Source organism: Atopobium sp., assembly GCF_034113385.1.
Taxonomy (GTDB): Bacteria; Actinomycetota; Coriobacteriia; order Coriobacteriales; family Atopobiaceae; genus Atopobium.
Window position 1 is genome coordinate 115,343 of record NZ_JAXEXL010000013.1, and the last position, 56,767, is coordinate 172,109.

The 56,767-nt window shown below is 48.6% G+C and carries 64 protein-coding genes, 1 tRNA gene and 1 other RNA gene (2 of these 66 cut by a window edge); 27 read left to right on the forward strand and 39 right to left on the reverse strand.

Annotated elements, in window-relative coordinates; all coding sequences use genetic code 11:
- Both SPD80_RS03845 and ade read right to left on the reverse strand, forming a co-directional pair.
- Positions 1-412, reverse strand: the 5' portion of a protein-coding gene (locus tag SPD80_RS03845; RefSeq protein WP_320828555.1) for a hypothetical protein. It extends 257 nt beyond the left edge of the window; 412 of the gene's 669 nt are visible here — the first part of the coding sequence; the start codon lies at positions 410-412; its stop codon lies off the left edge, out of view.
- A gap of 36 nt (positions 413-448) precedes the next feature.
- Positions 449-2,275, reverse strand: a complete 1,827-nt coding sequence (ade, locus tag SPD80_RS03850; RefSeq protein WP_320605181.1) for an adenine deaminase — start codon at positions 2,273-2,275, stop codon at positions 449-451.
- Between the two features lie 168 nt (positions 2,276-2,443).
- On the opposite strand from ade, the gene ffs reads away from it, so the two are divergent.
- The 14 genes from ffs to SPD80_RS03920 all read left to right on the forward strand — a co-directional run bounded on the left by ffs (position 2,444) and on the right by SPD80_RS03920 (position 13,439).
- An RNA gene (ffs, locus tag SPD80_RS03855) (signal recognition particle sRNA small type) lies at positions 2,444-2,539 on the forward strand.
- Positions 2,540-2,633: 94 nt separating this feature from the next.
- On the forward strand, positions 2,634-3,278 hold the full coding sequence (locus tag SPD80_RS03860; RefSeq protein ID WP_320605183.1) for a DedA family protein: 645 nt from the start codon (positions 2,634-2,636) through the stop codon (positions 3,276-3,278).
- Between the two features lie 214 nt (positions 3,279-3,492).
- Positions 3,493-5,631, forward strand: coding sequence for a formate C-acetyltransferase (pflB, locus tag SPD80_RS03865; protein ID WP_320828557.1), 2,139 nt, complete (start codon positions 3,493-3,495; stop codon positions 5,629-5,631).
- Positions 5,632-5,712: 81 nt separating this feature from the next.
- Entirely contained in the window at positions 5,713-5,964 is a 252-nt protein-coding gene (gene grcA3, locus SPD80_RS03870; RefSeq protein ID WP_028263661.1) for an autonomous glycyl radical cofactor GrcA3, read from the forward strand.
- Positions 5,965-5,980: 16 nt separating this feature from the next.
- Positions 5,981-6,805 (forward strand): pyruvate formate-lyase-activating protein, encoded by an 825-nt coding sequence (gene pflA, locus SPD80_RS03875; RefSeq protein ID WP_320828558.1) that lies wholly within the window; start codon positions 5,981-5,983, stop codon positions 6,803-6,805.
- 93 nt (positions 6,806-6,898) lie between these two features.
- On the forward strand, positions 6,899-9,199 hold the full coding sequence (dnaX, locus tag SPD80_RS03880; protein ID WP_320828559.1) for a DNA polymerase III subunit gamma/tau: 2,301 nt from the start codon (positions 6,899-6,901) through the stop codon (positions 9,197-9,199).
- A gap of 81 nt (positions 9,200-9,280) precedes the next feature.
- Positions 9,281-9,589, forward strand: coding sequence for a YbaB/EbfC family nucleoid-associated protein (locus SPD80_RS03885; RefSeq protein ID WP_320606020.1), 309 nt, complete (start codon positions 9,281-9,283; stop codon positions 9,587-9,589).
- Positions 9,590-9,597: 8 nt separating this feature from the next.
- On the forward strand, positions 9,598-10,206 hold the full coding sequence (gene recR / locus SPD80_RS03890) for a recombination mediator RecR (RefSeq protein ID WP_320828560.1): 609 nt from the start codon (positions 9,598-9,600) through the stop codon (positions 10,204-10,206).
- A gap of 14 nt (positions 10,207-10,220) precedes the next feature.
- Complete coding sequence (locus SPD80_RS03895) at positions 10,221-11,105, forward strand: hypothetical protein (protein WP_320828561.1); 885 nt, start codon at positions 10,221-10,223, stop codon at positions 11,103-11,105.
- A gap of 140 nt (positions 11,106-11,245) precedes the next feature.
- Positions 11,246-11,322: transfer RNA gene (locus SPD80_RS03900), tRNA-Asp, on the forward strand.
- A gap of 438 nt (positions 11,323-11,760) precedes the next feature.
- Entirely contained in the window at positions 11,761-11,964 is a 204-nt protein-coding gene (locus SPD80_RS03905) for a hypothetical protein (protein ID WP_320828562.1), read from the forward strand.
- Positions 11,965-12,021: 57 nt separating this feature from the next.
- Entirely contained in the window at positions 12,022-12,453 is a 432-nt protein-coding gene (locus SPD80_RS03910) for a DUF1870 family protein (RefSeq protein ID WP_320828564.1), read from the forward strand.
- 224 nt (positions 12,454-12,677) lie between these two features.
- Positions 12,678-12,908: a hypothetical protein gene (locus SPD80_RS03915; protein WP_320828565.1), complete on the forward strand. Its 231-nt coding sequence runs from the start codon at positions 12,678-12,680 to the stop codon at positions 12,906-12,908.
- Positions 12,909-13,004: 96 nt separating this feature from the next.
- Positions 13,005-13,439: a hypothetical protein gene (locus SPD80_RS03920; protein ID WP_320828566.1), complete on the forward strand. Its 435-nt coding sequence runs from the start codon at positions 13,005-13,007 to the stop codon at positions 13,437-13,439.
- 95 nt (positions 13,440-13,534) lie between these two features.
- On the opposite strand, the gene SPD80_RS03925 is transcribed toward SPD80_RS03920, so the two are convergent.
- The 36 genes from SPD80_RS03925 to SPD80_RS04100 all read right to left on the reverse strand — a co-directional run bounded on the left by SPD80_RS03925 (position 13,535) and on the right by SPD80_RS04100 (position 43,030).
- Entirely contained in the window at positions 13,535-13,723 is a 189-nt protein-coding gene (locus SPD80_RS03925) for a hypothetical protein (protein WP_320828567.1), read from the reverse strand.
- On the reverse strand, positions 13,716-14,705 hold the full coding sequence (locus tag SPD80_RS03930; protein ID WP_320828568.1) for an N-acetylmuramoyl-L-alanine amidase: 990 nt from the start codon (positions 14,703-14,705) through the stop codon (positions 13,716-13,718). The genes SPD80_RS03925 and SPD80_RS03930 overlap by 8 nt, the downstream gene beginning before the upstream one ends.
- A gap of 3 nt (positions 14,706-14,708) precedes the next feature.
- The gene (locus tag SPD80_RS03935) at positions 14,709-15,119 is read right to left on the reverse strand and encodes a phage holin family protein (RefSeq protein ID WP_320828569.1); all 411 of its coding nucleotides are present in this window, start codon (positions 15,117-15,119) and stop codon (positions 14,709-14,711) included.
- Positions 15,120-15,137: 18 nt separating this feature from the next.
- Positions 15,138-15,944, reverse strand: coding sequence for a hypothetical protein (locus SPD80_RS03940; protein WP_320828570.1), 807 nt, complete (start codon positions 15,942-15,944; stop codon positions 15,138-15,140).
- 3 nt (positions 15,945-15,947) lie between these two features.
- Positions 15,948-16,178: a hypothetical protein gene (locus tag SPD80_RS03945; protein ID WP_002562965.1), complete on the reverse strand. Its 231-nt coding sequence runs from the start codon at positions 16,176-16,178 to the stop codon at positions 15,948-15,950.
- A gap of 77 nt (positions 16,179-16,255) precedes the next feature.
- A complete protein-coding gene (locus tag SPD80_RS03950) occupies positions 16,256-17,821 on the reverse strand; it encodes a hypothetical protein (RefSeq protein WP_320828573.1) in 1,566 nt (521 codons plus the stop codon).
- A 2-nt stretch (positions 17,822-17,823) separates the two neighbouring features.
- Positions 17,824-18,693: a hypothetical protein gene (locus tag SPD80_RS03955; protein ID WP_320828575.1), complete on the reverse strand. Its 870-nt coding sequence runs from the start codon at positions 18,691-18,693 to the stop codon at positions 17,824-17,826.
- Positions 18,690-21,614, reverse strand: a complete 2,925-nt coding sequence (locus SPD80_RS03960; RefSeq protein ID WP_320828576.1) for a tape measure protein — start codon at positions 21,612-21,614, stop codon at positions 18,690-18,692. The genes SPD80_RS03955 and SPD80_RS03960 overlap by 4 nt, the downstream gene beginning before the upstream one ends.
- A 3-nt stretch (positions 21,615-21,617) precedes the next feature.
- On the reverse strand, positions 21,618-22,214 hold the full coding sequence (locus tag SPD80_RS03965; RefSeq protein WP_308469108.1) for a Gp15 family bacteriophage protein: 597 nt from the start codon (positions 22,212-22,214) through the stop codon (positions 21,618-21,620).
- A gap of 2 nt (positions 22,215-22,216) precedes the next feature.
- A complete protein-coding gene (locus SPD80_RS03970) occupies positions 22,217-22,660 on the reverse strand; it encodes a hypothetical protein (RefSeq protein ID WP_320828577.1) in 444 nt (147 codons plus the stop codon).
- A gap of 122 nt (positions 22,661-22,782) precedes the next feature.
- On the reverse strand, positions 22,783-23,298 hold the full coding sequence (locus tag SPD80_RS03975; RefSeq protein WP_002562971.1) for a hypothetical protein: 516 nt from the start codon (positions 23,296-23,298) through the stop codon (positions 22,783-22,785).
- Position 23,299: 1 nt separating this feature from the next.
- Positions 23,300-23,707: a hypothetical protein gene (locus SPD80_RS03980; protein ID WP_320828579.1), complete on the reverse strand. Its 408-nt coding sequence runs from the start codon at positions 23,705-23,707 to the stop codon at positions 23,300-23,302.
- Complete coding sequence (locus tag SPD80_RS03985; protein WP_320828580.1) at positions 23,707-24,069, reverse strand: minor capsid protein; 363 nt, start codon at positions 24,067-24,069, stop codon at positions 23,707-23,709. The genes SPD80_RS03980 and SPD80_RS03985 overlap by 1 nt, the downstream gene beginning before the upstream one ends.
- Positions 24,066-24,377, reverse strand: a complete 312-nt coding sequence (locus SPD80_RS03990; protein ID WP_035424428.1) for a hypothetical protein — start codon at positions 24,375-24,377, stop codon at positions 24,066-24,068. Before SPD80_RS03990 ends, SPD80_RS03985 begins: the two co-directional genes overlap by 4 nt.
- 6 nt (positions 24,378-24,383) lie before the next feature.
- Positions 24,384-24,716: a hypothetical protein gene (locus SPD80_RS03995; RefSeq protein ID WP_320828582.1), complete on the reverse strand. Its 333-nt coding sequence runs from the start codon at positions 24,714-24,716 to the stop codon at positions 24,384-24,386.
- A gap of 11 nt (positions 24,717-24,727) precedes the next feature.
- On the reverse strand, positions 24,728-25,537 hold the full coding sequence (locus tag SPD80_RS04000) for a hypothetical protein (RefSeq protein ID WP_320828583.1): 810 nt from the start codon (positions 25,535-25,537) through the stop codon (positions 24,728-24,730).
- Positions 25,538-25,550: 13 nt separating this feature from the next.
- Entirely contained in the window at positions 25,551-26,099 is a 549-nt protein-coding gene (locus SPD80_RS04005; protein ID WP_320828584.1) for a hypothetical protein, read from the reverse strand.
- A gap of 153 nt (positions 26,100-26,252) precedes the next feature.
- Positions 26,253-26,426 (reverse strand): hypothetical protein, encoded by a 174-nt coding sequence (locus SPD80_RS04010; protein ID WP_308805741.1) that lies wholly within the window; start codon positions 26,424-26,426, stop codon positions 26,253-26,255.
- Between the two features lie 2 nt (positions 26,427-26,428).
- Positions 26,429-28,126: a phage minor capsid protein gene (locus SPD80_RS04015; protein ID WP_320828586.1), complete on the reverse strand. Its 1,698-nt coding sequence runs from the start codon at positions 28,124-28,126 to the stop codon at positions 26,429-26,431.
- Positions 28,126-29,523 carry a hypothetical protein gene (locus SPD80_RS04020; RefSeq protein WP_320828587.1) on the reverse strand — a complete coding sequence of 466 codons (1,398 nt, stop codon included), beginning with the start codon at positions 29,521-29,523 and terminating at the stop codon, positions 28,126-28,128. The genes SPD80_RS04015 and SPD80_RS04020 overlap by 1 nt, the downstream gene beginning before the upstream one ends.
- A 9-nt stretch (positions 29,524-29,532) precedes the next feature.
- Positions 29,533-31,212 carry a PBSX family phage terminase large subunit gene (locus SPD80_RS04025; protein ID WP_320828589.1) on the reverse strand — a complete coding sequence of 560 codons (1,680 nt, stop codon included), beginning with the start codon at positions 31,210-31,212 and terminating at the stop codon, positions 29,533-29,535.
- Between the two features lie 556 nt (positions 31,213-31,768).
- Positions 31,769-32,164: a RusA family crossover junction endodeoxyribonuclease gene (locus SPD80_RS04030; RefSeq protein WP_320828591.1), complete on the reverse strand. Its 396-nt coding sequence runs from the start codon at positions 32,162-32,164 to the stop codon at positions 31,769-31,771.
- 182 nt (positions 32,165-32,346) lie between these two features.
- Positions 32,347-32,664 (reverse strand): hypothetical protein, encoded by a 318-nt coding sequence (locus tag SPD80_RS04035; protein WP_320828592.1) that lies wholly within the window; start codon positions 32,662-32,664, stop codon positions 32,347-32,349.
- A gap of 209 nt (positions 32,665-32,873) precedes the next feature.
- Positions 32,874-35,276, reverse strand: coding sequence for an AAA family ATPase (locus SPD80_RS04040; RefSeq protein ID WP_320828594.1), 2,403 nt, complete (start codon positions 35,274-35,276; stop codon positions 32,874-32,876).
- A gap of 78 nt (positions 35,277-35,354) precedes the next feature.
- Positions 35,355-35,774, reverse strand: a complete 420-nt coding sequence (locus SPD80_RS04045) for a hypothetical protein (RefSeq protein WP_320828595.1) — start codon at positions 35,772-35,774, stop codon at positions 35,355-35,357.
- Between the two features lie 2 nt (positions 35,775-35,776).
- Positions 35,777-36,088: a hypothetical protein gene (locus SPD80_RS04050; protein WP_320828596.1), complete on the reverse strand. Its 312-nt coding sequence runs from the start codon at positions 36,086-36,088 to the stop codon at positions 35,777-35,779.
- A 44-nt stretch (positions 36,089-36,132) separates the two neighbouring features.
- Positions 36,133-36,408 carry a hypothetical protein gene (locus SPD80_RS04055; RefSeq protein ID WP_320828598.1) on the reverse strand — a complete coding sequence of 92 codons (276 nt, stop codon included), beginning with the start codon at positions 36,406-36,408 and terminating at the stop codon, positions 36,133-36,135.
- 2 nt (positions 36,409-36,410) lie between these two features.
- Positions 36,411-36,824: a hypothetical protein gene (locus SPD80_RS04060; protein ID WP_320828599.1), complete on the reverse strand. Its 414-nt coding sequence runs from the start codon at positions 36,822-36,824 to the stop codon at positions 36,411-36,413.
- Between the two features lie 22 nt (positions 36,825-36,846).
- A complete protein-coding gene (locus tag SPD80_RS04065) occupies positions 36,847-38,490 on the reverse strand; it encodes a DEAD/DEAH box helicase (RefSeq protein ID WP_320828600.1) in 1,644 nt (547 codons plus the stop codon).
- Positions 38,491-39,180 (reverse strand): hypothetical protein, encoded by a 690-nt coding sequence (locus SPD80_RS04070; RefSeq protein WP_316252669.1) that lies wholly within the window; start codon positions 39,178-39,180, stop codon positions 38,491-38,493.
- A 47-nt stretch (positions 39,181-39,227) separates the two neighbouring features.
- Positions 39,228-40,334, reverse strand: coding sequence for an ATP-binding protein (locus SPD80_RS04075; RefSeq protein ID WP_320828602.1), 1,107 nt, complete (start codon positions 40,332-40,334; stop codon positions 39,228-39,230).
- A gap of 14 nt (positions 40,335-40,348) precedes the next feature.
- Entirely contained in the window at positions 40,349-41,785 is a 1,437-nt protein-coding gene (locus SPD80_RS04080; RefSeq protein ID WP_320828603.1) for an AAA family ATPase, read from the reverse strand.
- A gap of 237 nt (positions 41,786-42,022) precedes the next feature.
- Positions 42,023-42,241 (reverse strand): helix-turn-helix domain-containing protein, encoded by a 219-nt coding sequence (locus tag SPD80_RS04085; protein ID WP_320828604.1) that lies wholly within the window; start codon positions 42,239-42,241, stop codon positions 42,023-42,025.
- 2 nt (positions 42,242-42,243) lie between these two features.
- Positions 42,244-42,441, reverse strand: coding sequence for a helix-turn-helix transcriptional regulator (locus SPD80_RS04090; protein WP_320828605.1), 198 nt, complete (start codon positions 42,439-42,441; stop codon positions 42,244-42,246).
- 18 nt (positions 42,442-42,459) lie between these two features.
- Positions 42,460-42,678, reverse strand: a complete 219-nt coding sequence (locus SPD80_RS04095; RefSeq protein ID WP_320828607.1) for a hypothetical protein — start codon at positions 42,676-42,678, stop codon at positions 42,460-42,462.
- Between the two features lie 160 nt (positions 42,679-42,838).
- Positions 42,839-43,030, reverse strand: coding sequence for a helix-turn-helix transcriptional regulator (locus SPD80_RS04100; RefSeq protein ID WP_320828609.1), 192 nt, complete (start codon positions 43,028-43,030; stop codon positions 42,839-42,841).
- A 136-nt stretch (positions 43,031-43,166) separates the two neighbouring features.
- Between SPD80_RS04100 and SPD80_RS04105 the strand changes: the two genes are divergently transcribed.
- The 7 genes from SPD80_RS04105 (at position 43,167) to rbr (ending at position 48,876) form a co-directional block, all read left to right on the forward strand.
- Positions 43,167-43,814, forward strand: coding sequence for an XRE family transcriptional regulator (locus SPD80_RS04105; protein ID WP_320828611.1), 648 nt, complete (start codon positions 43,167-43,169; stop codon positions 43,812-43,814).
- A gap of 14 nt (positions 43,815-43,828) precedes the next feature.
- The gene (locus SPD80_RS04110) at positions 43,829-44,320 is read left to right on the forward strand and encodes a hypothetical protein (RefSeq protein WP_320828613.1); all 492 of its coding nucleotides are present in this window, start codon (positions 43,829-43,831) and stop codon (positions 44,318-44,320) included.
- 90 nt (positions 44,321-44,410) lie between these two features.
- Positions 44,411-45,298: a hypothetical protein gene (locus SPD80_RS04115; protein ID WP_320828614.1), complete on the forward strand. Its 888-nt coding sequence runs from the start codon at positions 44,411-44,413 to the stop codon at positions 45,296-45,298.
- Between the two features lie 96 nt (positions 45,299-45,394).
- Positions 45,395-46,465 (forward strand): site-specific integrase, encoded by a 1,071-nt coding sequence (locus tag SPD80_RS04120; RefSeq protein ID WP_320828615.1) that lies wholly within the window; start codon positions 45,395-45,397, stop codon positions 46,463-46,465.
- A gap of 285 nt (positions 46,466-46,750) precedes the next feature.
- Positions 46,751-47,254 (forward strand): Rrf2 family transcriptional regulator, encoded by a 504-nt coding sequence (locus tag SPD80_RS04125; protein ID WP_320828616.1) that lies wholly within the window; start codon positions 46,751-46,753, stop codon positions 47,252-47,254.
- The gene (locus tag SPD80_RS04130) at positions 47,255-48,118 is read left to right on the forward strand and encodes an adenine glycosylase (protein ID WP_320828618.1); all 864 of its coding nucleotides are present in this window, start codon (positions 47,255-47,257) and stop codon (positions 48,116-48,118) included.
- Between the two features lie 212 nt (positions 48,119-48,330).
- On the forward strand, positions 48,331-48,876 hold the full coding sequence (rbr, locus tag SPD80_RS04135) for a rubrerythrin (protein WP_320828619.1): 546 nt from the start codon (positions 48,331-48,333) through the stop codon (positions 48,874-48,876).
- A 102-nt stretch (positions 48,877-48,978) separates the two neighbouring features.
- Here the strand turns inward: rbr and nth are convergent, their stop codons facing one another.
- On the reverse strand, positions 48,979-49,671 hold the full coding sequence (gene nth / locus SPD80_RS04140) for an endonuclease III (protein ID WP_320605542.1): 693 nt from the start codon (positions 49,669-49,671) through the stop codon (positions 48,979-48,981).
- Between the two features lie 125 nt (positions 49,672-49,796).
- Between nth and mfd the strand changes: the two genes are divergently transcribed.
- The 6 genes from mfd to SPD80_RS04170 form a co-directional block, all read left to right on the forward strand.
- Complete coding sequence (gene mfd, locus SPD80_RS04145) at positions 49,797-53,291, forward strand: transcription-repair coupling factor (protein WP_320828621.1); 3,495 nt, start codon at positions 49,797-49,799, stop codon at positions 53,289-53,291.
- Between the two features lie 15 nt (positions 53,292-53,306).
- Positions 53,307-53,945, forward strand: a complete 639-nt coding sequence (locus SPD80_RS04150; protein ID WP_320828623.1) for an HAD family phosphatase — start codon at positions 53,307-53,309, stop codon at positions 53,943-53,945.
- Between the two features lie 145 nt (positions 53,946-54,090).
- Positions 54,091-55,131 carry a Gfo/Idh/MocA family oxidoreductase gene (locus SPD80_RS04155; protein WP_320828625.1) on the forward strand — a complete coding sequence of 347 codons (1,041 nt, stop codon included), beginning with the start codon at positions 54,091-54,093 and terminating at the stop codon, positions 55,129-55,131.
- 2 nt (positions 55,132-55,133) lie between these two features.
- Positions 55,134-55,982, forward strand: a complete 849-nt coding sequence (gene mazG / locus SPD80_RS04160) for a nucleoside triphosphate pyrophosphohydrolase (RefSeq protein WP_320828627.1) — start codon at positions 55,134-55,136, stop codon at positions 55,980-55,982.
- 66 nt (positions 55,983-56,048) lie between these two features.
- The gene (locus SPD80_RS04165) at positions 56,049-56,621 is read left to right on the forward strand and encodes a septum formation initiator family protein (protein ID WP_320605971.1); all 573 of its coding nucleotides are present in this window, start codon (positions 56,049-56,051) and stop codon (positions 56,619-56,621) included.
- Between the two features lie 43 nt (positions 56,622-56,664).
- Positions 56,665-56,767, forward strand: the beginning of a protein-coding gene (locus SPD80_RS04170) for a phosphatase (RefSeq protein WP_320828629.1). Its footprint extends 896 nt past the window's final position; only the first 103 of its 999 coding nucleotides appear in the window; its start codon is at positions 56,665-56,667; its stop codon lies beyond the right edge, outside the window.

Sequence of the window (56,767 nt, forward strand, 5' to 3'; positions counted from 1 at the left end):
AAGCTCCGTCCTTGGTTATATAGTGCATCTCTATATGGTTGCGCCCTGCATAACTGCGCAGGGCGCATGACCAAGGACGCGCAGTATCGGAATCGACGCCATGACGCACAAAAAAGCGCACATATGTTTTATGCCATAACGCACGCGGCCAAAAAATGGTAGCGCCCGTAAGCGCCTCGGCAATACCTACCACTAAAGCCAGGCCAAGCACGGCGCCAAATATCCAGCCTATTACGTTATAAGAAAAGTTTAAGAGCACGCCCGCCCAGAACCAAATACCAAACAGCAGACCGTCGCCAATGCTAAACATAAGCGCATCACGGCGATTAAGCGGGCGGTCTTTACCCGCAAAGTATTCCTCAAAGAGCTTCTCGTCAAATTGTGTGGTGCTGGTAATGCGTGACTGCGCCATACGTCCTCGTTTACTTTGGGGTAGGTATTCTAGTTGCTATTCGGCGATAAGGTCTTCCATGGTAAACGTAACACAGTTAACATAGCCGCGGTTGGTCAGGCGTAATTCGGGAACACAGGCTAATGACATAACTCCCATGGTCATAAAGGGGGAAGGCATGGTATTGCCCATCTGCACCCAAGCCTGCTCAACCTTTTGCACCTGTGCGGCAACCTGCTCTGCTGGAAGCGTACTCATAAGCCCGCATATGGGTAACTCAACGAGGGCTAAAACCTTGCCATCGGCAACTGCAACCTCGCCACCGCCGCACTCCACAAGCGTGCGCGCGGCTAAGGCCATATCTTCGTCATTATCGCCCATAACAAGCAGGTTGTGGGCATCATGAGCAACCGTCTGAGCAAGTGCACCGTGGATGCCAAAGCCATGAACAAAGCCAAAGGCATGAGTGCCCTCTGCGCCGTGATGGCGGTCAAATACACAAAGTTTAAGCAAATCAGACGCATGGTCTGCGCAAAGAGAGCCATCTACTATAGGTGCCTCACATATGGTATTGCGCGTAATGGTTTGTCCTGGGTCAACGGTAATGGTGCGTACTTTGCAGGTGGCAGAAGCATCTGCACGTTTGTTGGCAGGAGCGGGAATGCGGAAAGTATCCGCACTAATCTCACAACCAAGATTCATGGTGTTGGTCATGTAATCAGGCCAGGCAAAAGGCTCAACCTCAAAGCAAGGCTTACCATTTTGGGCAACAAGAACACCATCAATGTATACCTGTACCGCTTCAAAGTTGGTAAGGTCGCGCATCAAAACAAGGTCTGCACACTTACCAGGGGTAATAGAACCCATATCTTCGCCAATGCCCAAGTATTCTGCGCAGTTAATAGTAGCCATTTGTAGAGCGGTTATAGGATGACAGCCCAAGCGAACGGCTTCGCGCAAAATGCGATCCATATGACCGTCAGAAACTAAGGTATTGGGATGATTATCATCTGAACACAGCAAACAATGACGCAGGTCAATGCCCGTTTCCAACAGAGGCGGCAAGTAAACAGGAAGGTTATGCCAAGCAGAGCCGTAGCGCAGCTGCACCCACATACCCATACGCAGTTTTGCTACTACATCATCAATGCCAATAGACTCATGACAAGAACTTATGCCAGCAGCAATATAGGCAGCCAAACCACGGTCAGACTCTACCACAGAGTAGTGGCCCGTTACGCGGCGGTCTGCCTTGAGGGTTTCTCGTACTTCATTGGTTGCATTAGGCTCGTTATTAAGAATGCCGGGGAAGTTCATCATTTCCCCCAAGCCATAGGTTTCTGGCCAAGACATAGTTTTTTCTACTTGAGCAGCATCAATGCTCGAGCCTGTGTCTTCTACGCCCAAAACAGCAGGCACACAAGAAGGTGTGGTAAGCATGGTCTTAAGTGGGGTACGTGCAGCGTCTTCCCACATAGAGGTAACGCCCTCCAAGCCACGAACATTGGCAACTTCATGAGGGTCAGCCAAAATGGCAGTAGTGCCATGCGGAACAACAGCACGAGCATACTCTGAGGGACCAATCATGGCAGACTCAATGTGGATGTGACTATCGATAAGACCAGGCGTAGCATACAGACCGGAAGCGTCTATGACGACGGTTTTCTCGCCAATGCAATGCTTGGCAGTATGGCCAGCAATACCAAGGTATGCAATGCGACCGCTGGCAATTGCAATATCTGCATCTTCTAGAAGTTCATGTGTTGTAACGCTTACGAGGGTTGCATGGCGAATTACGGTATCAGCAGGCTCTTTGCCTTGGGCTACGCGCACTAAGCGGTCATTAACTTCCCAAAGAGGCTTTTTACAAAAAGCGTTACGCATGGCAAACCTTTCTGTTAAGCGTTAGTAATAAGGCTAGAGTACCTCCAGAGTTGTGTGTTTGGGGGCTACATTTTACGCATGCGTAATATTTTTATGAGTGTTAAGAAAAGCAGTGGAGAAAAACTAGGCAATCACGTTGGTTGCACGTATACTAAATCACTAGTGCATTCAGCGGGTTCGGGCGACGCTATGTTCCGAACCTGGTCAGGGCCGGGAGGCAGCAGCCATAAGGAGCCTCTGGCGGGCGTCCGTTCCCGCTGAGCGCACTGAGGCCCTTCTACCGCATGTTGGCAGGAGGGTTTATTTGTTATATTGAGGTACCCAAGCTATATAGCTAACGCCCTTAAGGACGGTTGATATGTCGTTTTTTAATTACCTTGTTGAGCTACTTCGTGACCCTCGCGCGGCTATTGCAAGTGCTATTGCTGCGGGTCCTTTTTTTGCTTACGGTTTTGTCTTTGCCATTATTTTTGTAGAGACAGGCGTGGTATTTTTCCCCTTCTTACCTGGTGATTCCTTACTGTTTGCTTCTGGCTTTTTTGCTGCTGGTGGTGGTTTTAACATTGGCATCTTGCTTGCGGTGGTTTGGGTGGCAGCTATTGTGGGAGACCAATGCAACTTTATGATTGGCCACTTCTTTGGTCGCAAGATTATTGATTCTGGCAAGGTTAAGGCTATGACGCCTGAACGCATCCAAAAGAGCGAGGAGTTTTTGGAAAAGTGGGGTCATCTTGCCATTTTTCTAGGGCGCTTCTTCCCCTTTATTCGTACCTTCGTACCTTTTATTGCAGGTATGGGTGGCATGCACTGGCGCAATTTTGTAATCTACAACATTTTGGGTGGCCTTACGTGGTCTACCGTGTTTATTCTATTGGGTTACTTCTTTGGTGGCATTCCCTTTGTACAAAAGCATTTTGAGCTTCTTATCGTAGGCATCGTTGCCGTTTCTTTGGTGCCAACGGTGGTTGGTTTAATTAAGGCGCGCACGGGCAAAAAGGAATAGCGCCTACGCGGATTTTATCGTCTAGCAAGCTTGCTTATTAGGTTGTGTAAAGCTGTTTTAAGGCTACATAAAAAAAGTTGACCACGTTTTACTAGTCAATTCCTAGTAAATTACTAACATTTTAAATTGAATCGTGTTTTTATGCGATTTTGCGCATCACACTCGAGTATCCTATGGGGTAGTAACTTAATCCTTTATAAGGAGTGTGTGGCGTATGCAAGACGCATGGCATGGTTTTGTGGGTGGTAAATGGGAGCGCGAGGTTGACGTTCGTAACTTTATTCAGCTCAATTACACCCCCTACGACGGTGACGAGTCCTTCCTTGCTGGTCCTACCGAGGCAACTTCCAAGCTTTGGGATGAGGTTATGGACCTCTTTGAGCAGGAGCGTCAGCACAACGGCGTGCTCGACATGGACACCAAGGTAGTTTCTACCATTACAAGTCATGAGGCAGGCTATATTGATCAGCCGCTCGAGAAGATTGTGGGTTTGCAGACCGATAAACCCCTCAAGCGTGCGCTTATGGTCAACGGCGGTATTCGCATGGCTGTTGCTGCGTGTGAACAAAATGGTTATCACGTAGACCCTGAAGTTATAGACATATATAGCAACTATCGTAAAACGCACAACGCTGGCGTTTTTGATGCCTATACGCCCGAGATGCGTGCATGCCGTCATAGCCATATCATTACGGGCTTGCCCGATGCTTACGGTCGTGGCCGCATTATTGGTGACTATCGTCGTGTTGCCCTCTATGGTGTGGACCGCCTGATTGAGGATAAGGTTGCCCAGAAAAACGGCACTCCTTCCACCATGACAGAAAACGTCATTCGTCATCGCGAGGAGTTGTCTGAGCAAGCACGTGCTCTTAAGGAGCTTAAGCAATTAGGTGCTATTTACGGTCTTGATTTAAGCCGTCCTGCTCAGAACTTCCAAGAGGCAGTTCAGTGGCTCTACATGGGTTATCTTGCTTCTGTTAAGGAGCAAAATGGCGCCGCTATGTCCATTGGTCGTAACTCCAACTTCTTAGACATTTATGCAGAGCGTGACTTGGCTGCTGGTCTTCTTACCGAGAAGGACGTGCAAGAGATTATTGACCACTTAGTCATGAAGCTGCGCATGATTAAGTTTGCACGCACCCCTGAGTATAACGAGCTTTTCTCTGGTGACCCTCAGTGGGTAACTGAATCCATTGGTGGCATGGGCATTGACGGTCGTTCCATGGTAACCAAAACCAGTTTCCGCTATTTGCGTACATTAGAAAATATGGGCACCAGCCCCGAGCCAAACCTTACGGTTTTGTGGTCTACACGCTTGCCCGAGGGCTTCAAGCGCTATTGTGCAAAGATTTCTATTGCCACCAGCTCTATTCAGTATGAAAATGATGACCTTATGCGCGTATATCATGGTGATGACTACGCAATTGCATGTTGCGTAAGCTCTATGCGCATTGGTAAAGAAATGCAGTTCTTTGGCGCACGTGCCAACCTAGCTAAATGTCTTTTGTACGCCATTAATGGTGGCCGTGACGAGAAGTCTGGCGAGCAAATTGGTCCTAAGTTCCGTCCCGTTGAGGGTGACTATCTGGACTATGATGACGTTATGGCCAAGTATACGGATATGATGCGTTGGCTTGCAGGCGTATACGTAAACGCTTTGAACGTTATTCACTACATGCACGATAAGTACAGCTACGAGCGCATACAAATGGCTTTGCATGATGAGCATGTACACCGTTGGTTTGCTACCGGCATTGCAGGTTTGTCTGTTGTTGCAGACTCCCTGTCTGCCATTAAATATGCCAAGGTAAAGGTTGTCCGTGATGAGACTGGTCTTGTCACAGACTTTATAACCGAGGGCGATTTCCCCAAGTATGGCAATGATGATGACCGCGTAGATCTTATCGCTCATGATATTGTCGAGAAGTTCATGGCTATTATTCGTGAGTTCCCCACGTATCGTGATGCCGTGCCTACCACGTCCATCCTTACCATTACTTCCAACGTTGTCTATGGTAGTGCTACCGGCAACACTCCTGATGGACGTCGTGCAGGTGAGCCTTTTGCACCTGGTGCCAACCCCATGCATCGCCGTGATACTCACGGCGCTGTAGCCTCGTTGGCCTCTGTTGCTAAGTTGCCTTTTGCAGATGCTCAAGACGGTATTTCTAATACCTTTAGCATTGTTCCTAATGCGCTTGGCAAGAATCAAGACGTCATGTTTAGTGGCAGCGAGCTTGATTTGGGCTATGCATCTGATCTTGATTTGAGCAATGTGAGCTTTGAAAACACCGTAAATTGCGCATGCGCTGCTGATGCTTCTGCACCAGAAGGCTTGTCCGATCGCGATTAGTATAACCAGCTTTATATGTGCGCAGCTATTTGTATAGGTTATATAGACCGCTGCGCTTACCCGCTCTAGAAAGGAGCAGCTATGAAGACCAGCGATATTGCACCCAGCCAGGTAGATAATCTGGTTACCATGCTTGATGGTTATGTTGCCGAGGGTGGACATCACCTTAATGTAAATGTCTTTACCAAGGATACGCTCTTGGATGCTCAGGCACATCCCGAGAAATATCCTCAACTTACTATCCGTGTTTCTGGTTATGCGGTAAAGTTTAATTCCCTTACTAAGAAGCAACAGGATGATGTAATTTCTCGTACATTCCATGAGGCCATGTAGGAGCATTAACGCATTTATGTCTGATTTACCAGACAACAAACACTACAAAGACCCGCTCACAAGTTGTGGGCGGGTCCATTCTGTTGAATCGTTTGGCACAGTAGACGGCCCAGGTTGTCGCATGGTGGTTTTTATGCAAGGGTGCCCCATGCGCTGTGCCTATTGTCACAACCCAGATAGCTGGGAATTTGGCGCAGGTACTCAAGTTACTGTGGCCGATATTCTTAAAACCTTTGAGCGTAACCGCCCGTTTTATAAGTCTGGCGGCCTTACGGTAAGTGGTGGAGAGCCGCTTATGCAGGCACGTTTTGTAGCAGATTTATTTGAGGCAGCTCATAAAGCGCGCGCAGGCAAGATTCATACTTGCCTTGATAGCTCTGGGAGTAGTTTTAATCCGCGCAATACACATCACTATGAACAGATTGCTCGTTTGTTAGATAACTGTGATTTGGTTTTGTTGGATATAAAACATTCTGATCCTGCGGGCCATATAGACCTTTGTGCTCAACCACAGACTGATCCCCTTGCTTTTGGAGATGAGCTTGCCCGTCGCAAGATTCCAGTAGTTATCCGTCATGTGGTGGTATCAGGCATTACCGATACAGATGAAGAACTTGCAGGAGTAGGCCGCATCATAAGTCAATGGGATAATGTGATTGGTTTGGACGTTTTGCCTTATCACACCATGGGCAAATCAAAATACCAGCAACTAGGGCTTCTCTACAAGCTGGAGGGCGTGCCTGCTATGGACCCTGCGCGCGTTCCAGAAATCAGACAAAAGATTTTACGTGAACGTGCTCGTGTTCGTGCAGCTAGAGCAAGTCATCAAGTGGAAGACTAAACCTGTCATCACTGCCGCATGGGTATAATAAAACGCTAGCAAACCGTTTTTCTGAGCCTAGAATTAACCCGATTTGTTCTTAAGGACATGCGGATGGAATCACTGTATACCAAATATCGTCCACAGACGTTTGATGACGTAGTGGGACAAAGTCATGTGGTAAGTACACTTAAGCGTGCCGTATTGGAAGACCGTACGGGTCACGCCTATCTGTTTTGTGGCCCGCGCGGCACTGGTAAAACTACCATGGCTCGCGTATTGGCAAAAGCACTGATTTGTAAGAAGGATGAGGGCGGCCTGCCTGATGGCAACTGTGAAGATTGCCAGCTTATTGCAGCAGGTGAGCATCCTGATGTCTATGAGCTTGATGCAGCATCCCGTACGGGTGTAGATAGTGTTCGTGACGAGATTATCAATAATGTGAACTATGCGCCGGTACGTGGGCAGCGCAAGGTCTACATTATCGACGAGGTTCACATGCTCACCAACCAGGCGTTTAATGCGCTTCTTAAAACCCTGGAAGAGCCTCCGTCACATGTTGTTTTTATCCTGTGTACCACAGATCCTCAAAAGATTCTGGCTACGGTTCTTTCTCGTGTGCAGCGCTTTGACTTTCATGCCATCTCTACGAGCGACATTGTTAATCGATTGGCCTATATTTGCGATGCCGAGGGCTTTAGTTATGACGAGAATGCGCTTGAGTTGGTGGCACGTCATGCGCGCGGTGGATTACGTGATGCGCTTAGTACGCTTGAACAGCTGTCTGTGTTTGGAGCAGGCACTATTTCTATTGATGGCGTTAATGACATGCTGGGCTCTACGAGCAACCAACAGCTTGGTCAGGTAACCGCAGCACTTGCCATGCGCGATGTGGTCTCTCTCTTTAACGTAGTTGCTGAGTTGGTCAACAACGGACATGACCTTTTGCAATTTACTCGTGAACTTGCTGCTCATGTGCGCAATCTATACGTTATTGCTGCTGGTGGAAATCCTGCCACTCTTATTGTTGGAACAGCAGAAGAGACCACACAGCTCACGCAAGAAGCACAGCAGTTTACCGGTGGAGTAGACCGCTTATCTCGTGTGTTAGTGGAGCTTGGCCATGCGTCTGCTCAAATGCGTATGGCAACCAACCAGCGTCTGGTGTTAGAAGTTTGTTTTACGCGGCTAGCTCGGCCTGAGTCAGAGCTTACACTTGAGGCATTAGCAGAACGTATTGCGGTACTTGAGTTCCATCTTAATCAAACTGCTGTTCTAGCTCCAGCGCCGCAACAGGTTAGTGTTTCTGCGCCGGCAATACCTCAGCAAGACCCAGTTCCATCTGCGTCTTTTGAGCCTCCTGTGTCTGAGCCAGATTCATCTGCTCATGCACCCTTGGTGCCTGAGTCAGAGCAAGTTCCACCTACGCCCGTATCACCCATACCATCTACAGAGCCAGTAGTGCCTGGTAGTCCTGAGCTTATGCGTGGTTGGCGTCAGGTCTTGGATACCTTGCATGAGAAGGCGCCTTCTCGCAGTTCCTTGCTTATGAATGCAGTTCTTACGGCAGATTCTGGTGAGGTTCTTACGGTAAGTTTGCCTGCAGGTTCAAAATTTGCTATGAACATGCTGGTACGGCCTGAAGTTATGAAAGAAGTTCAATCAGTTGTAGCAGACGTGTTTGGTCAGCGTGGTATTGACTATGTTGAGTCTGATACCCCAGTAGCACAGACAAGTGCTCCATCGTTGGCTCCTCAGCCACTGGCAGCGCCTGACTCAACTCCAGCTCCGGCCTTGGATTCAACTCCAGTTCCAGTTCAAACTCCAGCATCTGTTTCAGCTCCAACACCAACTCCGGCTTCTGCCTCAGCTCCAACACCGGTACCCGAGCCTGCGCCTCAGGCAGCGCATGAGCCTGTGGTGGAGGAACGTGTTCCTGTAGATGCCTATGGTGATATTGAGCCCGCACCTTGGGAAGAAGCTGCAAACGTGCAGCAAACACAACAACCACGACAGCTGGAGCAACCTCAGCAGCCCCAACAACCTCAACAGGCGCAGCAATCACAATCACGCCCCGCCCCGTCAAAGCCTGTTTCCAAGCCAGCTTCAAAGCGCACAAGGCAAAGCAAGACGGCAGACTCGTACTTCTCGGCACGATCTGCGCTTCCCGATGAAGTACCTGACGATCTTACCGCACTGCTTGAGGATGTATTTGGTGGTCCAGTAACCGTAACTACGCTTGCGCCCGAGCCAGATGTGGAAGAAACGGCAGATGCCTACGATGTCTTAGCAGAAGATGCAGCTACACCAGATATCATGGATGCTCAAGTTGATGGCTTGGAGACAGATGATGCCAACCTCGATGACACATCGGACGATGATTTTGTAAACTACGGTGGGGAAGAAAATAAGTAAGCGTATTGCATCCTGTTTGGTGGGTGCAAGGCGTTTTGTGCGCTTAAACAGCATGTATAACAGAAAGGCTTTACCATGGGTATGAATATGGCTCAAATGATGAAACAAGCTCGCAAGATGCAAGAGCAGCTTGCTCAGGCTGAAGAAGCTCTTAAAGATGCAGAGGTTTCTTCTTCTGCAGGTGGTGGCATGGTTAAGGTAACTGCTACTGGTAATATGCGTATTACTTCCATTCAGATTGATCCTCAGGCTGTTGATCCAGATGATGTGGAGCTGCTTCAAGATATGGTTATGGCAGCCATCAACGACGCCCTTACCTCTGCACAAAATCTTGCAAACCAGCAAATGGGCGCCATTACAGGCGGCCTTAACATCCCAGGATTGATGTAGGCTTATCTGTGGAAGAAGTGGTAAGTCAAGGTCGTGCACTACAACGTTTGCTCGATGAGTTAGGGCGCCTTCCAGGAATTGGTCCTAAGTCCGCACAACGCATTGCCTATCACATCCTCGAGGCGGATTCAGAAGAGACGCAGCGTCTTGCTCATGCCATTTTGGATGTTAAACAGCAAGTGCATTTTTGTCCCGTTTGCTTTAGCTATGCTACGCGCGAGAAGTGCGATGTGTGTGAGGATCCACGCCGCGATCAAACAAGCATTTGTGTTGTGTCCGAGCCGCGTGATGTTTCGGCTATCGAGCGTACTGGTGCGTATCATGGCTTGTATCATGTATTGGGTGGTGTTATTTCACCCATGGATAAGATTGGCCCAGACCAGCTTCATGTACGTGAGTTGTTAGCGCGTTTGTCTGACAATAGCGTTACAGAAGTGATTTTGGCTACTAATCCCGACGTTGAGGGAGAAACTACGGCAACCTATCTAGCGCGCACAATTAAGCCCTTAGGTATTACGGTTTCTCGCTTGGCAAGTGGTCTACCCGTTGGCGGAGATCTTGAATATGCTGACGAGGTGACTTTAGGTCGTGCTATTGAGGCACGCCGTGAGGCATAGCAGGAAGGATTGAGATGTCCGTAGCAGATAATAATTCCCCAACATCTCGTAGGGGGCGCCATTTTAAGGGAGAAGCCCCAGCTCATGGGCACGCTCGCTCGCAGCGTCCTGTACCTGCCCCTACGCGCAAGGCAAGCCCTACACCTTCCGTACCCGTTACAGCAGGTGAAGAAATCTCTGCTTCGGCAACGTCTACGGATGCACCGCGTCCAGCACCGTTGGATGACACCTCTTCATTTGCCACGCTATCCGGTGATGAAGGTGCGGTTATTTCTAATCGTTCCACGGCTGCTGCGGGTGCTGCCGCTGCACGCGCAAGTCGCAAAGGTAAAAAATCCTCCCAAAAGTTGTCCAACAAAGCGCGTGAGAACGTTTCTGCTCATACGCAAAAAACCATCGTATCGCGTAAACATTTGCTTGTAGTTATTTTGGCTGCACTTGTGGTCATAGCCATTTCTGTTGTGGCAAGTTGCATGCTTCTTAAAAAGCCTGCTTCCAACTCTGGGAGTACACGCGTAGAGCGCACACAAGCAAACAAGGATGACGCCATTACCTATGATGATTATTCATATGCCATCAAAAAAAATGATGATGGTAGCTATTCCCTAACCCGCACAGCAAAGGGTAGCTCCGAACCTCTTGAACTTATCAAGTTTGAGGGAACGCCTGTAGGCATGGTGCTGTATGATGGCGCGCTTATCATCCCAGAAAACCTGTCTGATGGTAGTTGGGATATTGTGGCGTGGACCATGGGTGATGGATCGGTAGCCACCAAGTTGTCCGATAAAAACGGCAATCCTGTAAAGGGTACAGGCGTGTTATCCAAGATGGAGCTTAAAGACACGTCACTTATTCTATCTGATGCCAATAACGCTTCTACGGCGGTGCCACTAACATAAGACAGAGTGGTCATGTCTGCGCAGTATCAGGCATGGTAGGTTAAGAAGGAATTGTGTGTAAAACTATCTCAAACTTTTTTGAGAAAAGCACTAGACACCACAGGTATTCTCTGGATATAATCTACTTCGCACTTAAGCACGGGGTGTTAGCTCAGCTGGTTAGAGCGCCGGCCTGTCACGTCGGAGGTCGAGGGTTCAAGTCCCTTACATCCCGCCATTTGTTTAACGCAAGATTCCCCTGTTCACCTGCTTAAATGCAGGGCAGGGGGATTTCTTTTTAGATAAAAACTCCCCTAAGTGTCGTATATCTCTATCAGGTGTTTTTATCTGCTGGGTCATTTTATGGGTCACATTTGGGGTCACGTTTTATACCCCTTAATCTGCATGTATCGATGTAAAAAAAGAAAAGCCATGAGCGTAAACCGCGGAGTACGTCAGTAACGGTTTACTTCTCTTTTTTAGCCCCTACGTTGGCTAAAAAAGAAAATGCTCATGGCTTCATGAGCAGAAGTATAGCAGTTAGTGGGGGCATTAAAGATGAATTATGTACAGAATGTGAGCGTACTAATTCATGCTTGCATAGTGTCCCCCAAGGGGACATAATATAAATAACGAAGTGGCACAGGGTCACTCGAAACGCCGAAAGGGGCACGAAATGAAGTACACAGTCCAGCAGGTAAAGATGTTCCTGAACGAGCCTGAGGTTCTTGAGGTTCGCGACGTTTTCCAAAGCGACGACCACGACGAGGTAATGCGCTTTTGGACGAACCACGCAAGCGGTCTTAACGATTACGACGGCCCACACGAGAACCAGAACGGCACCGTCGCAGACTTCTTCCGTATCGTAGAGAGCTGGTAAGCAACGGGGGGGGCGGGGCAAAAGCTCCGCTCCTTTTTCATTAGAAAGGAAAAATACATGAGAGCAAAAGCAGAATTTCGCGCGCTTCGTGAGATGTTGGGGCTGATGCAAAAAGACGTAGCCGATATGCTGGAAGTCAATTTGCGCAGCGTAAAGCGGTGGGAGTCTCCTGCTAGTCCTGACAATATCCCACCACAAGAAGCATGGGATATGCTCGATGAGCTTATGGAAGACCAGAGACAAGTAATAGCCTTTACGCTTGCTAAAGTGGACGAGATAGCACAGAAGCAGGGGAACTATCCCGAGCAAGTCACACTTCCATACTGGGCAAGCCAGGATGAATACGATAAATACCACAGCGCAGATGATGGTGGTTCGAGCAGAGAAGCAAACGCGACCACAAGACTAGTAGCATACGCATTGGCAGAGCGTGGTATTAAGGTTGCATTTATTGATGGTAAGGATAATCAAGTCCCAAAACAGGCATAAATAGGCATTTACAAAATTACAGCGTCTTAAAACGCCTTACAACAAGCCGTTTAGCTGCATAAACTTAAAGCAAGAGAACTCTATATAGAGTTCTCTTTTTTGTAGAAAATGTGATGTATAAATATCTAATCTATTTATACTTGAATATATATCTAATCATGATAATATAGAGATAGTAAAAGAGGGGAGCCACAAGGGCACCCCAAAGCCGAAAGGGGCATAAAATGGAGCGTTTACATTATCATAAGGACGAAAGCAAGTGGATGTGGTCATACGATAAAGATTTTGCCGACACGTATTGGTGCACAAGCAATTATGGAGAAGGAGTTTTCCTTTTTCATGAAGGGGAAATGAGGCAGCTGGAGGGAACGCTCCAATTTAGCTTGGTAGGGCTTACCGATGCCAGCGCAAAAAATAAAATCCGCCGCTACATGAATCAAGGTGAGGATTTTTAAAAATTAAAATATCATGCAATTATGAGCGCCTATCAGCATGTTTGTTGGTAGGCGCTTTGCCCTCACCATGCAAACCGATACCTTGGAGAATTGAAAATGAAAAAAATCATCAAAAACAAGCTGTACAATACCGAAACTGCACGTAAGATAGCTGATTATGAGCCTAGTGGCTTTGGAAAGACTGATTTTCACTGGTATCAGGAAACACTTTATCAGAAGCGTACTGGAGAATATTTTATCCATGGCGAGGGTGGCCCTTTAAGCCCCTACAGCAAGCCATGCGGTAATCGTGGCGCACAAGAAAGTGAATCGATTGCCCCTCTAGATTATGAGCAAGCGCGAGCGTGGGCAGAAGAGCATATAGATGCTGATGAGTACATAAAAGAGTTTGGTGACGTGGCAGAGGATGGTGAAGGCACAGTCGCGACTTACTTAAAGCTTAGCGCACAAGCACGCGCTGAGCTTGATAAAAGATGCGCCCAAAGTGGGAAAACACGCGCAGAAATCATAAATGAGCTTTTGCTCGGATAGTAAGATATATAGCAAACAAAAAACCCTCACCTACTGTATGGTAAGTGAGGGGTTAACTGTCGCTAACAGCGAACGTGATTTTTTCTCGTTCGGCGCTATCCCTTAATAACTACACTACACCGCTTTTTATCGTCAAACCACGTTACTTTTGCGGCTAAGTAGCGGTCTTTGATAAATGCCACCACATCATCCTTAGTGGCAAAACGCTCTACGCGCTCTTTCGAGTAACGAAAGCCTGGATTATCCGATAGCGTACTCCATACCGTAAGCGTCCATTCATTCATTGGGCGTGCTCTCAATCAGGGCGCAATTAGCATCAAACTCGTACTCTTTGCCGTCAATGGTCTGTTTGCCACTTAGCAGAGCGCCTTGCGAACCATCGGCATGAGGATTGGCATAGTATTTTTTGCCATTAATCTCCAGCCAGCCAATATCCATTGAGCCATAACGTCCGTTTTCGTGTGTATCGTGTAGCCAATACCAGCGCCCATTGTCTTGCAGCCAGCCTACAGCCATGGAACCGTTTGCGTGGAAGTAATACCACTTATCCTCGATAAACTGCCAGCCAGTGTCCATAGCGCCTTTTGCGTCCATGTAATACCACAGACCACTTACCTTCTGCCAGCCCGTGACCATCCAGCCACTGCCGTCAAAGTAGTACCATTTGCCATCAATAAGCTCCCACCCATTGGTGGTGTAGGAACCATCAGCGTGGCGATACCACCAGCAATTAGTCATAGTGCCCTTGCCACGCTGCCAACCAGCAGAAGACGTAATAATGCCATGGAGCTTGTTCCACTTAGCGCCATTGACATAAGGTGCAGGGCAGTGCTTGTGAGGGTCAAGCGTTTTACCAACGCGGGCGTGGTCTACCACATCGTAGTGGCGTATTACGTGGCTTGCTGGTATGCCGTACTTTTGCATGAGGTGTTGTACTAAATAAGTAAGCTCGGCGATTTCTGCATTGCTAAAATCTCGCCCGTCACTTACTACCTCAATAGAAATAGAGCGCTGGTTGAAATCAAGGTTGCCCACCGCCCAGGCGGTGTCGCCTTCTGCGACCGACTGATAAATTACACCTGAGCCATCAATAAAGAAATGTGCGGATGCGTGACGATTCCCACCGCTAAAATACTTGCAGTTATCCTTTGCGCTCGCCTGAGATGCCGTGTAATGCACCACGATATATTCAGGCTTTTTACCACCGCGCCCGCGTGTATAAGTGTGTGAGCTTGCCCAAATGGCTTTCCACGGATACCATGCCATAGACTACTCCTTATCTTTTGCGCCGTCTTGTACGGTCTTGAGCAGTCTAAATACGGCAGAATTAGCCATATCTGGATTGGCAGTTCCTACAATCTCTAGGATGGATGCCACCTCAGCGCAAATAAGAGCTACGCAAGTACCGAGCAGCACAGGCGTTTGCGTGCCAAGATTAAGTCCGCCTGTCAAGGCGCCGTCCACCACGATACCAAGCAAAATCAGACAAAGCTCACTGCCTTTGTGCATAGCGCCTTCACGTGCCTTGTAGGATGCGTAGTTGTGGTTCGCAGCAGCGCAAACAGAGCCCATGACTACGTCAATTGCCATGAGGATAAGAACTGCTGTGAGCGCTACTTTTACCTGTTGAGAATCGCGTACTTGCGCTAGGTATACGTCAATAAAATAGGGAATAGTCATGATTGTTCCTTTCGTAAATTAAATAACTGGATAGGCAAAAGAGCCATGGATGTAGTTGTTGCCAAGCGACTGTCCACCGCGATTTGACGCTTCAGCACGCCCGTTTGTGTCGATGTATAAAGCTACGTTTGCCACCTTGTTTTCGGTAGTGCAACTTACTTCCCATTTATGAGCTGGGCACATGCCTTCGGGCATGGTAAGCATCAACTGTGACGCCCAAGCGCTATCCAAATTTGGATTGAGCGTGAATGTGCCGTAGACGATTTTTCCGACACGAACAGCGTATAGGCCGTTTTGGTCGAATGTTTGCACTTCGCTCGCTTTTTCGTCTGCTGTATTTAGGTCAGCGATGGATGGGAGCTTTTTAGCAAGCGTAATTACTCTGGGCAGCTCAAGTCCACGCACTTCAATGCGAAATAGCGGCGTTTCAACTGACGTAGCCCCGCTAAGGATGTCCCCGGTCTTGTATGTGGGGTCTGCCGCATCTGATGTGGTGGCTTCGCCAGATATGGTCTTAACAGTGACTTCTTCAACGCCAGAAGAAGGCGTTTTTGAATATGCCAAAACTACTAAATCATTGCGGTTACGTCCTGTAATGCCGCTTGCAATGTTTACCTGCGTATTGGCTTCTAAAACACAAGGGCGACCATTTACAACGGCAACGCCTTTTGTGATGCTAAATGCATTTGCGCTTGCCATAGACGGCTCAAAGCCAGAACAGATGTACGTTCCTGGGCCAAAAATTGCAGCCTGGATAGCGCCCATTTGGGCCGAGGTAATGTGGTTCTTGCCCTGCTTGCCCGTGACAAGGATGTTTGTCGCCATAGCTTACTCCTTGCCCTTCATAAAAGTGTTGAACTCCCGGTCATGGCGGTCCATGAGTTCCCTGCACTTGAGATAGCACGCATCGCACAAGATGAAGTTCTGCATGGTTCCATCAGAACGAGTACGCCCAAATTCATGGAAGTAATTAGCATCTGCGGTGCCTTCCTTGGCGCACTTGTGATGCTCTGGATTACGGTCACATATATAGTCGGTAAGGCCCGTTTCTTTTGGCATGCACAGTCTCCTTTCGTTTTGTTTGACCAGCGTGTTTTTCCTCGCACATATCTTCTTCTGCTGGTAACGAAAGGAGACTATTCTGTTGTGTATGCGAAATTGGCATAAATGTTCTGGTTGCCCAAAGAAGTACCACCGACATTCCAGGCAGTCATTACGCCGTCCGTGCGGATTTCTACAGCAACGTTGGCATTGGTATTTGCAGTTGTGCAGCTCGTCTCAATATTTGATGTTGGTCGCATACCTTCTGGGAGTGTCCCGATTACTTGTGACGCCCATGAGCTTGTGAGATTTGCCTTAAAACCATTGATGGTTCCTGCTACGAACTTACCGACGCGCCTGGCACGAATGCCGTTTTTGCTATCGTATTCTTGCGTGGCAACAAGAGCCGCTACGTCTACGCTTCCTGCCTTTTTTGCTGCTTCTAAAGCTTCTGCGGCAGTGACATTAGCTACGTCTGCTGTAGATTGCGCCTTAGCAATATCTATTTTTATCTGCGGGAGCTCTGCGGTTACATTCGACAGAGAAGCATTTGCGACGTCTACGTCATTTTTTACGGCATCAAGTTTTGGTTGGGTGACGTCTGCTGTAATGGTGGCATTGCTAATTTTTATGCCCTCTCCAGCCGTATATGTAATCCCACCGCCGCTACTTGCGCTCACAGAGCTACTTAAAGACGTACTTTGAGCAGTACCGCCGACGGTATACTCAATAGATACGTCATCACCAGCACAAGTTATAATCTTCTTAGTAACTTGTGCTGATACCTCCATTGCCGTTTTTATATCGTAAGATGTGATGATGTCACCAACAGCGTAGCTCGCATCTGACTTTAGATTTATATCGACCGAGGATGCGTTTTGTAGCTCCTTAAGCTTTTTTATTCCTTCTCGCTCAAGTTCTTCTGCTTCTGCGCCGTTGTAGTCGTATTTTTCGACAACCTCATCCACGCCAAAAATGGACTGTGTTTTGCTCACATTGCCTTTAGTGTCTGCATATAAGTCAATAACAGTTCGGTTTTTAAGTTCGCCCTTGCCCAGGCACACGAGGTGGTTCACAGGGTGGTGGGTGTGCTTGAAATTATGGTCCACCACATCTGTATCTAAGGCTGGATATGATGTGATTTGCACTGCTTCAAGGCTTATAGTTTTACCATCTACCCACACAAATTTTGGGCGTGCATTTTGCGCCTTAAGCATTTTTACAATGCCTGTATAGGCGTCAGTAAAGCGGTCAAATTGGTACTTGGCCATAAACGGTGATACGGTATCAGCCACTTTAATAAGGCTATCTAGGCCACACTGCCTAATGATGCCGCGTAGGGCTGCATGCACTTCATTATTTACGACGAGATAATCCGTCCCTGCAGGGGGGCGAATAATCTTTGACGTCAAAAGACCATGCACAGAGCGTCCAGAGTACTTGTAGGTGCCAGCTGCGCTATCGTATGCATACGAATCGACAACTCCACCATACTCTGTACCTTCTATATACACTCGAGCGCCTTTTGAGATGCGGATATTGCTTTCTGCATCAAGAGTAAGCTCGAAATTATTCTCACCACTTCCAAATGCGCAGTCAAAATAGGCGCGTTGCAAGATACCTACGTCATTGCCCGCTTCGTCCGTATAGATAATATCCAAGACTATCTACCTCCCAGCTCAAATGGGGGAAGGCTGCGCATTTCGTAAAGCGTGATGTCAAAAAGATATGTATTATCGTATGTCACTGTCTGCGTTCCAGGATGGATTGGCTCGAAAATGTAGGAGCCGGAGCCTTTCGCGCCGCGGGCACGCTCGGAAAGGATACTTGTTCTGCGTCCTTGCTCGTCAATCAGTACGATAGTTTTTTGCGCCGTATCTACTTCTAAAGTCTGTCCCTCACGCACACTGGTATTGATTTTGTAAGTGTTGTCACCAATCCTGATATAAGGGTTGGTAGCGGGGCCATACACACGCCATAAGAACTGCGCGTCAAACACTCCTGGAACATCTAGTGTGTGTGAGCTTGCAGAACCGGCTAAGTCGTGCTCGAAATCGTATTCAAAATCTGCGCCTAAAATAGCATCGCTATCTTGCATGGTAATTGGCGCATATTGCGTGGTAGTCTCATGTATCCATTCGCATTTTTCGCAAACCAAAGACAGCTCAATTTCTGCGATACAGTCGCTTAGCCAATAATTGGAGAATGACACACCGACAACCCAGCATGGGAGGTACCAATCTCCCACATAGAGACGCCCTGGGCGCTTGGCCATGATGTCATACTCGCCAATTTGTGCGATGTAATTAGACTTCTCGACGCCTTCTTTTGAGGTCTTGGCCATGATGCCGACAGGGAGCTTTTTCTCCTCCAAGCCGTGCTTAAAACTGGAGATGCGCGTCTTGGCCACACCCGTTTCATACGCCCACGAGTTAGCTCGCAAGTCATGCTGGAGGTAATGGAGGTCTTCGTCAGAGCCGCCAAATTGCACGGTCTTGCCGTTATTGTTTACATAGGTGATGTCAGTTCTCATAGGGTAGGGACCGCCCCTCTTATTACTCGTGCTACTTCACGGTTGTTTAAGTCGACTGCAACAGGTTTGGCGAGTGCCTGGGAAAGGCGCGCCCCCATTACGTCAAGACGGCGCGCGAGGTATGCAATGTCGCTGTTGCGGCTAGTTCCGCGATTGAGTTCGCCCATAATCTCGGCTAAGTTTTGAGCCAATGGAAGCAGGCTTGTTTTATTTAGTGGCAGAGCATATTCGGTGCCAGCTTCGCCAAAACCATGGCCAGAGCCAAATACGGTGGGGCCATCAAAACGTGCGCCTTCTGCATGCCAAGATATATCAAGGCTAGGAATTGAGCCTTTAAGTAAATCGCCAATCTGCCATCCCTTAGGGCTAATGCCGAAATGCGGCACCGGGATATGTGGCCATGAAATCTTAAAGCTAAAGAAGCCTTTGATAGCATCAATAATGCCTTTTACCTTATCTCGTGCAGCGCCCATCTTGTCGCCGATAGCATTACCAATATTGGTAAAAATGTTTTTGACAGTTCCAAAAATGCCATTAAAGGCAGCCTGGAATGTCTGTGCGATGGTATTCAGGATGCCCGTTAGCGTGCCGACAAGTGCATTAAATACACCACCGATGAAGTTACCGATACCGCCGACGATATTTTGCACACCGTCTGCGGCCATCTGCCAATTACCCGTGAACACTCCGACAAATACGCCAATTATGGTCTGAATTACACCGCATACGGTCTGAATTACGCCAGAGATAGCCTGCATAGCGCCGCTAATAATTGCTCCTGCAATCTGGAAGGCGCCACCAAGTACGGTCATTACCACAGATGCAATCGTGCTTAGCTCGCCCACTACCAGCGTGGCAATCGTCGTAAACACGCCAATGATGGTTGGAAGCAAGGGCTCGATAATTCCCCATGCGGTTTGGAAGCCTTGCACAATTTGGCTAAAGCCACTCTTAAGCATGCCGACCATACTCTCAAAAGCTGGGCCTAAAATGCCTGCCGCTTGCCCCGCAAGGTCACCAATAAAGCCTGCGACTTGCTTTAGGACATCACAAAACGTTTGAATATAAGGCTCGGCATTTTTAAGAATGCCAGCAAGACTATTGATGCCATCTGCCAAACCCCCAGAGATGGCTTGCACTATGCCAGGGACTTGAGATGCAATATCTCCAATCGCAGGACCAAAGCTTGACGCAATAATCCCTGCGATTTCGCCAAATACGCCGAATAGATTGCTCAATGCTCCCTGTAGCTCTGGACTTGCTGCGGTAAGTCCTAAGAATGCCGCCACGCATATGCCTATAGGTCCACCAATGCCACCTAGAAGGCTTGTGAGTGGCCCCAGAAGGGCACTTACGCCAGGAATGGCACCAAGCACTCCTGCAAGACCTCCCGCAGACCATGCTAAGAATGCACCAGCCACCAAGCCTATAACAGGTGCAAGACCACTAAGTGGCCCATTTACAACGCCTTCAATAGCGCCGCCTAGCTTTTCGATAAAGCCTTTTGCGCCCTCTACTACAGGCGCTAAAGAGCCGGACAACTGCTCTATAAATGGCTTTATGGCTTCTGTAGCCTTGTCGATAACAGGAATAAGCGCCTGGAAGATACCAGTAAGGCCTTGCAATATGGGACCTGCAATAGGCTCGCCCAAGCGTGAAAGAGCTGCCTTTACATTTGCAAGAGAGCCGCTAAAGGTCTTACCAGCGGTTTGGGCGGTGTTGCCCAAAGATTCATTCATAGCTTCGGAGAAAGTCTTAAAGTCAATTTTTCCGGAAGATACCATCTCCTGAACTTCTTTTTGCGTTTTGCCAAGATGCTTGCCCAAGATGTCGAGAACGGGAATACCTGCCATCATGAGCTGATGCATATCTTGGCCTTGCAGCTTGCCTAGAGCGGCTACAGAGCCCCAGATAACGCCCATATCAGTTAGTGAGCGCTGAGACACAGCAGCAGCGCCAGCCACACCCTTAAGAGACGTCACCATCTCTTCGCCCTCTTTTACGCCGGATGCGCTAAGTGTGGCTGCGGTGGATGCGGCTTCACCAAGGCCAAAGGAAGTGCCCTTGACAGAAGTCAGGGCGTTGTCCATGACTTCGGTAACCGATTCTGCGCTATGGCCAAGACCAGTAAGCTTTGCTTTTGCATTATCAATATTGATAGCGCGGTCAAATCCGCCTTTAAGAATTGCCCCGCCCAAAGCCGCGGTAAGTGCTCCTGCCACGCCCTGCGCCTTGCTAGCAATCTCACCAAGCTTGCCTACGATGGTAGCCGCGCCCTTAATTGCAGCAGCGCCTGCAGAGGTAAACGCCTTGATGGCAGCTAAATTGAAGCTTGCAAAGCCGCTCGCGGCACTTGAAATGCCCGCGCCGATTTTGGACAAAGGGCCAGACAGGGCAGTGCCGACAGGGGCAAGCTTTCGCGTGATGGATGAACCAAAAGAGGATATAGCGCTTCCTGCCTTTTGGACGTATCCACCAATCTTGTTAAATGCCGGCGCAAAAGTTGTCTGAATAGATCCTGCTGCGCTTTTTGCGAAATTGCCTACATGGCCAGAGATATTTGAGAAAATACTTTTTGCATTTGTCGCAATGTTTTGGAAGACTTTAGTGACTGGTTGTAGCTTTTGGGAGACAATGCGTGCAACTGGACTGAGTGCCACCGAAAACAGTCCTGCAAAGCCAGAGAAAATATTAGACGTTGCCGTGGCCATAGAAGATACCACAGACACGACTTTTTTAACCGCAGCAGTGGCTTGCGGTGTCATTTGCTTAATTGATGAGAGCATCTTCTTGCCCATGTCTGGCAAGTTTTTCTCTATGCGCTCTGCTGCAGATTTTGCCTTGCCCTCGAGCTCTGCCAGGGCAGATTTAAAACTTGTATTATCGCCAAGGATTTTAAAGACGACTGTACCGTCTGCCACGTGCTACCACTCCTCCAGAATACGGGCGTTGTGCATCTTTACACGCTCATATTCCGTGAGAGGTAACGACCAGGCTCTCTCAAGCGCCCTATGTTGTTTGCGCTCATAGTCTGCGGCATCACTTGGCAGCGGGCGCCTTGCTTGCATGGCATTTGATGTTAGTGTGTCCATGGCGCATATTCCGCTAAATAGCAGTGCGAACTCATACCAATGTGCTTGGTAGACTGAGGTATCTATTCCGTAGATGTGTTTAAAGTCGATGCGCACAATGCCGCTGTCGGCTTCCCAATCAAACGTCTTTTTGCTGGTATTGTCACTGCTGCCATCACCGTATGGCATAGCTTGGCAAAAGGCACTATCGCGCCAATCGTAAGCCGCGCTAAGCGCCATATACGGGTTGTCTTTGACGATTTGGGGTATTTGCCCATTGCGCGCAAACCATGACGTGAGAAGTGCTGTAGCGTCCGTCAGGTTAAGCCCATCTTCATTGGACGATTGCAGGATATAGGAGCGGACAGCACGTCTCCATCCTGTGCGGATTTTGACATGCTGCCCTGCAATCTCGACTGTATCTGGTAAAGGACGAGTAAGCCAGTCCATCGTTAGTCTTCGTCAGATGTGGTGGCAAATTGTTCAATGCTTGCAGACATGGCATCAATGCTTTTTTGTGATGTGGTGTTGTCCAGAATGAAGTTCAACACTGCCAAAAGGCGCGTAATATTAGAGCGGTTGCGACCACCCATAAGCTTTTGCGCCACGTCAGGCTCGATAAATGCAGACTCGATAATTGCCATACCACGGTCAGAAATCTCTTGCATTGCATCAAGGCCGTCTTTAGTGTCTGCTCCCTCGAGTTTGCTAATCTCCTGGATAAGAGCGCGAATCTCAAGGGCATACGTCATATTGCCAAGCTCTAAGTGATAAATTGCGCCGTCTACATCAATGGCTAATGTTGGGTTGGTAGGCGCCTTGAACTGAATTACGTCTGCTTGCTTTTTCTTGGTTGGCGTCTTTTTAGGGGCATTTGTTCCTGCTTTTTTAGGCATGTTTCCTCCTGCGGTGGATTTTACTTGCGCATATCTTCTGGCTCAGGTAACGCAAAAGCGGCCATCACAAGGACGGCCGCAAGGAGAGGAAACGCTAGTCAAAAGATAGGTGCTTGTATATCTTATCCGCCAATGCCAGGAGCTACGGTAGCCGTAAACTTCTTGGTCTTGGGGTCATAAGTGCCGTACTCCCAGTCGCCATTGAGAGATACCGTGCAGGAAAGCTTTGCGGGGTCTCCTGCTTCTCCGGAGATGGGAGAGGGGGTCATGGTGGCAGTTGCGCGTTTAGCAATAAGCTTGTCTGCGGCGCACTTCACGCCAGTTGCAATGTCGCGGTCAAGTGTTCGCATATACATGCAAGGGACGTTAATATCATCCTCATGCTTTGCAATTGCTGCCTGAACATCACCAGGAAGAACCGCGTCAAGCTCAAACTCAATGGTAGTGGTTCGACCAGTGATGTATTTGGGCTGGTTCTTGCGGTCAAGATACTTAGGGGAGTACTCGTTGTTGTCGGTCTTCATCTCCGCCTTAGTGGTCTCGGTTACACGCAACATGTCGCCTAGCGTGTCTGCGGTGTAAAAACCGAGGTAATGCTGAAGCTCATAGATGCCCATAAGCTCGCGTTCTTTAGCCATGTTAAGTCCTTTCAATATAAGTAAGAATTGCGATTAGTTGGTAAACTTCGCTGCCGTCTTCATAAGATGAGAGTTTGTTAGGACGTGCCGTTACTTCGTGGCCATACCACGCAACACCTTGGGGATGCACAGGGCAGACTCCACGGTCAATGGCATCTGCTATCTTGTTTAGCTCCGCCAAAGCGTCAATACGCCCGCGTTCATCCTCTGGGCGGCATTTGATGTATAGCTCATAGCCATACTGGTAGATTCCTCCACCACTTAAATACTTGCGCAGTATCGCTTGTGTGGGTGCTGGCTGGAGCTGTGCCGATACTCCTAGGATTGTTGAAAACTCTCCCAGTGAAACGCTGATTGGATCTAGTAGGCTTTCTGCCCATTCAAGCACACATGGCGTGAGGTCGGTCACTATCCCATCATCTCCTTAGCCTTCTGCGCGAAAATCTTTCCCCAGGCGTCCTTTCTCACCGCGCGCGTTTTCTCAAACCAATGGTCGGTTCCTTGTTTGGGGTGCCTTAGTCCCTTGGTGTAGTACTGATAGCGTGCGTATTTAGCCGTATCATCATTAGTGCCCCACATAATTTCGCAGTCGGTGGTGCCCTGCTTAGTCTTGCCACTGCCAGTAAGGTCGCCGTTTAAATAAGGGATGTTAGGCTTACAGTCGCTTAATGCGTTTTCTGCCGTCACAAAACATGCTGCCTGTAAGGCATTGTCGCCCCTGCGCTCAAGCTCTTTGATACTCACGCCGCCAAACTGGTGGGTTACCCTCATGCGCTCACCTCCATGTGGTGGAAGTGCCCCTTATCAGACCAAACAGAAACGATGGACACGCGCATAGAGTCGTGTGGAGGAGTTTCCGAGTCGTCCGCACCAACTGCTATGCGGTCACCTGCTACGATGTCTAGGCGCTTGAATAAGTACGCCTTCATGGAGGTCTGCGCTACGGGGCCAACACCTGACGGGATATACCCGACTGCCCAGTCGATACGACACCCAGAAACAACGCTACGAATCCACTGCGCCTGTTTGGGTGTGCCCGTGTTATGCCAAACGGTGATTGTGTCAGATGCGATAGCCATGAGTTCTTACGCCAATCCGCAGTATAAAAGACCTGTGCCATACAGCCAGGGCGTTACAGCGTCTATGTCGCCCTGGTTTGCCTTGGCTTCTGTGTAGACCTTAGTGGTGCCACCGATGGTCTCCTGCTTGATACCTTCTTCTGCGTATCCAGCGCCTGCTACACGCTCGCACAGCTCGGATAAGGCGGCCAGCCAATCTAGCTCCCAAATGCTGGGAATATCTCTGCCAGTAATGGCGACAAGGCGCGCACGCGCCGCGGGGAGGACGGCCTTAAACTCGTCCTCCTGCAGCTTGTTGTGCGTCTGACGGTAAATCTCGTATGTCAGAGTAGGGGTCACCTAGACACTCCTTAGGCGTGCTTGTTTACGTAGATGCCGGCCTTCTTGTTCTTCTTGACAATGGAGCCAAATACCCAGCGGAATTGAGACAGCCAGCAGTCACCATTAGCATGAGTGCCAGGGGCGAACAAGTAAGCTACAGCACGCTTGACGATATAGCGAATAGTATTCTTACCACCAGAAATGACGATGAAGTCCACGTTTTCGCCCAGAAGCGCCTGAGGTACCTCAAAGATGGTGAAGCCATCATAAGAACCGACAGTGTCAATGATGTTTGTCTCATTGCTGAACTGACGGTCTACAGCATCCTCAAGAGCAGCCAAGGCAGTAGAAGACATATACAAGTCGCCGCCAGAAAGACCGGCTTCGGTAAACTGCGTGCGAGCCTTGCGAATCTCTGCCTTGATATTGTCCTTGGTGATAGTTTCGGAACCTGTGGCCTTAGCCTTAGCAGCAGCGGTCTTGAAGAAGTCCTTATCTACAGCTGGCAAAAAGATGGTGCGCTGATACTCAGACGCTGCCTTTGTAGACAAAATCGCTGCGGTATCGATGTCCTGCACGGCATCAATGTCAAAAGATGCCTGCTTGTCGTGCTCAAGCGTATAAGGCGTGTAGGACAGGGTGACGTCGTTTTTGGTCTTGAAGCCGTCGTAATCGTTTACGGTGTCAGACGCAAAGGTAATGTCAGGTACGTTTACGGTCTTGGCATTTACGAACTCTGCGCCAGGGTCGCTATAGCGAGCAGCATAGGACGATGTAACCAGTACCTCGTCGAGAGCCTTGGTAAATACCTCGGGAAACTTGCTAATTGTGTTAGGCATAAATGCTCCTTACTTAGTGTTTGGGTGGAGTAAGTCCTGCAGCTTCGTACGCAGCTTTCTCAAGCTTCGCTGCAGAGCTGGGCGTACCTGCAGAAGAGCCACCAGTACTGACGCTTTTAGGCTGATTGAACAGATAAGGCTTTTCTGCCTTAAGCTTGTCAATATCGCCATCAAATGCTTTAAGTGCCACACGACCAAGCTCTGTATCTACACAGCCAGCAGCACTAAGAGCTGCATTGGCTTTTTCAGTTGCGAGACTGTCCTTAAGCTCTGCAAGCTCGCTTTGCAGCCTGTCTACATCAGATGCAGACTTGCCGCTCTGCTCAAGCTGTGCCTTAAGCTCTGCAATGGTCTTGTCACGGTTTGCAATATCGCGCTCATACTTGTGGTAGTTAACCGTCTGCTCGCCGCTAGACGCACCCCTAGGGTCTTGGGGCTGTGCGCCCTCGCCTATAGGGGTCTGTGCGGATGCAGCTTGCGCCTGTGGGTCTTGGGGCTGTGCGCCCTCGCCAGCCTTGGGGTCTTGGGGAGCTGCTACTCCCTCGCCATTAGCATTAGGCATATTTGTTTTCCCTTCTTCGTGATTTTGGCAGGTTGCCTTGTCACAAAAAAGTTTCGATGTGTGGTAACGGCATAAAATTACCCTCCCATGTGGGGAGGGTAATAAAACCAATCTAGGAGCGCCTTTTAACTAATCTGTCAGGAAATTCGTAAATTATTTATTATGCTCGGGGTGCCGTTCAATCCATTTTTTATACTCGTTTTCAGGTAAAAGTTTCTCAGCGACTTCTTGCTCAGTCGCTTTCCACACCTGTGCCAAGTCCTCGATAGATTTATCAGAAGGAAGACCTACAGTGATAGGAACAGCTGTATATGCACTCTCTGCCATTTTTACTTCCTTGATTTGGTAAATGAATATCTATATCCATATATTTTAGCATTTTGAGAAAACCATTCGTGCATCAACTCCGCCTTTTTAATTCGTTCTAGTCTAAATAGCTCGTCATAACTCACGCCACCATTGAATATGGTTCTGCCTTTTGCCATCAAGCCATCGGCAACAATAAGACGTGACTCTCTTTCAGCAGAATCTTCTGCCTTTTTCGCAGCTTTGTAAAACTTCTTAGGTTTTGAGTTTTCCGTTCTTTCAATGCGATATATACCTTCATTACATACAGCTGTATAAGACATAAGATTCGCATCCGTCAGGTGAAAAATGTCTCCTCTTTTTTCGCCTCCGACAGAAAAAGTTCCTCCATATTCGGATGGATGTGTATGAGTGGCACTCAAATTGTGCCATTCATATCCCTTAGGCAATAAAAATCTAACATGCGTTCTACCTCCCGCAACAACCCCTCCAACTATATTTCCGTTTTTATCTAAAAGAGCGCCATACTCTTTAGAAAAAATCCAGTTGTTTTTGGAAAACTCATCACCTGTAGTAATTGCACCTGCCGTATATGTCCTGCGAATCGCAAGACCTCTAGGCTGTTTCTTTACACCATAGGCGCGCTCACGCTCATACAAGCGTGTAAGCCCATTCGCACGACAATGCTCACGCAGCAACGCCTGGGTGCGTCCTAACTTATAGCGGTCATCCACCATATCTAAGCCTTGCTCTTGGCCAAGAGCTATACGGCGCTTGTACTTACGCACCTTGCGCTCTAATGCGCGCTGCTTTTGCGTAGCCTTGTAATACTCATCGCTGGTCATGCCATAGCGTTTCTGCTCTTTTTCAAAGCTTAAGTCGGGTAGCTGTGACAGACCAGGCATATACGGCACCATCTCATGCTGACAATTAACGCCGCACAGACGGTCGCCAAGTGCCGCAAACGGTCCTGTGCCAGAGTATCCCGTGCCTTCATCCAGGCTGGGGTATTTATCGCTTGTACCGCTTCTGGAATACACCTTGCCTTGCCATATAGCGTGTGATGGGCGTGCACCAAAATGTGCAGAGACAAACACTAAGTCCTGGTCGTATTGGTCGCACCTGTCACTTAAGATTTGCGCCTTTGCCTGGGATACCTGCGAAACAATATGGCGGCGCACAGCAGCGTCAATGGTCGTTTTCACGCCGCTTTTATAGTCGATGGTTTCAATGCCCGCATCGGACAAAGCGCGTACGGCATCCTCCATAATTGCACGGCGCGAATCGCCCAGCTCTTTGCGCACAACGGCGTTTGCAGCGATTGTATACCACGTGGTGGCCATGGTGTTGACCAAAGCGATATTTTGATGGTTTACAATCTCGTCAATACCACGTGCAGCCTGCGCAAACTCTAGTGCGCCTTGCTTGGTGAGTTGGTGCTTTGTGTGGAGCTTCTCTAGCGTCTGCTCAACTTCTGTCTCATAGCCTTCTACAGCACTTAGAAACGCCTCACGCGTCTCTTTGCTAATGCGTCTTTTGTATTTGATAAAGATGGCCATAGCGTCGCTCTTAGCGCGTGCAGCGAGCGTAGAGAGCATGTCAGGGTTATCTACGCCCGACAAAAGATACTGCGTCAGACGCGAGCTCATTTTCTCGACGTAGTCCTCAAGAGCACCATGTACAACCTCTTCAATAAGCGCATCGAGGTTCTTATCAACCATTAGGCTTCCTCAGGCAACCCTGACGTAGCACTGACAAGTGCGCGTGCTTCGTCCTCACTCATGCCGTAAAAACGCATGGGATACAGCCAAGCGGGCGCGAGATTACGTGCGATGTCATCCTTCATCTGAGCACGCTCGGTGGCGGTGTCCTCCACGATTGAGTCGTCCCATGTGATGTCTACGTCAGTAGATGTAGGCACAACGCCACACAGAGCACACTCGGACGCATAAGCACCGGCAAACAGGCGTTTTAGAGCCTTGCCTACCTGCTGCTCGTGCTTGCGTACATTGCGGAATAGCTGGGAGTTATCGCTGGAAACCTCGGTTGCTGTGCGCAGGCCCTGCTGGCGAGAATAGCTAAAGTAGTTTGGACCAAAACCGCACTTAAAGCTCATGAGTGACAACGCAGAGTTAATAGACGCATCAGTCGCATCAGCTTGGAGGTCAGGTGCATATACCGTAAGTGGTGTTTGACCACTTACACCGCTAGTCTTTACGGGTCTAAACATACGCTGGTCAAGTGTGGAAGACAGCTCGACTTCTCCTGTTTGCACGTTGCGTTTAACTGCGGTCTCGTCCACCATTACACGTGGCTGGCATAAACGCAACATCCAGTAACTGCGGTCAAATGCTTCGTCTACGCACTTAATGGTATCGATGCCGTCATTAAATACACTCACACCAAGAGGAGACGCGTCAACATATGTGTTTGCGATGGCTGGGCGTACCAAGGCGTACGTAGGAAGAGAGCAGCGCGTATCGAGGACAGGCGTTACAGACTCGCACTCTACGGGCACATTGTGGTTCTTAGGGTCAAACAGCCACGTGAGCACATGATAGATGCCTTCCACAGGCTCATGCACCTGTAGACGGTCAAGCATACGCCCATCTACCAGCACACAGTCGGTAAATGCACATGAGACAGAGTCTGCGCCATCAGACAAAAGCGGAATGATGTTTCCCGCATCATGAAAAGCAATTGACGCTTGCATAGATCCTTCTGTGCCCTCGTAATTGCAGCTCCATGCACCAGTGCCCAGTGCAAATGCAAGAGCAAGGTTATCTGCTTGTTCGCCGACGAAATCACCAAAGCGCTCCTCCAGCCATGTGTTCAGCGCTGCGTCCTCGGCGCTAATTTGGGTCTTCTCGTCCATGACAAGCGTTGCCCATTCCTCGGCAACAGCGCGTGCGGGGCGCAAACTCAAATGTTTGTTTGGTGCGTCACGCTTAACAAACGTCTGCCCTGCCGTAGGGTCATAAAAGCTGTTTTCAGCTTGGTACCAACCCCACCAATTGGTAATGAACTCGTCCATTGTGTTGTTGCATACATAGCCGTTGTGGCGCAAAAACTCAGTTGCCCATCCAGGGACGCCGTTAATTTGCTTGAGAGCTGCCAATGTGTCCTCCTAAATCATTTGCCTGTCATCGATGAGAGTCGAGCACGCATAACGCAAAGCGTCGATTGCGTGGTTATCCTTATCCGGCAAAAGACCTGTTATCTCGCCGTCTTTGGTCATTTCGTATTGATACGCAGGAATCTCTGCTGTAGATAGCGTGCAGACAGGGTCAATAACAATCTTTGTGCGCTCTTGCAGCCAGCGAACGGAGTTTCTGACGTTATGCGCACCTTGTTTAGGCGCAGCCAAAGCTTCGATACCAGCCTCACGCCACGATGCAATACTTTTAGGCTCAGCACCATCGCACATTACATATGCGAATGGTTCTGCGTCTTCTACAATCTTGTCATCATCGTCTAAAAGCTCTGCTCCCATACGCTGTGTGACCATATACGCAGTGTCTTCGTTGGAAAGGCCCTTGCCGCTCATTTCATCCAGGATGTAAAGCGTGCGTTTTTTCGCGTCGTACCCAATCTTTATCCACACCCATGGGTCCTGGCTGAATCCCCAGTCAACGCCGTAGTAGTGATGTTCAAGCTCACGACGCTCGTCAAGCGCGATTGGGCGCACCTCACAGCGACTGAATACCTCAGCGCCAAACCCTACAGGTTCGCCCATGTATTCATGCAGATACGATTCTTCGTCAACTGCCTTGAGCGCTTCTGCGTCCTCGTAAATCTGTGCCGGCACCCACTCAGGTGGGACATCGTTGTAATTAGCCTTGTAAACAGGTATACCACCTGCGATAAGCTCTTCAATTTTTTTGTTTGCCCAGCTGGAGCGCGTACGTGGGGGGTTAAACGAATGAAAGCGAAAATACACAGCATCCAGTCCAGCGTCACGTGTAACCGACTGGTAGATAGTGCGAATCTCACTCATGCCGGCGAACTGGTCGGCTTCCTCTATCCATGTATAAGCAAAATACGTGCCATTGGGCGCTTTAACGGACTTAGTTTTCTCTGTGTTATCGCCACCACGAAAAATGATGACCTGTCCCGTTGCCTTGTTGCGCATACGCAAGGGAGATACCGTACAGTCCCACACATCCTCTACGCTGTGCTTGCGCAACGCCCATAACATCTGTTCGTAAACGCCTTCGCGAATATCTGCCTTACGCTTTACTGCAACAAATGCACTTCGCTCGGAGTGCTTCATTAAGCCGTCTACGATTTCAAGCGAGATGCACGAGCTTTTAGTGGACGCACGCCCGCCATAAAACCAAAACTCGCCGCCCTTATCCTGCGCAATTACACGATGTGCCGCAAAAAACGGTTCGGCAATCAACACGCCAAAATCACGCACATAGGCGTCCTGCTCATCTGGCACCTCATCGGGCAAGGCGTCTAACAGCGTTTTGCCAAGAGCTGCCACGCCCTGGATGGCGTCGCGGCTTATTCCTTCATGCTTGATTACTTTGCGCGATTCCTGAAACGTTTCTGACATGCCTGCCAAAACATCGCTCTTGCTAATAATCGCTTCTTTTGCTATTTGTTTTTTCAAATACAGGATTCTCGCCTGCACATCGCCAAGCTTTTCCAGTGCGTAGGCTTTGTTGTCAACAGAAGCAGGTTTCCAATTTCTGCGTGATGGATATACCTCATACATTGCTTGCTGGCGTGTCTTTCCAGCAGCGCGCAAAAGGCAGTACTTTTCGTATCTATCGTTTTTCAGCGGGTCTTTGCCTAGCATTGGCGCCGCCTTTTCTCCTTGAACAGACTTTGGCGCAGGGCGTTTGCGCGAGCGTCTTCGCGGCGCCTATGCTCCATCTCATGTAAATAGCATCCCTTACACAGACCCATCGCTTTTGCACGAGCTGACTCTGTCCACACAATGCGCTGCCCGCATACCGAGCAAATGGGAATAGCAGCCTGCCAACGCCCACGGCGCGCTCTTATGTGTCTGATAGCCAGAGCAGAGCGTCCGGGTAATATTTCGCTAAGTTCTTGTGAGGTCATTTCAGGATGGGCACGTAAGGTCTCGAACTCTTCCTCGGACCATTTCAAGCGCCTATTTAATTGTGAATGTTTTATGTATGGAACACTTGTTCCTATATCCATACTCACGCCTTGACCTCCTGTTGTATCGTTACAGAAAGTCTATGTGCGCGATAACGAGTGGCCGCCAAACCAAACTCGCACGCCGCATGAGCATATCCATTTTTCAACGCCAAAAAGTATATCGCACTAACAAAAAAGCCGCCCATATTGGACGGCTTTCTGTTATCGGTCTGGAAGATAACCAAAAATCAAATTTCGTAGAGTTTTACGTACAACCCCCACGGCTCTCCGTAGGCTTGCGTCACCTTTGCGCATACGATTTGCTTGTCATCTTCTATGAACTGACATGCTGCCATAGCGTCCTGGATAAGCTTAGTGGCGTTATCCCAATCTGGCTTTTGCGTATATGGCTGTCCAGGCTTGTGTTTGCCGGTTGGCTCATACACCAACACCAACTCAAGACCTAGAGCGCCTGTGAGCCGTTTTGCGGGCCTATATTTCGCAATATGACTAATTACACATTGTCTTGCTTCTGCAAGCCTAGAATCGTCGTACAAACGCCTTGTAGCCGTATTAAACTTTTTTGCCTGTGGTGTAGTTTTCGGCAGCCGCATAGGCTCAAAGAACTCAATCGTGTTTTTCACGGCTAAAACATCCCTTTGAAAAATCCAAACCACCACAAGACAGCAGTCACTACCAAAATGAAGCCGACCAAATGCGAGTCGATTGTTATGCCAGAAAAATTGTCTGTGACTCTTCTCCTAATTGCTGTTTTAAGCACAGCCAACAAGACAATGATGTATATGACGTGCCAAATATTCATTTGTTACGCCTCCTCAACCAATGCGTCTAGCTCTACGTATATTTGGTCAAGCTTCTCTGCCGTTACAACAAGGTCAATGAATGCGTCATTTACCATTCGCGCTGTACGGTCAATGCACTCAATATCAATGCTGGTTTTGTTCGAGGCGTGTGGATTGTGGAAGTTACAAACGATTCTTGCCAGCCTCATCTTGATGGCATGAGCGTAAGTGTCCAAACACTCGCAGAGGTCTTGTTGCATATCACGAATATCTTCTGCGACATCTGCCACTGCCGCGCTGCACTTCGCAGGGTCGTTGATAATAGGTATTTTTCCAGTCATACCAATAACCGCCTTTCTTAAAATATTCTGAATAAAATTATTGCAGGAGTAAAAATCTGCGTTAATCCTAAATAAGGGAGAGTTGGTAAGTGTGTGTGGCGCAGCTTCCCGCCACACTTACCCAACATCCCTTTAGGATGGGTCAAGAGATATAGGGGTGTAACTCTATATATCTTTAATACGATTTACACCCCCCCTCATACACCCCTCTAGGGTTCTAATTCTGACCCGTCCCAATCAAGCGGGATGTCTTTGTCTGATTGTGTGTCGTAAAGATAATTTGTCTCTTTGTCACAGCGAATTGGTGACCATTTAGCTTTGTTTGTGGTCCAATTTTTGAGAGTGTTTAACGTGATTTCTTTTTCAAAAATCCCACTGTCATTAATAATCTCAAGCATATTTACGCGAGTAGGTTCTATGTCTTCGCCTTCGCAAATTTCAAGAGCGTCTCGCATTGCTTGGGTTTTTTTCAATTGCTGCTCTTTATTTTTCTTAAGCTTGTTTTCTCGTCCGTTTGCTCTTACCTTCTGCGCCTTCGGGTCGTTTTTATCGTAAATATTTACAAACTCACCCTCGACCAATAGGTCATCAAGCGCCCCTGTAAGGTCTGGGCAATGCAGCGGATACTGGAACCACAGGTTCTTCTCGTCAAACTTCGGAAACTCTCGCAGGGTTCCGTCCAGTCTCCATGCAGTCCAGGTCTTCGCAGCTTGTTTGGTAGCCTCGCCAATCGACAGAAGGCTTTGGTAGTACTGCGGCGTCAGATGCTGCTGTGCCCAGGCGCATACCGCAACAGGTCCTGCTTGCTCGTCTGGCGTGAGCGTCTGTTTCCATCCAGGGACATACATATTCATCCAGGCTTGGATTTTCAGCCAATCGACTTCGCTTTGGCGCGCCTGCAACACATCGTCTGTGACATTGAGCTGGCTCATATCGATAAGCGCGTCTGGGTCACGTGCGAACACTCCAGAGCCGCTAGCACGGTCCATAGAGCGCTTAGAGCCTTGCGCACCCTTGGAGTGGTGGTGGCAATAAATCACAGCGCACCCAAGCTGTGACGCCACCAAATCAAATGAATTACAAAACGCTGCCATTTGGTCTGCGGAGTTCTCGTCGCCGGTAATTACCTTATAGATAGGGTCGATAACAACCGCGATATAGTTCTTTTTCGCAGAGCGCCTAATAAGCTTTGGCGCAAGCTTATCCATGGGAACTGACTTGCCACGTAGATTCCAAATATCGATATTGTCGATATTGATAGGCGCCCATCCAAGAGCTGCATACACATCACGAAAACGATGCAGAGCGCTTGGGCGGTCTAGCTCCAAATTGACGTATAGAACACGCCCCTGGGCACATTGCCAGCCAAACCATGGCTTACCCTCTGCGATAGCTGCGCATAGCTCGATAAGCGCGTAGGACTTACCCGCTTTGGAAGGACCAGCAATAAGCATCTTGTGGCCCTGGCGTAAAACTCCATCAATGAGTGGCGGCGCGAGTTGCGGCATATCGTCCCAAATCTCTGATAGTCCTTCTGGGTCTGGCAAATCATCATTTACTGCCTGAATCCAGTCCCACCATTCTGCCCAGGACTCCTTGCCAATATTGGTTGCCACAAGATATTGCTTGTTCTCGCCACGCATTACACCCGGCAAGCGTGACAGACGACTAGGATTTTTGTTTTGCGTGTCGAGGATAAGTCCGTTCTTTTTACAAACATCGTACAGAGAGTCAACGCGCTTTTTGTATTCGGCGTAATCTGCTGCATCCACACGAACAATGGCGTGCAAGCTCTTGTTACCGGAATCTACTAGCGTAGCGATTGGTAGTTCCAGCTGCTCCATAAGGGCGTATTGCATCTCTTTGCTCATAGAATCTGATTCGACAAGGGCGTATCGAAACTCGGCCACATTGGAATTGCGCACACCTTGGCCATCAAGCGCGTTAAAACGCACCCAGGCGCCTGCCTGTGGATTGTAGTCGGCCATGGCCATGCCAATGTCTTGGTAGTGGTTTAGGTCGCGCAAAATCTCGGAGCTGGTACGAGCGTATGAGCCTTTGGACGGCAAGAAACGTCCGTCCTTTTCCCAGGATTCCATTACGTAGCCTACGTATTCGTCTGCTTCAAAAAGCGTTGAGATGTAAGTCGTGATTTCTTGTATAGGGTTCCACGCATCATCTGACGGAACGTGTAGGGGTTTTCCCTCTACCCAGGTTTTATCGATGAATACTGTCTCGTCTTTTTCGACTGGCTTGCGCTTGTAAAAATCGTAATCGTCGTATTCATCGTCTGGCAGAATATCGATAGGCTCGTCCCAGTCTAGAGCGCGCCCTTTTTCTTCTTCGGGGAAAATATCGACGTTGTGGTCCTCGGCAATGTGGATGATAGTGCCAGAACTTACTCCCTCTCCATCAAATGTCGCCCACTTCTTGGCGCACTCTCCTTGGTGATAACGCTTAGTGTCTTTTGCGCTCCATGCGTCCCAGACTTCAACTCCAAACCCGCAGGCTTTGAGTGCCATGCCAATTTGTGTCCACTCGGTGTAATCGCATTCAGCAGGATCTATCCTGTCTACGATGTCTGGCAGGTCTGCATGCTTTTGTGTGTCCATAAAAACCTCCTTTTGCTTACAAAAAGGGGAGCACGTGCGTACTCCCCCAATGCGCGTGTATGTAGTTGTGGCTTGCTCTTAAGCTTCGTACTCGTCTTTTTTGACCAGCTCGAAAATCAACCATTTGTCGCTGATGTGGGTCAGCTGAAGGACAACATACTTGCTGTCCTCTTTAAACAAACGATTATTCGCGTATGGGCTGTCAATTTCGCATCCGACAAAAAAGCTTTTCGGATGTGTCTTGCGCAGAAAGCTAGCGTTGCTACCTATTGTTGCGTCTGCCCTCTGTAGCTCATTACATGATGGCTTAGCTTCTGCTTCTGCTGCTTTTATGCGCTGCTCGAGGTGGTAGAAATAGATTTTGCGAACCCCTTCTACGTCTTGGCTGTATTGTTTTAAGCAGTCGTAGCCACTTAGCCCGATATAGTCTAGCTTTGCGTTGGCGTAGGCAAGTCTGTTAGCTAAATCAAAGGCAATGTCCTTTAGCGTTTCGCTCATCTCTACTCCACCTCCCTTACAATACGTGCGCCACAGTTGGGACAGTAAGCCCAGTCAATCGGATGGTTGACCCAATCTCCGTCAGCACAGAATGTCTCACCGCACGCCGAACAGATGAAGTTGTCTGTCCTGAACTCTCTCGGAGCAGACTTATTATATGCAACCTGCTTGTTGCGGCATATTGGGTCTATCAGGTCGGCGAGGTCGTTCGGCCAGTAGCCGCGTATGAACTCGTATGCCGACTCGTCGCTCTCTTTTGCGTAGTACCTTATCGACTCCGCCACCACGCGGCGCTCGTCGCTAGATTGCGTCATTGATGTTCACCACCCTTGCTCCACAATGTGGACAGTAATAAGGATTATTGATAGATGAGCAATAGCCGCATGCAGAACAGGCAAATTCGTAATCTTCGCCATTGGTACCTTCCATGCACCCCAAAGTCATGGCACGTGGGGTCTATGAGTTCTGCAAGACGGTCAAATATCTGGTCATCTGCGTCTTCGTAGGATAAAAATCCAAGTGCACGCATCAAATCTTCTACCATCCATGGATAATCGCGCTGATTACACTCTTCTTTTGTTTCACGTAGCTTCTCGGCTATCTCTTTACGCTGGTCGGGTAATGAATTAGCCATGTCTAGTCCTTACTCGTAATCTTTACGCCAGGGATTTGCTCAGGCAAGAAATTAATCTCGTAGCTGTACTTATCGACGTTAGAGCCGCTCAAATCCTCGACCGTGTAGCACGTCCACTCATTGAGATAAACGAAATGCTTGGTGTACTTGCCATCGGGCAGCTCACACGTAACTTCAAGCTCGTTGGTGTCCTTGTTTTTGCTGATAGAAAACGTGCCTGTGAGCTGTAAGGTGACTTTGTCAGAGCGGCAATTGATGACCGTTAAGCGCCTGACCACGTTGAAGTTGTCGGCTTCCTTGCTGACGTTGTGTGAAACTCTCTCTGACTCCGTGCAGCCACTAAGGCTTAGTGCTGCGACCGTTGCAGCAACTACTACAAGTACTGCGACGGCAATACTGATAAGGTGCTTTTTCATTTTTTCTCCTATGCTTTGCGTTTTACCAGCTCAAAAATGACACTGCTGGCATTTCGTCTTTCTCGATTTGTGGTGGGACATAGCTTGCTGGATCTATTGCATGCGGTACGCGCCAGCCATTAGTAGACAGCCGGCTAATTAGCCTTGATGCCTGGTCTAGCGACCATTCGCCCACATGCTTAAACCCGTAGCGCTCAAGCAAACGAATTTGTTTGGCGGAACTCATGCCCTCGGCCTTGCGCTTGTCCAGGCGATTAAGCAAAAGTGACGCTTTACCGGCACACTCAATGCCGTCTGCAAAAATGCCATGGCTCTCAAGTGCTTTTAGCTGCTTGTCTGATGGTGGGGCCATTTCCCAGCCAAAACTGGGCACGTAATTCTGCAAATCTGCATCCATGATGGACATCTCGTATTGCAAAGGGTCTACAAGCTTGCGCTTTTTAGTGCGCATTTCTGCTAGCTGCTTTGCTAGGGATTCTTCGCGAGCTTGTGCGACATCGCTCTCAGCGCTCTTCTCGACCTCTTCAAGGTCAATTGGTACGCGTTGCTGCTCAACAATCTTTGTCATTGCCTGGGCGACTTCGTCTGTTTTTGCGATTAAATGCGCCGGGCGGCAGAGTTCGTGTCGCTCGGTGTGCCACAGAAAATCGAGCAAAAGCAGCTTGTCCTTGCCGGTCTCGGGTGATAGGCGAGTGCCACGTCCTACCATCTGACAATAAAGACTTCTCACCTTGGTGGGGCGCAAAACGACAATACAATCCACACTTGGGCAGTCCCAGCCCTCGGTTAAAAGCATTGAATTGCACAAGACGTTGTATTTGCCACGCTCAAAGTCTGCCAGGACTTCTGCTCTGTCAGCTGATTGTCCGTTCACCTCTGCGGCATTAAAACCGTGCGCGTTCAAGATTGCGCAAAACTTTTGTGAAGTGGCAATGAGGGGCAAAAATACGACGGTCTTTCGCTCCATACACTCAGCTTCAATCATCTCTTGTGCAATCTGCTCTAAATATGGCTCTAGGGCGTCTCCTAGGTCCGCAGATTTAAAATCACCGGCTTGTACACCCACATGGCTTAAATCGAGCGCCAGAGGGATTGTCTGCGCCTCTATGGGGCATAGATACCCGTCCTTGATAGCCTGTGGAAGTGAATACTCATAGGCTAGGCTGTCGAACAGCTCCCCTAAATCTTTACGGTCGCCCCTATCAGGTGTGGCAGTAACGCCCAGCACCTTAGCGTCGCTGAAGTAGTCCAGGACCGCTCTGTACGAATCCGACAAGGCATGGTGGGCCTCATCCACGATGATAGTGCTAAAACGGCTCTGTCCTAGCGCATTAAGCCTGGACTGGCGCATAAGCGTCTGCACGCTTCCGACTACCACAGACTCGAACCGTCCGACTGATGTGTTTTCGGCTTTTTCGACTGCGCACGCAAGGCCAGTGGAGCGTGCGAGTTTATCTGCAGCCTGCTCAAGCAACTCTCCTCGATGAGCCAAAATCAAGACACGCTCTCCTGCATCAACGCGCCTTTTAGTGAGGTAAGCTGCGACGATTGTCTTCCCACATCCGGTTGGTAAGACAAGGAGCGTCTTTCGACGCCCCTTTTCCCATTCGTCTTCGATTGCTTGAATTGACTGTGTCTGGTATGGCCTTAGCTCAAAGCCGGCCACTTAAAATACTCCAGGTGCAGGAGCTGCAGGAGCCGCTTGTACTGGCGGCATTTGCTGGGGCATCTGCTGGGCTGGCATGCCAACAGGGGCTGCCATAGGCTGTTGTACTGGCACAGCAGACATAGGGACTTGCTGCTGTACATAGGCTTGTTGTTGCATTTGCTGGGGAGCAACAGTGGCTACCTGGGGTGTGGGTGCTGCAGCAGCTGAAGCTGCATATGCAGCTTGCTGTGGAGTTGCGCTAAGGCCTTTCTTCGCCACTTCTGATGGCTTTAGGCATTTTTTGACATCGGCGTAGGTATCGCCGTTGTACTCTCGGTGCTCCATATGCAGCCATCCCGTAGCGCCTACTACAGCATCCCAACGAGGAGCGAACCTATCTCCGTCGGCGCTTTTTTCTGGCGCAAGACCAACGCTGATAAAAAACTCCTTGATGCGTCGCATCATCTTCGCATTGAGGATGATGTTGTAAAACGCATAAGAAGTGCTCCCATCTGCGGGGTTAGTAAGCTTAAGCGTAAGCTTTGCCATGGGAGACGCTGCCATCTTGGCACTGCCATTGAATGTGGCGCGCTCAATCTTTGTCACTTCAAAAGGATAATCTCCTGCGTCGAACAGCACAAACTCGTCATCAGGGGTGTTGTCGATAGGCTCGTCCCAGCTAAGTGCCCTGCCTAATTCTTCTGCCATGATAAAACCTTTCTAAAAATGAGTGAATAAAATCTACTTGCCGATTATTACTTGGTAGTAATTGATGCTTTGATGGAGTCAAGAACCGTAGGAATCCATGCCACGATGTCCTCGCGCGGTGCCAGAGCTTCAAACGGCATGTCAGGTGTTGCGTATCCCTTGGACACAAGAGCGCCCATAACATCGTCTGTGGTAAGTCCTACGCCCTCAATTTGGACTTTAAGCTTGGCTAGATTATCGGGAAGCGATTCTAAGCCGTTTTGAGCCGCGTTAGGCTCGTTTGTGTCGAATGGTACGGGGATAGCGTCAAACTCCGCTTGTGTGAGGTTCTGTGCAGCCACAGAAGCGTTTGTTGTAGCTTGTGTCGCCACATTTTGCACGGGCTGCATTACTTGTGCGGGATTTGGAATGTTTGGTACAGGGATATATGGCGCAATCTGGTTCCATTCCATGGGGATACTGTCAGCCATGCCCCAGCGGTTCTTAGCATCGTATGCCGCAGAGTGGTTGGTATGAATCTGGCGGATGCGCCCACCCTGCGCGACTGCTTTACCGCTCCTAGCGTCGGTCACATTGATATTGGTCTTGTAGTTGCAAAACAACACTGCGTCTGCCCATTCCTTGACCATATTTGCGATAGACGTTTTCCTGCCGGCCTGAAGCTTTAATCCCCAATGGTCGTAGGTTCCAATCTCTCCCGGCTGCTCAATGCGCTCAATGGATGCATGAGCAAGACACAAGACGTTAAGACCACGCTCGCATACATCAGTGAGTAGGTTTAGAAACTTGCCAAACTCCTCATATACCTTGGTGTAGCCAATGCCATAGCCAAAGTCTTCGATGGACTTCTTGCTCTCTGCTCCGCAGATATGCGCAGCACAAAGTTGCTGCGCCCAATCCAAGGTGTCGATAACAAGCGTGCCACCGCACTCATAAGGAAAATCGCGAATCCAGCGCACTTCATCAAACAACATAGACCAGCTAGTAGGCTGTGGTAGTCGTGGTACGTCAATGTGGGCGGTTCCTCCTTCCACGTCAATGAAGAGAGGGGAAGGGAACTGCGCGGCAAGTGTTGATTTGCCGATGCCCTCAACGCCATAAATGATGGTTTTTTGCGGCTTAGCGATAGTGCCGCGGGTAATTTCAAATGCCATAAGTTAGTCCTTTCTTAAAATACGCCTGGCATAAATGGTGCTTGTGGTGCTTGTGATATTGGTTCTTGCGCAGCTGTAGACACGGGCGTAGACATAGGTTGTGTGACAGGTGCTACCACATCTTGTGTGTTGGTTGCGCCTGCTGCTGTGTCTTGTTTGGCGTAGCCATCTTCAATAACAACGCTGCACTCGTCTCCTGTGGATACGCGTGTTCCGATGACTTGTAGACCTACGCTTTGTGCCCAGCTGCCAAAATCAGCAAGCGTTTGCGTGTCCATTTGCTCGAGTTTGTCTACCAGCACAAAGCCACAATCAGGCTTAAGCGCTCGAACAATGGCTGTGGCTACTCGCAGCTGTTCGGCGCTGCTCATATCAGACCACGTGATGCCCTTGTAGACCAGATAGCCATCTTTTACGTCCAAATCATCAAGTGGCATGTTTGCGCCCTCCAGAAGTGCTATACGCTGCTTGCGCACAGTCTCGATTTGGTCAGAGATTGCCTTATAAGTCTCTTCGGTAGTCTCGGCTTCGGCTTCTAGGTCAGCGCGCCTTTGATTTGCGCGTACCTTCTCATTGATGGCATCAATATCGCGCAGTTTCTGTTCGATGTCTTCCGTAGATTCATCGACGAGCTTCTGGGCGATGTCTTTTGTCGAGCTTAGGCTATTAGAGAGCTGGAACTTTTCGTTTACGATGGCGCTCACTTGGTTGTTCGCATCTACCAAGTCGCGCTCAATTTGTTTTACGCGATTGCGCGCGTCTTGCTCCTGCTGCTCTTTGAGCTTCATCTGCGCTTCTAGGTCAACTACCTTTTGGCGTATAGCCTGGTTCTGGCTATTCTTAGCCAGAATTGCTTGCTGGCGCTCGATAAGCTCGGTTGCGCTTACGGGTTCTTCTGGTGCGTCTGCGTAATAGGGCATGTCTGCAGCTACTTTACGCTTGCCGAGATAGTCAGTCTTAAGTGGCCTGCGCTGGTCTGAGAGCGTCTCAATTTGGTTGTCCAGTGCCTTTATCTGGTCCTTGACGCCGATAAGGTCTAGCAAGACTTCTGCCTTCTCTTTATCGGTCGAGTTCATGAATTTTGGTAGGTTAAGCGCGAGCTGCTCAATAAACGAATTGAGAAGCGTCTGGCCACTTTTCTTGCCGCTAGGATCTACTACCTTGAGTGTGCCGCTGGAACCTTGTCGCGTAACGATAAGACCGTTTGACAGCTCTATCTTGAGCTTGGCAGGCGTGGCAGAGCCTTCGCGAGTCGGGTTTTGCGGCTTGAATGAATTGCCACCCAGTGCCCATGCGATGGCGTCCAACACGCTGGTTTTGCCTTGGGCGTTGCGCCCACCAATGACGGTCAGACCATCGGTGGTTGGTGTGATAGAGACAGCCTTAATACGCTTGACGTTTTCAAACTCAAGGCTGGCAATCTTTACGGGGTCGGTCTTGGTATCAACCATTATTTCTCCTTTTAAGTGTGTAGCTAGATAAGAAAAGCCGCCCATGTGAGGACGACGAAAAGCAGAGCTATTGCTGTGCCGACAATGAGTTTTGGCACATAGATTTGCGCCAAGTGCAGCAAGCTCGGTAAAATAGATAACAGGCTGTCTTGCCTGTTTGAGCGCTTACACTTTGGCGAGTAGGGGCGCTCATTCTTTTTTTGCGGCTCGACTAGGCGCAAATACGTAGCATGCCTGCTATTTTGTGTGGGTGCTTGCAAGGGCAAGCTTTTGTATGTATGCATACAGTGTCTCTTTCGTGTAGTAGGGGTATTTTGCATTGGGAAGACGTACACAGGGCAGTGGATTGTATTTTTGCTCTGTAAGTTCGCGCACCTTCTCTTCTCCGATACCGAGGTAGCGCGCAGCTTGGCGAGTGGTAAGCAGTAGATGTGTATCATCTCTAGGGCCACCCATGGCTACTCCTTTTCTGTGATTAGATCTTCAACAGTACAATTAAGTGCTCGCGTAATTGCTAAAACGCGATACAGTGGCATACCAGCTATAGTCTTTGCTTGGTACTTAAACAGTGTTCGGTACGGAATACCTGTCAGGTGGCTTAAGTCACGCCATGTAAGGTTGCGATTATCAAGCAACCGCTTAATGTTTGACTTCATGGAGTTCCCTTTTTGTAGCTACGAAATGCGAATTGCACCAGCAGGGATGCTATGGTCAAGGAAATCGCAGGTACTTGCTACGACAAATCGCTCGACATAAAACATGAAGTGTGGATTGCCTTCGTTCTGAGAAGAGAGCACGCTAACAAACTTTCGTGCTTCCTCAACGGTTACAAACATCCTGTCATGCCAAACATCGCACCTGACATTCACAGTCCAGTTGACACGCCAATTCATTTTTCCCATCTCTTTACCTTCTTCGCTGAATTTAAAATCGCTCAATGGCAGTTCTTCTCGTGAGGGCTGCCAACATGCAAGCGCTCATGAGCTAAAAGGCGCTTGGTTTTTGCTATTCAGCTTTCAATGTACGTAGTGGTGCAGTGTGGTACGAGCGGCGCTAGTCGAGGAAATCGTCAACTTTGCAGCCAATGGCCTTAGCCAGGGCATATAAAGCTCTAATCCCCGGGTTGGGGGTCTTGCCGCTTTCGATGCTCTGAATCGTGGCAAAGGTAACATCAGCTTCGTACGAGATTTCTCGCAGGGTCTTGCCGCTTGCTTTGCGCAGCTCGCGCAGTTTCTTTCCGTTCATTGAGTCACCTCCTCTTAGAAACTACTTAATATCTAAGTGGTACAAACATACTTAAGTATTAAGTGCTTGTCAATGATATTTTTTGGACTAATATCTAATATGTAAGTAGCTAAACAAAAAAAGAGCAGGTAATAACATGCTTTATGAATTAAAAAATATCCGAAAATCAAGTGGGTATACTCAAGCGGGAATGGCGAGCGCTATTGACGTCCCGCTTAGTACATATAGAAATTGGGAGCAATGCTTAAACGCTCCGCAAGATATTGGGACGCTCAAGAAGATTGCTGACATCCTACATACAAGCATGGAGTCTTTACTTGGCTATGATGCTGTTTTGCCGGGATATATCTCAGAAAATGTTGACGACCATTTTGTCTACGTGCCGTTATTTGGACGCATTGCCGCTGGTGAGCCGCTTTATATGGATAAAGTAGACAACCACGTACTTACGCCTAAGGAGCTTACGCGCAAATATCCTCACGCATTTTTCTTAACAATCGATGGCGAGAGTATGAACCGTGTTTTGCCAAACGGCTGTTATGCGCTAGTCAATCCAGACGAAAAGCAAATAATTGACGGTGTTGCATATGCCGTTTGCGTAAACGGATATGACGCCACCGTAAAGCGCGTCAGGCAACTTGAAAACGGCGTTGAGCTGGTGCCTGACTCAACCGACCCGACGTTTCATCCAATGGTGTATGACGCTACGGTGGCTGGCACCGAATCAATTACGATTATTGGGCGCGTTGTCTGGTACACCGTACCGTTTGATTTTGAGATATAAGGAAGGGAATAAAAATGAATTATCGGAACTTTGCTGTACTTGGAGTGGGGATTGCTATTTCACTATCTCTTGCGGGATGTGGTTCAAGTCCAGAGAAGAAGGTACAAGACACACCAAAAGCAGTGACTACCCAGGAGCAGGCTGTGGCCAAAAAGGATTTTGACGGTTCTAAGCAAGAAGAAATTGGAGAAGGAACTGTCACACTGTATACAGCAGCAGGTTCTACAGAAAATGGCAATGTGCCAAAGATGACATTGGCAAAAGATATAGTAAATCAGCTGGATATTGATACACGCGGTCTCAACAGTGCAGCTGTTACTTATATCTATGTTGATGGCGTTGAGAATATGAAAGCTAATCTTGGTGATTCTCAGCAGACCTTTACTATTCAAGGTGACGCTGTAAAAGAAGGTTCTCACACAGTTGAGCTTGTACAATTTAAGGACGATAACACGTCTTCAGAAGTTGTCTTTTACCGCAAACTGACTTACCAGGTTGTAAATTAAAAATCGCGTAACCGTTCTAATAATGTCCTTACTAACGAGTAATATTTATCGACTAGTAAGGAGTGATGCGGGATGTTTTGGAGAAGGACGATGGCTAAACAAGAGGTAACTGTAAAGTTTGGCGGAGACATCGAAGAAGTCGATATTGATACGTTTGCTCATGTACTTCTTGATTATTCAACCGTTATTAGCGAAGCTGGGGCGATGGCAGACCCAAGCCTTAGAATTAATACAAATATTAGAGCCACTCGCCAAGGTTGTCTCGAGGCAGTATTATCTGTAGCAAATGGCGTAATTGGCTCTCTTCTTGCAGACCCGGCTGCCGCATCTACATTTCTTCTAAATACGATTTCTATTGCAAAAGACTCTTATAAACTTATTCAATTTCTAGCAGGTCATGGAGGGTGTTTAAAAGAAGTCCAGACGATTGGTGATGGGTGCGTAAAAGTAATCGCTAGCGATAATGCAACAATAAATATAAACATCGATTCGGTAAATCTGTATAAAGACAGTCCAAGAACGCATCGTGCTATTACAAATACGTTTTCTACCCTTGCAGAAGTAGGCGATATTGAGGAACTACAAATTAGTTCTCCAACATCTGACATCGAAACATTAAGCGTGCCCAAGGATCTATTTGCGAATATTGCTAATGTGCCCATGTATGAGAGTGTTGATGTCAAGCATGAAACCATTGACGCTATTTTGACAGTTATTAAGCCTGCTCTTACAACAGGGCATCGTAAGTGGGAGTTTATATGGCTTGGAAATAAAATGAGTGCCTATATTACTGATTGCGAATTTTTACAAGGCTTATCTAAGCAAAAATATAACTTCACTCTTGGGACAACGATGAATGTATCTCTTGATTTAATTCAGAAATACGACCCTAAGAAAAAGGCATTTCTTAATATCGATTATAACGTAGTGAAGGTAAACGCAGTTTACCCGCCAGTACTGGATGAGCCACTGTTCTAATAAATAAGAAATTGCCCTCGTTGCATCCGCCAAGACAAAACGAGGGCATGGCTACATGGAGTGTAACCATGACTGATTATATACCAGGTGGTCGGTATGGCCATCGATAAAACACCCAGTGGCAAATGGCGTGTGCGCGTCGAAATTGGGCGTGACGCAAGCGGGCGTCGCAAGCGCAAATCAGGCGTGTTTCCCACCAAAAGAGAAGCAAAAGCAGCAGAACACTTATGGAACGAGCTAGCGCGAAAAAACGTTATTGTGCGTGAATCTATGCTATTCGGGCAGTTTGTAAGCGAGATATACCTACCACAAGCTCAGGCGCGTGTACGCTATAACACATACAAGATGTATATGCGCGATTTAAAACTTAGACTACTTCCAGCATTTGGAAGCATAAAAATAGAGGATATTACGCATGAGCGCATTCAGGCTGTATTAAACGGATGTAGTAGCTACAAAGTGGCTACCAATACGCGTGATACATTGCGGCAAGTACTCAATGAAGCCTTGTCACTTGGATATATCAACGTAAATCCTGCCACACGGAGATACGCCATGCCAAAGCGTGAATTGTACCCAGAAGACCACAACGGCGACTGGCTTACCAGCTTTGCAGAGCACGACGCTTTTATTGCTCAGATAGACAGTGAGCTATTTAAAACTGTGGCCATACTTGGCTTGTCTTTAGGACTGCGCAAAGGCGAGATATTCGGTCTTAATTGGGAAGACATAGATCTTGACAAGCGCCTTGTGCATGTACAGCGTACATACGTAAAGGAGAAGGACGGATACAAACTTATGCCGCCAAAGACAAGGAAGAGTGACCGCTATGTGCCACTGCGCAAAACGTCCGCACAATGGCTCTACGCCCTTTATGAGAGTCGTAATAAGCCTACAGGGGCAGTATGCGTTAATTACAGGGGAGAACGCGCAAACCCGCGTGTAACGTCCCAGAGATGGCTTAAATACATTAGACGTCATAATTTGCCATACGTGACAATGCTTAATATGCGCCACAGCTTTGCCACAAGCTGTCTTATGGCTGGTATGGAGATAAGCAAGGTATCTCGCTATCTTGGCCATACATCCATCAATACAACCGTTGCACGCTATGTGCGCTATAAAGATGCAGACATGGTGGATGATTTCGATAGTTTTACGGAATAGAAATGGGTCACAAATGGGTCACGAGCCATTTGAAATATAGTGTAAAAATATGGCTATTACCTGCGTATACTCCGCTTAATTAAGGCGTGTACAAATGGGGTTCAAGTCCCTTACATCCCGCCATTTGTTTGCTCAGAGCCCCTTTGGGGCTCTTTTTTATTTTGTCTGGTGAGTGCCGCGTTTACCTGCGTATTAAAATGGTATAAATGTTATCGCTTATGTGTACATTAACCTGTACATTAACCTTACGCACCATTGGCTTTTGGCTAAGCCTGGAGGAATAGCATGGATTTGTCTAGAAAAACAGATTATGCGCTGCGCATTTTGGCAGAGCTCATTCGTGATGATGGTCAAACGGTTTTATCGGTAAGAACCGCTGCAAAAAAGAATGATGTGCCGTATTCCTTTGCGCGCTCCATTCAGCATGATTTAACGCTTGCGGGCATTATTCAGTCCACTCGTGGTGCTCATGGTGGTATGCAGCTCATGATTGACCCCAAAACCACCACCTTGCTTGAGGTAGTAGAGGCTTGCCAAGGCCCGGTTGCAATTTCCAATTGTGATTGGAATGGTCCTGATGGTGGTCCTTGTCCACGCAGTTCTCATTGTGCTTTTAATCCCATTTGGTGTGGTGCCACACGTATGCTCCGTGATTATCTTGCATCGGTTACCTTGTACGATGTTGTTTTTGGCACCAAAGCACCTTCTTTGCCTCAGAGCTATTGGAGTAGCTCTGCGTTTGAGACACTGCGCGCTCCAGCCATGGAAAACCTTCAGGCCGAGTTATAAATGTCTGCAGATCTGGGTGCTTTTCGCACAAAAGTGTTGGAAGAAGGGCAAGCGCGCTACAGGGATTTGCCGTGGCGTAATACGCATGACCCGTATCATATTTGGATTAGCGAAGTTATGCTTCAGCAAACGCAGGTGTCTCGTGTAGATGGACGGTGGCAACGTTGGCTTGTGCGCTTTCCATCCGTAGAGGTGCTTGCTCAAGCAGATACAGCGGACGTATTGGACGAGTGGCAGGGTCTTGGCTACAATCGCCGAGCACTTTCTGTTCATAAAGCTGCGCAACACATAGCAGCGCTTCCTGCTGGATTTCCCACTCAGCTGTCTGATTTGGTGGCTTTACCAGGCATTGGTCCTGCAACTGCTGCGGGTATTCGTGCCTTTGCCTTTGAGCTTCCTGGCGTATATCTAGAGACTAATGTCCGCACGGTATTTTTACATGAGCTGTTTCCTCATCAGGAAGGTATTTCTGACAAGCAACTTGTTCCACTTGTAGAGAAGACCTGTCCGACAGATGCGTCTAATCCACAAGATAGCCCGCGCAGCTGGTACTATGCACTGTTAGATTATGGTGCCTATTTAAAGAAAACCGTGCCCAATCCATCACGTCGTTCCAAATCTCATGTCAAGCAGTCAAAGTTTGAAGGCTCACATCGTCAAAAGCGTGCCGAGCTTGTGCGTATTTTGCTTGAGGCACGTCGTCTTGCTACACCCATGGGTGAGCTTGAATTGGCATTGGCGCTCAACGAGCAGGAGGTTCAAGCCGGTCGGCCTGTGGTTGAGCATGCAGAGTTTATCAAGCTGCTTAATGAGCTTTCTTCTGAAGGCTTTTGCACAAAAACAAGCACGGGGTGGATTGCTTAAGCCGCCGTTCTAAACAAAGTCTCCTTGTTAGCTTATGTCAACATTTTTGCAGGTAAAGCCGTGACCAGCAGTCTTTTTAAAATGCGTGCTTTACATAAAATTATGCACGCATAAAAACGAAATAAATTAATGTTTGTGCCGAAGTAGCATTTGCTATCGGCTACAATGGACACAGACGTGCGGAGGGGAGTCCGCAATAAAAGGAGGAAATCATGGCAGTAGATTTTGAGCATTCTCAGACTAAAAAGAATCTTGAGACCGCTTTTGCTGGTGAGTCCCAGGCCCACACCAAGTACGAGTATTATGCTTCCAAAGCAAAAAAAGAGGGCTATGTACAGATTTCTAATATCTTTACCGAGACCTCAGGCAATGAGAAAGAGCATGCAAAGCTCTGGTTTAAGTATCTTCATGACGGTGAGGTTCCCACCACTGCCGTAAATCTGGCAGATGCTGCTTCTGGCGAGAATTACGAGTGGACTGATATGTACGCTGGTTTTGCTCAGACCGCTAAGGAAGAGGGCTTTACCGAGATTGCAGCTAAGTTTGCTCTGGTTGGCGCTATCGAGAAGGCACATGAAGAGCGCTACAAGAAGCTGCTCTCGTCTGTTGAGGATGGTACCGTATTTTCTCGCGAGGGAGTAAAGGTTTGGAAGTGCATCAACTGCGGCCACTTGCATGTTGGTGCAGTTGCTCCTCAGGTATGCCCCACCTGCAATCATCCTCAGTCTTACTTTGAGGAGCAGGTAGTTAACTACTAAGAACCAGTATAGGTTTTAGCAGTCTTTTACAGCTACATATGCGGATGCATAAAACCGGCGTCTTTATGACGTCGGTTTTTGTATAGAGAGCGGCAGAGCTTGCTACTTTTGCCGAGTCTTTCTTTTCTTTATAGGATTGCCCTGTGCCTTAAACGCGCTGGGACAAATATCATTAAGAGGGCATTCCGCACAAAGGGGCTTCTTTGCATCGCAAATCTCACGACCAAAAAGTACCCATTGGTGATTGACGGGCCCCCACATAGTACGTGGAATAACAGCCAAAATGTCCTTCTCGGCAGCAGCAGGAGAAGGGGCGTTGGTGAGCTTAAGGCGTGTGGCAATACGGTACACATGGGTATCGACTGCAATGCCCTCAACAATTCCAAACGCATTGTTAAGCACAATATTTGCAGTTTTTCGTCCAACGCCAGGAAGAGAAGTGAGTTCATCCATGGTGCGTGGGACTTCTCCGCCAAAGTCAGCCATGATTTTTTGAGCAGTTTCTACCACGTGCTGCGATTTGGTTCTAAAAAATCCTAAGCGATGGATAACATCTCCTACCTCTACTGGTGATGCTGCAGCCATAGCTTCAGCTGTGGGCCATTTTTTGAACAGTGTAGGGGTTACCGAGTTCACGGCCTTATCGGTAGTTTGAGCAGAAAGCAATACGGCAATAACCAGCGTGAAGGGGTCGGTAAAGTGCAGGGCGCATTCGGCTGCTGGGTAGCGTTGGTTCATGCGCTCACAAACAATAAGCGCTCGCTCGCATTTAGCTTTTTTGGATTCTCGCGGCACGGTGACTCCTCTGGCACTGACGGCGTAGTCGTTGGGTAAAATGGTAGCAACTTACAACTATATTCCCGACTGCAATAAGTGTAGTCGGTTTTGGCATGTCATTTTGCAGGATGGGGAGCGTATTCGTGCTCATCAATAGAATTTCTCGGAGTTTGTTAACGGCACCCGCTCTTGCTGATGTGGTGCATGAGCTGGATAGCGGCTCTGATTGTGATGTAGCGGTAGCTCAGTCTGCTCGTCCTCTTACGCTTGCGAGCCTATGGGCACGCAAGCCTCGGCCTACGCTTATGGTGGTTTCTGGAGAAGAGATGGCTGACCGTGTAGCGCGTACGCTGTCTGCTTGGATTGGGCTTAACAACGTAGCTCGTTACCCAGAGCGCAAAGATTTGCCTTGGGCAGATGTAGCAGCAGACGATGCGGTGATTGGCGCGCGCTGCGCTGCCGTTTCTCGTTTAGCGCAGGCAGAGCCATGCATTGTAGTGGCAAGTGCGCGAGCACTTATGCGTCAAGTACCGCCCGTGGGTTCTGGGTATTGGGCAAGTTCCAGCTTTGCGGTGGGTGACGAAGTTCCTTTTGAGGATATGGGTGCATTGTTGGTTGGTATGGGTTATGCAGATGATGGTGAAGCTGCAACCCCAGGCACCTTCCACATTCATGGCGATGCGGTGGATGTGTTTCCTGCTCAGGCAACCGCACCTGTTCGCATAGAATTTTTTGGTGATGAGATTGACCGCGTGCGTCGTATGGTAGCTTCTACCAAACAAACCATTGGCGACCTTGAATCTGTTGTGGTGTGCCCCTGTCGTGAACTTGCGCTTACCGATACAACCGTGGAGCATGCACGTCGTGCGTTATACAACGATGCACAAGAAACGTCTGCCATTGCGGCAGACCTAGAGCTCATTGAAGCACGTTCTTCTTCTCCTATTATCGATAAATACCTGGTGGAGCTCTATGGCAGTACCTCATCTGTCTTTGCTCACATGAGCAAAGACACTCTGGTGGTGCTCTGTGAGCCTCGTGCCTTGTTTGATGATTGTCAGCGCAAATACGATGAATTGAGTGCTGCTGCAGCGGCAGCTCGTACCAAGCTTACCGGTTTGTTTGTAGAGCCACGCGGGATGGATTTTGGCAAGCAACAGCGCTTGTCTTTCTCATCAATTTTGCGTGCGGGAGCTGCTGCAGTGCATAAGCTGGAGGTGCGTCAACCTGCTATTGCGGGAGCAGATTCTAAATTATTAGGACGCATTCGCGCTTGCATAGAAAACAATATGGTCATTGCGTTTGCGGTCCCTGACCGCGGAGCTCGAGAAGCACTTGAACTAAGTTTAAGTGACGAGCGCATTGCCTTTTGTGAGGAACTGTCTACGAGTGCGGCTAACGCTCTTCCTGTATTGGACAAGCAAGCGCAAGAGCAAGCTCAGGCGTTTGAACGGGGGCTCGTAAGTTTTATTGATGCGCCGGTGCCAGCTGGCACGATTTTTCCCGAGGCATCCTTAGCGGTTTTCTCGGTAGGGGATTTAACGCAGCGCATGGCCAAGCAAGGTGCTCGTAGACGCGTTGACCCCACCAGCGTTACGTTTCCCTTTAAACCGGGTGACTACGTTGTGCACGCCACGCATGGAATTGCGCTCTTTGCGGCCATTGTACGCCAAGAGGTTTCGGGCAAAGAACGAGATTACTTTTTATTGGAATATGCCAATAATGACAAGCTTTTTGTACCATTAGAGCAGGTAGACCGCATTACGCGCTATATTGGTCCCGATGGCTCGAGCCCACGGTTAACGCGCCTGAACACGGCGGATTGGTCTCGTGCAACGGGTAAGGCACGCAAGAGTGCCAAGAAGTTGGCATTTGACTTAGTAGATTTGTATACGCGTCGCGCATCAGTTGCAGGCCATGCTTGTGCGCCAGACACGCCAGCTCAGGCGGATATGGAATCAAGCTTTCCCTATGACGTTACGCCTGATCAGGCTCATGCTATTGCAGATATTAAGGCAGATATGGAGTCCAACCGACCCATGGACCGTTTGCTCTGTGGCGATGTTGGATTTGGCAAGACTGAAGTTGCACTACGCGCAGCATTTAAAGCAGTTATGGATGGCCGTCAAGTTATGGTGCTGTGCCCCACAACCATTTTAGCCGAGCAACATTATCAAACGTTCTTCAAGCGCTTTACCCCATTTGATGTAGATGTCCGAGTACTTTCCCGCTTTGTGACGCCTGCAAAACAGCGCCGTGCGCTTGAAGGATTTTCTGCTGGGGACGTCAAGGTTCTTATCGGCACGCATCGCTTGTTGTCCAGTGATGTTAATCCGCATGATTTGGGACTTATTATTATTGATGAGGAACAGCGCTTTGGCGTTCAACATAAAGAGCAGCTCAAAAACATGCGTGAACAAGTAGATGTGTTGACGTTATCTGCTACGCCTATTCCGCGTACTATGCAGATGGCTATGAGTGGCGTGCGCGATATGTCGCTCATTTTAACCCCGCCGCCAGGTCGTATTCCTGTGCAGGTTACCGTGGGTGAGTTTGATTTAGACGTCGTTTCTGCTGCCATTCGTGAAGAGTTAGCACGTAAAGGTCAGGTCTATTACGTATCTAATCGTGTCACAACTATTGATGACGCTGTGGCGCGTGTACAAGAGGCGGCGCCGGAGGCGCGCATTGGTGTAGCGCACGGCAAGATGAATGCTCGCGAGACTGAAGATGTTATGATGCGCTTTGAAGCACATGAGATTGACGTGCTTATTGCTACCACCATTATTGAGAGTGGTATTGATAATCCGCATACCAACACGTTGATTATTGAGGATTCTCAACGCTTGGGTCTGGCGCAGTTATACCAGCTTAAGGGCCGTGTAGGTCGTGGCCGTATACAGGCCTATGCCTACTTTATGTTTCCTGGTGAGCTGCCGCTTACACCTGAGGCAACAGATCGTTTGATGGCCATTAATGAGTTCCAAGAGCTGGGTAGTGGCATGCGTATTGCTATGCGCGACCTAGAGATTCGTGGCGCGGGCTCGTTGATGGGTGGCGAGCAGCACGGCAATTTGTCGAGTGTAGGCTTTGATTTGTTTACACAAATGCTGGGACAAGCGGTTGCAGAGGCACGTGGTGAGTCTGCAGATTTACCTCCTGCAGAAGTTACTATTAATTTGCAGGCAGACTTTTATCTAGCAGATGAGTACATCCCTGATGTAGATAAACGCGTGCTGGTGTATCGTCAGTTGGCAGGGGCTATGGAGTTAGCTGAAGTGGATGCGCTAGAGCAGGATGTAGAAGAACGCTATGGTGCCCTGCCTTTAGCTGGTCGCAACCTGTTTGACCGTGCTCGTATTCGTATTCGTGCACAGAGGTTGGGTGTAACGTCGGTTGCTCTGACGGAAGGACGCCTCATATACTTAGGTTTAGAAGTACCGCGCGATAAGAGCCTTAAGCTGCGCGAGCGAGGTGCTCTTGTGTATCCCAAGACCAAGAAACTGGCCTATCCATTTCATAGACAACGAGGCATTTTTGCAGGCAGCGCGTCTGCTTCTGAAGCGCGTAGCATCGAAGAACTTCTTCCTGCTGCACTTGGTGTGTTAGAAGAAGTTGGCGGAGATGACGAAGAGTAAGTAAGGAGTTCTTTTATGGACGTGCGTGCAGTGCTCTTTGATATGGATGGAGTTCTTATTGACTCTGAGCCCTTTTACAATCAACGTATTGATGCGTTTCTAAAAAGCATAGGGCGAGCTCCAGAAAGCATGATTGATTTTACAGGGTCCAATGACAATGCCATTTGGGAGACTTTGGTACCAGAAGATGCAACGTTACGCGACGCGTTACATGCACAATATGATGCGTATCGAGCAGTACATCCTGTTGACTGTGTATCAAGAGGTAACCCGCAGGCACCCAAGCTTTTTGAGGCGCTCCACGCCCGTGGCGTATTGACTGCTATCTGCTCTTCTTCAGAGCTGAGTATGATTCAGGAATACATGCATGTTCAGAACGTAGAATCACTTATTGACTTTGCAATAAGTGGAACTCAATGTGCTTATCATAAGCCACATCCCGAGATTTATCTTAGTGCCATGGAAGCTTTAGGAGTGCAACCTCGGCAATGTTTGGTTGTAGAAGACTCTCCCATAGGCATCCGCGCAGGTCTTGCAAGCGGTGCAAGGGTAGTAGCACTTTCTCAATACTCGGCAGATCGTCTAGATCAAAGCGAGGCACATGCGATAGTTGGCCAGTTACATGACATCTTGTCTTTTGTACATCCACAGTAGTCCAAGGTGTCTTCTCTACCTGCATGTTTTATTTCTTGATCAAAACAAAAAGCCTCTCTGCATTGGCAAGCAGTATTATGTAGGGAGTCGTTACCAGTTTGATGTATAGCTAAATGCTGTTAATGCTCGGAAAGGTGCAAATAATATGACGCAACAAGCAGCTAACCATGTGGAGATAAGCTCCGAAGACCTTGCTATTCTTAATCGTGCACCTCAGCTGCGTTGGGTAACACTGGGTTGTGGACTTATTGCCCACGAGATGGCGGAAGCACTGGCACAACAGGGACGTTGCTTTGCTGGCGCTTTTAGCCGTACACCCGCTAAGGTTCAAGAATTTGCTCAGCGTTACGGTATTGAGCGTGTGTATACCTCAGTGGATGAGGTAATGGCTGATCCAGATGTTGACGTGGTATATATTGCAACGCCGCATACTACGCATGCATCCTATATTCGTGCGGCGCTTATGGCTGGTAAGCATGTTATGTGCGAGAAAGCTATTACGATTAATGTTTCTGAGCTCGATGAGCTGCAAGCATTAGCTGCCGATAAGGGCTTGGTGCTTATGGATTCGTGCACCATTTTGCATATGCCACTCTATAAGGAGCTGCGCCGTCGCTTAGAGGCAGGCGATTTTGGTCGCGTGCACCTAGCGCAGGTCAATTTTGGTTCCTTCCATGAGTTTGATGCACAATCGCGTTTCTTCAATCCTGCACTGGGCGGCGGAGCCATGTTGGATATTGGCGTGTATGCGTTTTCTTTAGTACGCACGTTTTTCTCGAGCATCCCTACAGAGCTTGTCTCGCTAGAAAATCCCGCTCCTACAGGCGTGGATGATGAGTGCGCCATAGCCATGCGCAACGCAGAAGGCCAGTTGGGTGTGATTACCCTTACACTTCAGGCTAAGCAGCCAAAACGCTATGTAATTGCTACCGATAAAGGCTATTTAGAGGGTATGGAATATCCGCGCGCAGATGTAGCAACCTTCCGTAAGTGGCCCGAAAACACGGTGGAAACCATTGCGGTGGGCAAGCGTGCGCTCGCACTCAACTACGTAGTGGCAGATGTGGAGGCCGCTGTTGCTGGCGAGCAGGATGCCATTCGTATCAATGCATGGTCGCGTGATGTTATGAAACTCATGACGGATTCCCGATATGCATGGGATTTTCGTTTTCCAGGCGAGGAATAGCCATGAGTTTTGCCGCCGATTCTGCAGATGAGCAGTCGCGTCTGCGTCCTGGTGCACCGGGCAAGCATCCTGAGTTTGACCGTCTAGCCCGCACGATTTGGTGTCTTCGTCAACCCGATGGTTGCCCTTGGGACAAGGTGCAAACACACCAGTCCATTGCAAAGAACATGCTCGAAGAGGCCTTTGAGGCGGTTGATGCTATCGAGGCACAAGACTCCAGCCATTTGCGAGAAGAGCTGGGAGATGTGCTTATGCAGGTGTTGCTGCATGCGCAAATTGCAGCTGATGCGGGTGAGTTTACGTTAGATGATGTCTGCCGTGACCTTAATGAAAAGCTCGTGCGTCGTCACCCACATGTATTTGGTGAGCTAGATGCGTCAGATACGGATGAGGTTCTTACCATTTGGGATGACGTAAAGAAAGCCGAGCGTGCAGGTGGCAAAAATGATGCTGCACCCGAAGGCCTTCTCGATAGTGTGCCCAGAGCATTACCTGCACTTATGCAAGCGCAGAAAATCTCTAAGCGCGCTGCTCAGGTTGGTTTTGAATGGAAGACCACACAAGATGTTTGGGATAAGGTAGAAGAGGAACGCGGCGAGTTTTTGGCCGAGAAACCCGGAACAGCCCAGGCCACTATGGAGTTTGGTGACCTTTTATTTGCGCTGGTAAATGTGGCGCGTAAGGAAGGCATTGATGCGGAAGAGGCCTTGCGTATGGCTAACCGCAAGTTTCGTGCACGCTGGGCACAGGTAGAAATGCAGGCTCAAAAGGCTTCTCGTGAGCTGGAAAGCTATACTGCAGATGAACTTGAGGTTCTGTGGAATGTGGTCAAGGCGGATGAGTCGCTATAATAAAGGCAACTATCTGTCGTACAATGTATACTGCGCATCACAAACACAGCAGAAATGAACTCACTTATGGCATCAGCTGATGACACAATTTCCTTTAAAGCTCAGAAGGGCAAAAAGCCTGTTCAGAGGGCTCAATCTAGCAAGACGACTGAGGCTAGCGACGGTCGTATTCATGCAAAAAAACGTGCGGTGCGTAAGGAAGAAAAATCATCTTCTAAGCTGCAGCAACTAGCTGCTTGGTATGCTAAGTTAGGCAATTACCGTGCCTTGCTCATGGTATTGGGCGGCATAGTGTTGGTAGTTGTTGCATTGTACTCACCTTTACGCTCCTGGTATGCTGCTCAGCGTGATGCAGAGTTATATACCAAGCAATTACAAACCCTCAAGAATGATAATGCTGCCTTGCAAGAAAATGTAACGCGTTTGCAGTCCAAAGAAGGTATTGAGGATGAGGCTCGTAAGCGCGGCTATGTAGTGCAAGGAGAAACCTCGGTTACCATCAATGGCATGAAAGACGGTGGTGAGGCCAAGGCGGATGCGTCAAAGAACTCTTTGGACGGCGTTGCCACAGACGATCCTTGGTATATCAAAGTGCTCGATGCTGTTTTCTTGTATCAGGCACCTACCATACATGAATAAAACAATCAGACATAAAACGAGTAATGTACTCCGGTAACTATATATGGTAAAAAAATATTCCAAAATAGCATGTATTGATATTGGTACGGTTACCTCGCGTTTAGCTTTAGCTTGCTTTGATTCTTCTCGCAATACATTGCAATCGA

Bases quoted from the DNA above. Each gene is read 5' to 3' on its own strand.
- SPD80_RS04080 (WP_320828603.1), bottom strand. From the start codon at position 41,785: ATGGTTGATACCAAGACCGACCCCGTAAAGATTGCCAGCCTTGAGTTT.
- SPD80_RS04070 (WP_316252669.1), bottom strand. From the start codon at position 39,180: ATGGCAGAAGAATTAGGCAGGGCACTTAGCTGGGACGAGCCTATCGAC.
- SPD80_RS03860 (WP_320605183.1), top strand. From the start codon at position 2,634: ATGTCGTTTTTTAATTACCTTGTTGAGCTACTTCGTGACCCTCGCGCG.
- SPD80_RS04165 (WP_320605971.1), top strand. From the start codon at position 56,049: ATGGCATCAGCTGATGACACAATTTCCTTTAAAGCTCAGAAGGGCAAA.
- SPD80_RS03945 (WP_002562965.1), bottom strand. From the start codon at position 16,178: ATGCCAAAAGAAACGGGCCTTACCGACTATATATGTGACCGTAATCCA.
- SPD80_RS04100 (WP_320828609.1), bottom strand. From the start codon at position 43,030: ATGAACGGAAAGAAACTGCGCGAGCTGCGCAAAGCAAGCGGCAAGACC.
- pflA (WP_320828558.1), top strand. From the start codon at position 5,981: ATGTCTGATTTACCAGACAACAAACACTACAAAGACCCGCTCACAAGT.
- SPD80_RS04025 (WP_320828589.1), bottom strand. From the start codon at position 31,212: ATGCTAGGCAAAGACCCGCTGAAAAACGATAGATACGAAAAGTACTGC.
- SPD80_RS04110 (WP_320828613.1), top strand. From the start codon at position 43,829: ATGAATTATCGGAACTTTGCTGTACTTGGAGTGGGGATTGCTATTTCA.
- SPD80_RS04120 (WP_320828615.1), top strand. From the start codon at position 45,395: ATGGCCATCGATAAAACACCCAGTGGCAAATGGCGTGTGCGCGTCGAA.
- SPD80_RS03975 (WP_002562971.1), bottom strand. From the start codon at position 23,298: ATGGCTAAAGAACGCGAGCTTATGGGCATCTATGAGCTTCAGCATTAC.
- SPD80_RS03940 (WP_320828570.1), bottom strand. From the start codon at position 15,944: ATGGCGACAAACATCCTTGTCACGGGCAAGCAGGGCAAGAACCACATT.
- dnaX (WP_320828559.1), top strand. From the start codon at position 6,899: ATGGAATCACTGTATACCAAATATCGTCCACAGACGTTTGATGACGTA.
- mazG (WP_320828627.1), top strand. From the start codon at position 55,134: ATGAGTTTTGCCGCCGATTCTGCAGATGAGCAGTCGCGTCTGCGTCCT.
- SPD80_RS03930 (WP_320828568.1), bottom strand. From the start codon at position 14,705: ATGGCATGGTATCCGTGGAAAGCCATTTGGGCAAGCTCACACACTTAT.
- SPD80_RS04000 (WP_320828583.1), bottom strand. From the start codon at position 25,537: ATGCCTAACACAATTAGCAAGTTTCCCGAGGTATTTACCAAGGCTCTC.
- SPD80_RS04085 (WP_320828604.1), bottom strand. From the start codon at position 42,241: ATGGGTGGCCCTAGAGATGATACACATCTACTGCTTACCACTCGCCAA.
- SPD80_RS03885 (WP_320606020.1), top strand. From the start codon at position 9,281: ATGAATATGGCTCAAATGATGAAACAAGCTCGCAAGATGCAAGAGCAG.
- SPD80_RS04045 (WP_320828595.1), bottom strand. From the start codon at position 35,774: ATGAGCGAAACGCTAAAGGACATTGCCTTTGATTTAGCTAACAGACTT.
- SPD80_RS04035 (WP_320828592.1), bottom strand. From the start codon at position 32,664: ATGACTGGAAAAATACCTATTATCAACGACCCTGCGAAGTGCAGCGCG.
- SPD80_RS03925 (WP_320828567.1), bottom strand. From the start codon at position 13,723: ATGAATGAATGGACGCTTACGGTATGGAGTACGCTATCGGATAATCCA.
- SPD80_RS03915 (WP_320828565.1), top strand. From the start codon at position 12,678: ATGGAGCGTTTACATTATCATAAGGACGAAAGCAAGTGGATGTGGTCA.
- grcA3 (WP_028263661.1), top strand. From the start codon at position 5,713: ATGAAGACCAGCGATATTGCACCCAGCCAGGTAGATAATCTGGTTACC.
- SPD80_RS04060 (WP_320828599.1), bottom strand. From the start codon at position 36,824: ATGAAAAAGCACCTTATCAGTATTGCCGTCGCAGTACTTGTAGTAGTT.
- SPD80_RS04050 (WP_320828596.1), bottom strand. From the start codon at position 36,088: ATGACGCAATCTAGCGACGAGCGCCGCGTGGTGGCGGAGTCGATAAGG.
- ade (WP_320605181.1), bottom strand. From the start codon at position 2,275: ATGCGTAACGCTTTTTGTAAAAAGCCTCTTTGGGAAGTTAATGACCGC.
- SPD80_RS04105 (WP_320828611.1), top strand. From the start codon at position 43,167: ATGCTTTATGAATTAAAAAATATCCGAAAATCAAGTGGGTATACTCAA.
- SPD80_RS03920 (WP_320828566.1), top strand. From the start codon at position 13,005: ATGAAAAAAATCATCAAAAACAAGCTGTACAATACCGAAACTGCACGT.
- SPD80_RS03910 (WP_320828564.1), top strand. From the start codon at position 12,022: ATGAGAGCAAAAGCAGAATTTCGCGCGCTTCGTGAGATGTTGGGGCTG.
- SPD80_RS03985 (WP_320828580.1), bottom strand. From the start codon at position 24,069: ATGAGGGTAACCCACCAGTTTGGCGGCGTGAGTATCAAAGAGCTTGAG.
- SPD80_RS03990 (WP_035424428.1), bottom strand. From the start codon at position 24,377: ATGGCTATCGCATCTGACACAATCACCGTTTGGCATAACACGGGCACA.
- SPD80_RS04015 (WP_320828586.1), bottom strand. From the start codon at position 28,126: ATGGTTGATAAGAACCTCGATGCGCTTATTGAAGAGGTTGTACATGGT.
- SPD80_RS03970 (WP_320828577.1), bottom strand. From the start codon at position 22,660: ATGCCTAAAAAAGCAGGAACAAATGCCCCTAAAAAGACGCCAACCAAG.
- SPD80_RS04040 (WP_320828594.1), bottom strand. From the start codon at position 35,276: ATGGACACACAAAAGCATGCAGACCTGCCAGACATCGTAGACAGGATA.
- SPD80_RS03955 (WP_320828575.1), bottom strand. From the start codon at position 18,693: ATGAGAACTGACATCACCTATGTAAACAATAACGGCAAGACCGTGCAA.
- SPD80_RS04130 (WP_320828618.1), top strand. From the start codon at position 47,255: ATGTCTGCAGATCTGGGTGCTTTTCGCACAAAAGTGTTGGAAGAAGGG.
- SPD80_RS03965 (WP_308469108.1), bottom strand. From the start codon at position 22,214: ATGGACTGGCTTACTCGTCCTTTACCAGATACAGTCGAGATTGCAGGG.
- SPD80_RS04010 (WP_308805741.1), bottom strand. From the start codon at position 26,426: ATGGCAGAGAGTGCATATACAGCTGTTCCTATCACTGTAGGTCTTCCT.
- SPD80_RS03935 (WP_320828569.1), bottom strand. From the start codon at position 15,119: ATGACTATTCCCTATTTTATTGACGTATACCTAGCGCAAGTACGCGAT.
- SPD80_RS04155 (WP_320828625.1), top strand. From the start codon at position 54,091: ATGACGCAACAAGCAGCTAACCATGTGGAGATAAGCTCCGAAGACCTT.
- SPD80_RS04055 (WP_320828598.1), bottom strand. From the start codon at position 36,408: ATGGCTAATTCATTACCCGACCAGCGTAAAGAGATAGCCGAGAAGCTA.
- SPD80_RS04005 (WP_320828584.1), bottom strand. From the start codon at position 26,099: ATGCCTAATGCTAATGGCGAGGGAGTAGCAGCTCCCCAAGACCCCAAG.
- SPD80_RS04150 (WP_320828623.1), top strand. From the start codon at position 53,307: ATGGACGTGCGTGCAGTGCTCTTTGATATGGATGGAGTTCTTATTGAC.
- SPD80_RS04095 (WP_320828607.1), bottom strand. From the start codon at position 42,678: ATGAATTGGCGTGTCAACTGGACTGTGAATGTCAGGTGCGATGTTTGG.
- SPD80_RS04090 (WP_320828605.1), bottom strand. From the start codon at position 42,441: ATGAAGTCAAACATTAAGCGGTTGCTTGATAATCGCAACCTTACATGG.
- rbr (WP_320828619.1), top strand. From the start codon at position 48,331: ATGGCAGTAGATTTTGAGCATTCTCAGACTAAAAAGAATCTTGAGACC.
- SPD80_RS04115 (WP_320828614.1), top strand. From the start codon at position 44,411: ATGGCTAAACAAGAGGTAACTGTAAAGTTTGGCGGAGACATCGAAGAA.
- SPD80_RS03895 (WP_320828561.1), top strand. From the start codon at position 10,221: ATGTCCGTAGCAGATAATAATTCCCCAACATCTCGTAGGGGGCGCCAT.
- SPD80_RS04125 (WP_320828616.1), top strand. From the start codon at position 46,751: ATGGATTTGTCTAGAAAAACAGATTATGCGCTGCGCATTTTGGCAGAG.
- pflB (WP_320828557.1), top strand. From the start codon at position 3,493: ATGCAAGACGCATGGCATGGTTTTGTGGGTGGTAAATGGGAGCGCGAG.
- SPD80_RS03905 (WP_320828562.1), top strand. From the start codon at position 11,761: ATGAAGTACACAGTCCAGCAGGTAAAGATGTTCCTGAACGAGCCTGAG.
- SPD80_RS04075 (WP_320828602.1), bottom strand. From the start codon at position 40,334: ATGGCATTTGAAATTACCCGCGGCACTATCGCTAAGCCGCAAAAAACC.